A 57671-nucleotide genomic window follows, 5' to 3' on the forward strand; every position below is an offset into this window, starting at 1 on the left:
ATGGCTTAGCTGCAGGTGAAGGATGAGGTTGCGCAGCAACTCATGATCCGCGGCCACGGTTTCCTTGGTGGCGAAGTAGCCGGCGGCCCCCACCACGATGGTTTCGTCGATGTCGCGGGTGATCTCGCCGGTCACGGTGGTCAATGGCGTCACGTTCCAGGTGATCTTGGCGCCGCCCGTCGGGGCGGAGAAGGTGCCCAGGCGCGGGTCGTCATAATCCTGTGAGCGATAGCCGGCGAACAGATCGACCGAGGTGATGCCCGTCAGGTTGTACTTGCCGCCGACCAGGACGGTGTAGCCATTGGAGTTGCGGTTGAAGCCGCTCATGTCCGACGTGCTGTCGTAATTGCGCGTGTTGTAGGCGCCCTTCACATACAGCTCGTACAGGCCCTGGATGGTATAGCCGGTGCGGACGCTGACCTCGTTCTCATCATGGTTCTGGCGTTCCCATAGGATGGTCCGGCCGTCGAAGGTCTTGGCGTTGGCGAAGTCATAGCGGTTGTAGCTGTCGCCCAGCTCGACGAACAGGTTGCCGAATTCCTTGTGCCCCACCACGTTGGCCGAGGCCTGGTTGTATTCGGTGGGGTCGGCCTGGCCGACGATGTTGTTGGGCGAGGTGCGGGGCAGGTGCCACAGGCTATAGTCGGCGCCGCCGGCGATCCAGGCGTCGTGGTAGACTTCCAGCCGGCCGTCCGCGCCGATGTCGTAGTTGGCGTAGTTCTCGCGGCTGTGCTGGGCGTACCAGTCGATGTCGCCGCTGGCGTGTAGGTTGAGCTGGTGGACATTCCAGTTGGACTTCAGTTCCAGCTTGGGCTGCAGCACCGTGATCAGGTCGCTGGTGTCGTGGCCTTGCGTCGCATAGATGTTGCTGTCGAACACCTCATTCAGCGTGACGCTGGGGTACAGGATGAAACCGCCCATCCGGATGCCCGTGGGGTCGTATTCCGGGTGTTGGCGGGTCGCCACCGTCTCATCCGGCGAGGTGTCGGTCTGGGCGCCGGCCGGCAGGGCCAGGCCGCCCGCCAGGGCCAGACCGGTCCCGGCCGCCAGCAGGCGGCGCTTCAGGCCGGTCCTGCCCCGGGACCCCCGCGACGGGACCCACGACGGGAAGCCGGTCGCGGGGGTGAGAGGGCGTCGGTGGTGTATAGGCATTGGATTTGACCTCGGGCTTGGCGCGTTGCCCTTGCGGGACCGCGTCTTGGTTTAAAAACGGGTTGCCCCCCGTTCCCCGCCCGCTTGCGCGTTCGAAGTGGCCCCCTGCTTCCGGCTGCCCGGAAGGGGGCCGCGCTCACGCGCGGCCGTAGGTGTCGGACAGACGCACGATGTCGTCCTCGCCCAGATAGGCGCCGGACTGCACCTCGATCAGGTGCAGGGGCAGTTTGCCGGGGTTCTCCAGGCGGTGTTCCATGCCGATGGGGATGTGAACGGACTCGTTCTCCCGCACCAGGCGGTTCTCGCCATCACGCTGCACCAGCGCCGTGCCCTGGACGACAATCCAGTGCTCCGCCCGGTGGTGATGCTTTTGCAGGCTGAGGCGGGCGCCCGGCTTCACCATGATGCGCTTCACCTGGAAGCGATAGCCGATGTCGACGGCGCGGTAATAGCCCCAGGGGCGGTACACCGTGGTGTGGTGGGTTTCTTCCGACCGGTTGCGGCGGCGCAGTTGTTCCACCACCTTGCCCACGTTCTTGGCGTGGGCGGCGTCGGCGACCAGCACCGCGTCATCGGTGGCGACGATCACCAGATCCTTCACCCCGATGGCGGCGACCAGGCGCCCGTCGGAATGAACGTAGCTGTTCGTCACGTCCTGCAGGATGACGTCCCCCTGCTCGACATTGCCATCATCGTCCTTGTGGCTGACATCCCAGAGGGACCGCCAGGAGCCGACGTCGCACCAGGCCATCTCCACCGGGATGACGGCCGCCTTGTCGGTATGTTCCATGACCGCGTGGTCGATGGACAGCGAGGCGGCGGCGGTGAAGCAGCCCTCGTCCAGGCGGAAAAAGCCGTTGTCCTCCTTGCCTGCGGAGATGGCCTCGCGCACGGCGGTGACCATGTCCGGCTGCAGCCGTTCCAGTTCCGCGATGTACTGGCGGGCGGACATGAGGAAGATGCCGCTGTTCCACAGGTAGTTGCCGCTGGCCAGGTATTTCTCCGCCGTTTCGGCGTTGGGCTTCTCGGCGAAATGCTCGACCGCGCGGACGCCGTCGACACCGGGCAGCGGGGCGCCGGTCCGGATGTAGCCGTACCCCGTCTCCGGCTTGTCCGGAACGACGCCGAAGGTCACCAGATGGCCCGCCTGGGCGGCGGGAACGCCCTTGGCCACCGCCAGGTAGAAATCAGGCAGCGAGCCGATCAGGTGGTCGCAGGGCTGGGCCAGCATCAGCGCGTCGGGATCGCGCTCCATCAGCCACAGGGCGACGGCGGCGATGGCCGGGGCGGTGTTGCGGGCGGCGCTTTCCAGGATGATGGTCTGGGGCTGAATCCCCAGGCCGTGCAACTGTTCATGGATCATGAACCGATGCTCTTCATTGCAGATGACCACCGGGTCGGCGAAGCCGGCGTCGCCCAGGCTGCGGGCCGCCGTCTCCTGCAACAGGGTGCGGTCCGAGGTCAGCGCCAGGAACTGCTTGGGGTGGATCGCCCGGGAGAGGGGCCACAGCCGGGTGCCGGCGCCGCCGGACAGGAGAACCGGATGGATTTGCGTGGTCCGCAGGGCTCGGGTGGGCACGCGCTCCGTCACGTCATGCATTTTATGACCGCTCCGCTTCAGGGTGGGAACATTTGCCCGTGACGCTACGGGGCGGACCCGGCAGGGGCCAGTGACCAAGCCGTGGCCGCCAGGTCAGGGCCCGGGATCAGGGTGGGGCGAGCCACCCGCCCCGGTTTGCGCCCAGGAAGGGTGGGCCGGCGGCGTACCCTCTTCCCCGCGCGTGCCAAGGCGGCCTGCGCAAACGAAAGCGCCGCCCGGTGAGGGGCGGCGCTGCACGGTATCGGCGATTTGCCGGAGGATCAGGTCGCGTTCGCGGCCAAGGGGGTGAGATCCCGCGCCTCCAGCCGGGCAAGCAGGTCTGCCAGGCGATCCGCCTCCGCCTGCACGGCGCCGTGGTGGGCCCAGCCTGGCAGATCAGGACGGGCCGTTGGCGGTGAGACATGCACTTGGACCAGGTTGGTGGTCTCGTTGGGGTCCTGCCGCAGGTCGTACATTTCCCATTCCTGCGGCACGCGTCCCTGGGGATCGCAATACCGCGCCAGCTTGAAGTCGGCGGTGCGCACACAGCGGACATGGTTGGGTTGCCGCACGGGGCCCGGCGCCAGGTCAGGCACGGGGCCTTTTCCGTGCCAGCCATGGCGCACGGCGGCGACCGTGGCGTCGTAGATGGCGAATTGGCCGTAGGACGCCGTCTCGTGGGGATCGCCGATGGGGGGCAGCGGCTCCGTGATCTCGTCATCCGTGATGAACAGCACGCCTTGGCGTGGCGTGCCGTCCGGCTCCACCACCACGTCCGTCGTGCCATTGATCAGGGGGGCCAGGTTGGCGCCCGGCAGCGGCGGGAACGGCCCGCGCGTGGCGGCCAAGCGGCGCGCGGCTTCCGCCTGGTCCACCTGCGCCAGGCCCAGGATGGTGGGCAGGATGTCGATGTGGCTGGTCACCTGGTCCAGCTGGCGCAGGCCGCCGGGAACGGGCGTGGACGGCGGGAACTGCACCACCACGGGCACGTGCAGCGCCTCCTGGTACGCGGTGTGCCATTTCTCGATCATCATGCCGTGGGCGCCGGCATATTCGCCGTGGTCGGCGAGGAAGACGACGATGGTGTTATCCGCCAGGCCGGACTCTTCCAGCGTCCGCAGCACCCGGTCGATCTGCGTGTCGACCAGGGAATGCAGGTAGGCATAGAGCTGGATGAAATCCTGGGCCGAGGTGGCGGGGTCGGAGGTCAGCTGAAAGGGGATGCAGCTTTTCAGCGTTGTTGCCACCGCCGCCTCCAGCTTGTCCGCCGGCGCGACGCCAGCGAAATTGTAGCCAATCTTGGCCGACAGGGCCAAACCCATCTTGTACGCATAGTCGTGTTGGCAGGACGGCTTCGTCGACAGATCCTCCGCCAGGGTGGGCGGGTTGAGGGCGCAGTCCTGTGGGAAGCCCAGGGGGTTCAGGGCGACCTGGAAGGTGCCGCCTGTCGGTGGGGGCGTGCGGTCGCCCTGCAGGGGCACCGTCAGGGGGCCGAACAGCGACTGGGTGGCGCCCAACGTCTGGCCATTGGGCAGGGTGACCGGCGTGCCGTTGTCCGAGGGCAGGGCCTGGGAGATTACCGCCGGGTATGTCGCGATGTCGTGCGGGTTGGCGAAGGAGGCGACGGCGAACCAGGGGCGGGCGTTGGACGCGTCCGGGGCCGGCTGGTTGGGGGCCTTCTCGCTCTTGATGGCGGCGGCGCGGTCATAGTCCAGACCCAGCGCCTTGCGGCGCAGGAAATTGCACACGGAATCGGCGAAGCCGATGTCGCGGTAGGTGCCCAGATTGTTGGGCAAGGCGCCATGGGGCTCGGGATAGGACTCCTCCCAATCGTCGAAGCCATAGGCGTCCAGGCTGTGGTTCGGCGGATTGCTCACATGCCATTTGCCGAAGTAATGGGTGCTGTAGCCGGCGGCGCGCATCCAACTGCCCAGGGTGGGGATGCCATCGGCCGCCAGCCAGGGGAAGTTGGCGGCGTCACCACTCTTGAACAGGCCATCGGTCTGGGTCACGCCGGTGCGGGTTCCGTACTGGCCGGTGTAGATCGTGGCGCGGCTGGGCGTGCAGGCGCTGGCGGCGATGGTGTGGTTGCGCAGCACCACCGCGTTGTGGCGCAGACGCAGCAGCCCGGGGAAGAACTCGGCGTAGGGATCGTCCGGCCCCACCGTCCCCTGGAAACCCAGGATGCGCTTCAGCGCCTCGGCGAAGCCGCCCTCAGGGCCGTAGGAGAAGCGGGGAAAGCGATACTGGTCGGTGGTGATCAGCAGGATGTTGGGGCCCGTGCTCATGGCGATGCGTCCCTCCCGTCGTGGCGGTCGTTGACCCGGGCGGCTGAGGCGATGCAACCTGCGCGGGCTTATGTTGCGACCGGCACTATAGGAGCGGGAAATAATTCCGCCAAGAGCCATTCCGCCGAGAAGTCTGTATCTATAGGTTAGGTCGCTGCGGGCAGGATGATGTGGACCTTCAGACCGCCGCCGATGCGATTGGTGGCGGTGACCGTCCCACCCAGCGCCTCCACATTGCGCTTCACGATCCACAGGCCCAGGCCGGCGTGGCCCGGCGATCCGCCCTTCGCGTCGCGGCGGGCGTGGTCGGGTGGCCGCAGGGAGAAATAGCGGTCGAAGATGTTGTGGATCTTGTCGGGGTCGATACCGGGCCCGCTGTCCTCGATGGTCAGGTTGATCACGCCCTCCTCCTCCTGCAGGCGCACGGCGATGGCGCCGGCGTCGGGGGTGAAGCTGACGGCGTTGTCGAGGATGTTCTCCACCACCACGGCCAGGGCGACCTTGCCCGCCCGGACCAGGGCGTCCGGTTGCAACTGACGGCTGAGGCGGATCTGGCGGGCCACCAGCACCTCACGGTAGCTTTTTAGGATATCGGCCACGATCTGCGTCAGGTCCACGCTTTCGCGGGGGGATTCGATCATGTCCGCCATGGTGTTATCCAGGCATTGCGAGGCGGAGATCAGGGCCTTCAGCCGGTCCAGCGACAGCTCGATCAGTTCCGCCGCGCGCTTGCCGCGCGCATGCTCCGGCGGCACCAGGCGCTTCAGCGGCTCCAGGCAGGCCTGGATGGTGGCGACGGGCCCCTTGAAGGAATGGGCGTTGTCCTCCGCCGTCTGGCGGATGACACCGGCGACGTGGTGCAGGTCATGCACTAGGCCATCGAAATCCTGGGCCACGCTGTCCAGTTCCGGAATTGCGTTGCGGCTGGCGAAGGTGTTGCCGGCCACGCGGCCCTGGCGGATTTCACGCGCGACGTGGCGGAAATGACGGATATGGCGGCGCACCGACAGGGCGGTCAGCAGGGCGATGACAGCCACGGCCAAATACAGCATCAGCGACAGCCGCACCTGGGGCGTCTGCCAATAGGGCCGTCCGATGGCGGTGGCCAGCAATTCCGATGTGACGTGGGAGGAGACCAGGACCCAGCAGCCCCAGCGGCTTTGGATCGGGATGACGGAGGTCAGGATCTCCTCATGTCCCGTGGGCTGGGTGTAGCGGATGTCCACCGGCTTGTCCCAGGTGCAGCTTTCTGCCACCTGCGAGACGATGCCGTGGCGTTGCAGGTTGTCCAGGGTGGCGCCCAGGTCGGCCGCGTCGACCTTGGGCGCCGAGGCCAGGAAGTAGAAGCCGCCGTCCTGGCCGGCGGCTCTCCCCTTGGGCTGGAACATCAGTTTCAGGTTGGTGCCGTCACCATCGTACTTGGCCAGTTCGTCGTTCAACGAGGCGGTGGGCGGACCGCTCTCGCGGTTCAGCAGCGGCTTCAAGGCCTGGGCGATGAGCCAGCTGCTGTACCGCAGGTTCTTGGTGACAATCTCCCGTTCCTTGCGGTCCGCCGTCTCGAACTGGCCGTATAGGATGAAGGGCAGGGCGGCGAAAATCAGCAGCAGGAAGCCCAGCCTAACCGTGAGTGATCCGGATATCCTCCGGGCCATCCACGTCAGGCGATGCGATGCCGATGCTGGCCGGGTCACGCCATCGGTAGCCGAAGGCCGCGAAATTCTCAATTTCCGCAAAGCCACGATCGATAGCATTGAACTTGCTCCGGATCCGCTTGATCGACGAGCGCACGTTGGTCCGGTAGCCATCCTCGCCGCTGCCGGCGATGAAACCGCTCCAGTGCACCCGGTCGTAGATGGCCCGGTAGGTGACGTGCTCACCCAGGTTGGCCACCATGAACTCGACGATACTGAACTCGGTCACCGTAAGCATAACGTCGCGGCCTCGCCAGAAGGCCCGGTTGACCTTAGGCTTAAGGGTAAGATTCCCGCAGACGATTTCATCCCCCCCCTTTGTCGTTGGGGTAGGGGCGGTGGCGGTGGGCGGCTGCAGGATCAGGCGGATGCGCCGGGCCAGGACCGACATGCCGCGCGTCTTGTCGATGAAATCGACGGCACCCCGGTCCAGGGCCAGCGTCTCGTTCGCGGGCATGGACATGCCGGTCAGGAAGATGACCGGAATGCGGCAGCCGCGACGGCGCAGGTCGGGCAGCAGGTCGATGCCCAGGGTGCGTTCCAGGCACCAATCGACGACCAGGATATCCGCGACGCTGTCGTCCAGTCCGGCGCCGTCGGCGCTGGTCAAGTACTGGATCAGTGACTTCGCGTCGGGGAAGCCGGTGACGGTGAAGCCCAGATCCTCCAGCTCCCCGGTCGCCGCCTCGCGAAAGGCCTCGTCATCGTCGACAAGGACCACGCGGGCCGGCACGGCCGGCAGGACGTCATTTGGCTTGAGCCACGGCCCGGAGGTCTGCCAGGCAGTAGCGTTTGCGGTCGCCGGTGTCATTGTCACTTGTCACCTCATAGCTTAGGACGCGGTAAGCCTGCGTCTTGATGTCTGGGTACAGTGTCAGGTCGACGGTGCAGGCCCCGTGCCGGTAGAGCCATTCCTTCCCCGGAGACAGGTCATGCTGCGCGGAAGGCGGCCCCATCAGGGCCTGCAATTGGGATTCGTCCATTCCCACCAAGTCGATGTCAGCCGTCGGCTGCGCCGTCCCGGCCGCCGGTGCCGATGGGGAGGTGGGGGGTGATGGGGTGCGGCGGGCGGACGCCACGCGGGCGTCGCCGGAGCCGGTGGACGGCGCCCCGTTAGCGGGGGGCGTCGCCGGGGCCTTGGCGCGCGTGGGTTGGGGCCGTGTTACCGCTATCTTTTGCGGTGCGGGCTTGGCCTGCTCCCACGGCGGCAACCAGGCGGTGCAGCCTGACAGCAGCATCAGCCCTGACAGGCCTGCCCGATGCCAAAGTTTTGCGCACACCACTCAGAACCTCCATAAGGGACGACCTCCGTTTGCCGGCCACCGGGTGTCAGCCGAGGGCCGGTCACGCACATCATTGGGGTGGTCCCTCCCGGGGAGCCTGCCTTCGAAGGCGAGTGATCCCCGGTGGGCTGGGGCCGCCGCCGTTATTTATGGTTCAGAAGCCGTCCGCCCCTACGTCGCACGGGATCGTGGCATCACCGTGGCGTTTGGGCAGCCGCGTATTCCTACCGAAAGGCTTAACGATGGGTCTGATTTATTGATTGATCTGCAGCCAGTTGAGCAACCTCTAATTACATACAATTTAACATAAAGACAATCTATCAAACGTATTGGTGCCGTTTGCAAGCATGGCAACAATGCCCTGCCCTGGCGTGTGGCCGCCATTGGGCATTCGGCGAACACAGCTTCGTCACATGGCGCGGGTGATATATGTCTATTGCAGTGCGGCATATGACTAACACCGGATACAACCGGCCGTAGTGGGTGCGCGACACGGGAAGGGGGCCATTTTCTTCTGTCGGGGGTATGTCTTTTGCCGCTTATGCGCCGGCTGTTTTGGCCTTGCGGGGCTCTTCGACTAAGTGAATGCTTATCGCGGCGCCGCCGAAAGAAGGGGGGCCGCCTTCCTCCATAGGTCTAGCGCGTCTTGGATCGGAACTTCGTCATCCTGCGGGGCATTCAAGCGCCAATAAGGGCGGTTGCGGGGCTGCACGGATCTTCAGATCTTCAGCGAGGTAAATCATGGATCGCCGACATTTGATCGCGGCCGGTGCCGCGCTGCCCTTCGGCTTGTCCGCCGCCACGCGCGCGGGCGGGGAGCCCTCGACGGAATCAGCCACCCAGGTGGCCCAGACCGCTACAGCCAAGGCCACCCCCACCATTTATGACTATGGGGCCGTGGGCGATGGCGTCACCGACGACAGCGCCGCCTTCGCCAAGGCCTTGGCGGCGGCGGCCACCAAGGGCCTGATGGTCATCGTGCCGGCCGGCACGTATGCCATCGCGAAGACCATTTCCTTCGTGTCCACCCAGGACGCGGGCAGGCCCTGGGGCTTGCAGGCGCAGGGCGCCACGCTGGTGTCGAGCATCACCAACGGCACCGACATCATGAGCCTGCAGGCGGTCAATACCGTGCGTTACTTCCGTATCCTGGGGGCCATGAAAATCCTGGGCAGCGGCAAGGATGGCAACGGTCTGCGCATCATCGCCTATGGCAGCTCCTACTTCTTCTACAATGTCACGCTCGACGGGCTGTGCATCGAGGGGGCGGGTCTGAACGGCCTGCTGTTCGAAGGCAACGTCTTCGAGTCCCTGCTGGTGGGCTGCTTCTTCCAGGATTGCAAGCAGAACGGCGCCGTCTTCGCCCAGTCCAAGGGCGGCGTCTGCTCCGCCATCACCGTGGTGGGATGCTTCTTCGCCCAGAACACCAAGTGCGGGATGATGGCAACCAACTTTGATTCGACGTACGGCGGCACCACCGACGTCCGCATCTTCGGCGGTTATTGCCGCGACAACGGCAGCTACGGCTTCTACTACAACAACGGCACCTCCAGCGGTGCGGCCATCGAGCAGGTGGGTTTCGAGAACAACTGCCGGTCGCTGTCGCCCGGCGACCCCAACGGCGCCCACGTCTACGGCCTGGTGCAGATGCGGCTGCGCAACTGCACCGGTTATAACGAGGGCGGCGGGGCCACCTACATGGTGCGCGGCTGGTTCAGCAACCTGACGGTGCTGGACAATTGCGACCAGTCGTCCGGCGGCGCCATGGCCACCACGGGCAAGTCGCGCCTGGCGCAAGTGAACGGCAATGCCGCCGGCCATGTGCTGATGCGCCAGTCGGGCGGCGGCTTCGACATGGTCAGCGGAGCCGGCTGCACGTGGTCGGCGGAGAATTGCTACGGCACGTCGCCCGTGGGCGCCTTGAACCTGAAGACGACAGTCAGCTCAAACTAGGTTCGAAATTTTAACCGAATTCCGGTTAAAAGGCGGGCCGGCCAGGGGTGCCTGGCCGGCCCGTTTCTCAATACGCCATACTCAGCCCTTGGCGAAGGCCAGCAGGTCGGCGTTGATGGTGTCGGCGTGGGTGGTGGCCATGCCGTGGGGGAAGCCCTTGTAAATCTTCAGCGTCCCGTTCTTCACCAGCTTGGCGGACAGCAGGGCGGAGTCCGCGATGGGAACGATCTGGTCGTCATCGCCGTGCATGATCAGGACAGGCACGTCCATCTTCTGCAGGTCTTCGGTGAAGTCGGTTTCGGAGAACGCCTTGATGCAATCGTAATGGGCCTTGATGCCGCCCATCATGCCCTGGCGCCACCAGTTGCTGATCACCCCCTCCGACACCTTGGCGCCGGGGCGGTTGAAGCCATAGAAGGGGCCCGCCGGGACATCGCGGTAGAACTGGGCGCGGTTGGCCACCAGCTGCGTGCGGAAGCCGTCGAACACCTCCATGGGCAGGCCGCCCGGGTTCTTGTCGGTCTTCAGCATGATGGGGGGCACGGCACCGATCAGCACGGCCTTGGCCACGCGCCCTTTCTCGGCGCGGGCGACGTAATGCGCGACCTCGCCGCCGCCGGTGGAATGGCCGACATGGATGGCGTTCTTCAGATCGAGGGCCGCGGCCAGCGCGATGACGTCGGCGGCATAGGTGTCCATCTCGTTGCCGGTATCGGTCTGGGTGGACCGGCCGTGGCCGCGACGGTCATGGGCGATGACGCGATAGCCGTGGGCCAGGAAGAACATCATCTGGTTGTCCCAGTCGTCGGACGACAGCGGCCAGCCGTGATGGAAGACGATGGGCTGCGCCGTCTTGGGGCCCCAGTCCTTGTAGAAAATCTGGACGCCGTCCTTGGTGGTGATGAAGCTCATGGCATGGGTTCCTTGATGGTCCGCGTGGGGACTGTGGGAAGAGGTGGCATCGGCGGCGGCCAGGGCGGCGCCGGCGGGCAGGGCGGCCAGCGCCGCGAGGGCCGTGCCGCCCATCAGAACGGCGCGGCGGGAGGTTTCCGCGCCGGCCTGGGCCGGTTCACGGTCACTGGCATCGGGGTGGGAAAGGTCGCTGTTCGGTGTCATGACCCTGCTGTTCCTTAAGATGTGCGGAACCGGGGTGCGGCCCCCGCGACGCCCAAGGTAGGACGGCGGGGGACCGGTGACTTGCAGGGGACACGCGCGATTTGATGGTTTGTGCGCAGAAATGGTCGCCCGGCGACGGGCGTGCCCGGTCAGTCGGCGCTGATGGTCTGGGCCAGGAACCAGGCGCGTTCCTCGGCCTCGTCGATCCAGTTTTCCAGCAGGCTGGCGGAAGCGACGTCGCCCGCCTCGTCACAGACCTCATGCGCCTCGCGCAGGATGCCAGCCAGGGTGACGTTATCGTCATGCAGCTCGCGCAGCATGTCCAGGGCGCCGACGCCGTCGGCGTCGTTGTCCTTGACGCGCTGCAGCTTGGCGATCTGCCCGATGGACTTCAGGGTGGTGCCGCCCACCTTGCGCACCCGCTCGGCGATGGCGTCGGTGGTGGCGAATATCTGCGCCGCCTGGGCGTCCAGCAGCAGGTGGTATTCGCGGAAGTGCGGGCCGGAGATGTGCCAGTGGAAGTTCTTCGTCTTCAGGTACAGGGCGAACATGTCGGCCAGCAGGGGCGTCAGCGCGCCGGGAACACCCTGGAAGTTCGGCTTGTTGCTCATCGTCGGTTCTCCGGTGGAGGTTTAATGGGTTGCGCAGCGGGGCTTAGCAGCCCCCGTCGGGTCCGTCTTGAAGGCTTGTCGCCCTCTTGAACACCGCGCGCCATTTTCGCGGACCGCCCCGTGGACGGCCGGCACCAGGCACTAGGGATTTAGGGTGTGCCGCCACCGTTCCAAGCCCACGGGTCCATCAAGCCAGGGGGCGGTGGGCGCGACGCCGTTCCCGACGCCGCGCCCCTCGTCATCCGCCCACGGCCGTCAGATGGCGTCGACCAGCACCACCTCGGCATCCTCGATGCCCACCACCTCGATCGTGGCCTGGTCGGTGATGGCGGCGCCATCACGGGCCTCGATGCGGACGCCGTCGACCTCCACCACGCCCTTGGCCGGCACCAGGTAGACATGGCGGGCGGGGTCCACGGTCAGGCTGATACGCTCGCCCGCCTTGACCGTGGCGCCCATGACGCGGGCCTTGGCGCGGATGGGCAGGGCGCCCTCGTCCTCGGCATAGCCGCTGGCCAGGGTCACGAACCGGCCGGACCGGTCGGTCTTGGGGAAGGGCTTGGCCCCCCAGGAGGGCGTGCCGCCCCGCGTTTCCGGCTGGATCCAGATCTGGAAGATGCGGGTGGTCTCATTCTCCAGGTTGTACTCGGCATGGCGGATGCCGGAACCGGCCGACATCACCTGCACGTCGCCGGCCTCGGTGCGGCCCTCGTTGCCCACGCTGTCCTGGTGGGTGATGGCGCCGTCGCGGACATAGGTGATGATCTCCATGTCGGCATGCGGGTGCGGGGGAAGCCGGACTTGGGCGCGATCTCGTCGTCATTCCAGACCCGCAGGGCACCCCAGCCCATATTGGACGGGTCGTAGTAGCTGGCGAACGAGAAATGGTGCTTGGCCTTCAGCCAACCGTGGTTGGCGCCACCCAGCTTGGCGAACGGACGACGTTCGATCATGACAAAGCTCCTTGCTTTCATCTCTGGCGCGGCGTCGGTGGGCGCCGCTGACAGGGCTTAAGATGGCCCTGGTTGACGCCGACGAAAATAGAAACTATGGAACTTCATCGTTTCCAATTTTGATGCCTTGTGCCCGGAGGCCGCGCCATGCCCATCCCCGACCTTGAGGCCTGGGCCATTTTCGCCAAGGTGGCGGAAACCGGCTCCTTCGCCGCCGCCGCCAGCGATTTCGGCGTGTCCAACGCCACCATCTCCAAGGCGGTGAAGCGGTTGGAGGAACGCCTGGGCGAGCGCCTCATCCACCGCACCTCCCGCCGCTTTTCCCTGACGGAGACGGGGCGCGTGCTAGCCGTGCGGGCCGCCCAGATCCTGGCGGAGGGGGAGGCGGTGGAGGCCGAGGCCCAAGCCAAGTCCAGCCAGCCACATGGCAGGGTGCGCCTGGCCGCCCCCATGTCCTTCGGCGTGCGGCACGTCGCCCCGGCGCTGCCGGACTTCCTGGCCACATATCCGGACGTGACGGTGGACCTGCAGCTGGATGACCGGCTGGTGGACCTGGTCGCCGGCGGTGTCGACGTGGCGCTGCGCATCGCCGCGCTGGCGGATTCCAGCCTGATCACCCGCCGCCTTTGCCCGGTGCGCCGGTGGGTCGTGGGCGCGCCCAGCTATTTCGCCCGGCGCGGCATGCCCGCCCGCCCGCGCGACCTGAAGGACCATGCCTGCCTGGTCTACAGTTACCTTGCGACGGGGGAGATTTGGCATTTCACCCACCTGGACGGCACCGAGGAGTCGGTGCGGGTCAAGGGGCCCTTGAGCGCCACCAACGCCGACGCCTTGCAGGACGCGCTGCTGGCCGGCATGGGCGTGGCCATGCAGCCCGACTTCCTGGCCTGGGAAGCGGTGCGCGACGGGCGGCTGGTCATCGCCTGCCGGGATTGGGCGCCGCCGCCGCTGGCCATCAACCTGGTGACGCCCGCCGGCGGCCCGCGCGCCGCCCGTGTCGCCGTGCTGCTGGATTTCCTGGCGCACCGTTTCACCGCCGGTTCCGCCCCCTGGACCCGGGAGCCGGTTTAGCCGTAGTGCGCAGGCGTACAGGGTCGTCAGGCGGGATTGCGTTTGTTAACCAATTTTGCTCGGATGGCCGCAGCAACCCAGGCCGCCTCACCATGCCCGCCGTCGCCACCCTCGCCGAAACCGTCTTCCGCTTCGGTCCCTTCAGCCTGTACCCCGCCCGCCGCCTGCTGACGGCGGGCCAGCCCATCGCCTTGCGCGGGCGCGCGCTGGACCTGCTGCTGGCGTTGGTGGAGCGGGCGGGCGAGGTGCTGAGTCGCGCGGAGCTGGAGGCGCGGGTCTGGCCCGGCCTCCATGTGGGGGAGAACAACCTGCGGGTCCAGATGGCGCAACTGCGCCGGGCCCTGGGTCAGCAGGGCGACGATGGGCCCTACGTCAGCACCATTCCCGGCCAGGGATATCGCTTCATCGCCCAGGTGCTGCGTGACGGGGACGGTGCCGCGCCGCCGGCGTCGCCCGCCGTTGCCGCCTTCGCCCTGGCCCGCCAATTAGCCCCGCCGCTGGGACGGGGCGAGGTCATCGCCGCGCTGGCAGCGCGCCTGGGGCGTCAGCGTCTGGTCACCATCGTCGGCCCTGGGGGCATGGGCAAGACGACGGTGGCCCTGGCCATCGGCGCGGCCGTGGCCGAGCGGTATCCCGATGGCGTCGCCCTGGTCGACCTGTCGGTCCTCAACGACGGTGCCTTGGTGCCCGGTGTCGTGGCTGGGCGCCTGGCGCCCCAGGTTCAGGCCGCCAATCCGGTGCCGGCGCTTCTGGCTTTCCTCAAGCCCCGGCGGATGCTGCTGATCCTGGACAGCTGCGAGACGGTGACCGCGGACGCGGCGGCCTTGGTCGAGGCCCTGCTGCCCGCCGCGTCCGGCGTGGATATCCTGGCCACCAGCCGGGAGCCCCTGGGCCTGGCGGCGGAGCATGTGCACCCCCTGGCGCCGTTGGCTGTGCCGCCCCGGACGCGGGATGGCGACGCCGCCCAGATTTGGGGGCATGCCGCCGTGCGTCTGTTCACGGAGCGGGCGGCGGCGGTCACCGGGGGAGACCCGCTGGACGGGGCGGACGCGCGGACCGTGGCGGAAATTTGCCGGCGCCTGGATGGCATTCCCTTGGGCCTGGAACTGGCGGCCGGCCAGGTCGCCGCCTATGGCGTCGCCGGCGTCGCCTTGCGCCTGGATGATCTGGGCCTGCTGGTGCGCGGGCGGCGCACGGCGGCCGCACGGCATCAGACCCTGCGCGCCGCCTTCGATTGGAGCTACACCCTGCTGTCGGGCGCGCAGCGCGCCGTGCTGAACCGCCTGTCCGTTTTCATTGGCGGGTTCGATCAGGCGGCGGTGGCGGCGGTGGTCTCCCCGCGCGATCTGGATGGCGAGGGCGGCAGCGCCCAGGTCCTGGATGAGTTGGTGGCCAAGTCCCTGGTGGTGGCGGACCGCCGGGCGGGGGAGGCGCGCTACCGTCTGCTGGACACGGTTCGGACCTATGCCCGGGAATGGCTGGACGCCAGCGGCCTGGCGGCGGAAACCCGGGCCGCCCACGCCACCCATTATCTGCGCCTGTTCCAGGCCGCCCTGCCGGACTGGGCCACCACGCCCCCCGGCGACATGATGCGCCGCCACGGGGTGGAGATCGACAACGTGCGCCAGGCCCTGGACTGGTGCTTCCGCCCTGCCGGGAGCGCCAATAGGGACGCCGGTGTGGGGGATGGCGTGCGCATGGGGCGGGCGCTGATCCTGGCCGTGACACCTCTCTGGAAATGCCTGTCCCTGTGGCTTGAATGCCAGCGGTGGGTGGTGCGGGCGCTGGCCAGCCCGGTGCCGTTCGCCGATGACCGGCAGGATTTGGACCTTCACGTGTTGCGGGCCATGGCCGCCACGGTGACGGGCGACCTGGCGCCGCCGGAACTGGAGCGGCTGTGGGAGGATGTCCTTGCCGCCGCAGCCCGGATGGGGGATGCGGACAGCCGGCTGCAGGCGCAGTTGGGCCTCTATTCCGTGCACTTCAACCAGGGCCATGTCCGCCGGGCGTTGGAATTGGCCCTGCGCATGCGGGACGACGCGGCGGATTCCCCCGACCGGTCCGTCCCCGCCATGGCCGAGCGTCTGGTGGGAGCCGCGCTTTACTTCCTGGGCGACCCGGCGGGGGCCCGCCGTCATACCGAGGCGGCGCTGGCGCTGGCGGACAGCGGGCACAGTGTCCGCTTCCAACTGGACCAGCAGATCATGGCGCGCAGCACGCTTGCCGGCGTGCTCTGGGTCCAGGGCAATGTTGACCAGGGCTTGGATCTGTTGCGTCAATCCTTGCAAGAGGCGGCGGCCATGGACCACGCCTACACCACCTGCTCCGTCCTGGGTCTGGCGGCCTGTCCCCTGGCCATGCTCACAAGCGACCTCGCGACGGCCCGGCGGCACACCGATTTGCTGCTGATGCTGGCGGACCGGCATGGCCTGACGGCGTGGCAGCCCTGGGCGCGGTGCCTGGATCTGATCCTCCGCCTCAAGGCCGGCGGCGGCCCGGAACTGCTGGATGAGCTGTGCCGCACCATGGCGGCCTTGGGCGACCTGTCGCACGCGCGCTACGCCGTCCTGGTGCGGGAAACGGCCCTGGCGATGGTCAAGGCCGGTGATCTGCCCGGCGGCCTCGCCATGATCGACGCGGCCCTGGCCCGCGCCCACGCCAATGAGGAGGGCTGGGCGCTGCCGGAACTGGCGCGGTTGCGCGGCCTGATGCTGGTGCGGGGGGGCGACCCAGGGGGGGCCGAGGTTCTGTATCGCCAGGCTTTGCTCCAGGCGGAACAGCAGGGGGCGTGGACGTGGCGGCTGCGGCTGGCCATCGACCTGGCCGGTCTGCACCTGGACACGGGCCTGGCGCCGGACGCGCCCGCCATCCTGGCCGCCACCTACGGCCATTTCACCCAGGGTTTCGGCACCGCCGACCTGCGGCAGGCCCGCGCCCTGCTGGGGCGCCTCAATCCGTGATCAGGGTGCCGCCGTCCACCACCAGGTTGTGGCCGGTCACGAAGGCGCCGGCGGCCGACGCCAGATAGACCGCCGTGCCCGCCACTTCCCGCGGGGTGCCCATGCGGCGCAAGGGGGTTTGCGCCAGGCGCTTTTCCAGCCGCGCCGGGTCGGCCTTGAAAACCGCCGCCAGGTCGGTGTCGATCAGCCCAGGGGAGAGGGCGTTGACCCGCACGTTGCCGGGGCCATATTCCACCGCCATGTTGCGCGCCATCTGCGCCAGGGCCGCCTTGGTCAGGGAATAGACGCCCAGGCTGCGGTTGCCGCGCAGGCCGGACAGGCTGGACATCAGGATCACGGCGCCCCCGCCGCAGGCGGCCATGGGTGGCACCAGCCGATTGCACAGGCGGAAAACGCTGCGCAGGTTGATGGCCATGATGCGGTCATAGGCGTCGTCCGGCGTGGTGGCGCTGGGCCCGTTGTGCAGGTTCAGGCCGGCATTGCACACCAGGATATCGACACCGCCCATCTCGGCCTCGACACCGTCCACCAGGCGGTCCAGGGCGTCGTCGTCGCCGACGTCACAGGGCAGGGACAGGGCCGCCAGACCGTCATCCCGGAACGCCGCCGCCACCCGCGCGCAATCGTCGGCCACCTCGCTGGAGATCGCCACCTGCGCGCCGGCACGGGCCATTTCCAGGGCGATGGCGTGTCCCAGGCCCCGGGTCGAACCGGTGATGAGAGCGCGCTTGCCCGCCAGGCTGAACAGCTCCATGACCCCTCCCGTTTTCTTGGCCGGGTCATTTCCCGCCCGGAAGGTTGCGACGTCAACCAAAAACCGGACGTCTCAGTTCACCCGTTGCTTGGCCAGCTTGCGGGCCAGGGTGCGGCGGTGCATGCCCAGGCGCCGGGCCGCCTCGGAGACGTTGAAGCCGGTATCGGCCAGCGTCTCGTGGATGCGTTCCCATTCCAGCGTCTTGATGGAGGTGGTGCGGCTGCTGAGGCTGACGCCGGTGTCACCCTCGGTGCGGCCGAAGGCGGCCTCGATGTCGTCGGTGTTGGACGGCTTGGCCAGGTAGTGGCAGGCGCCCAGCTTGATGGCCTCGACCGCCGTGGCGATGCTGGCGAAGCCGGTCAGGACCACGATCTTCATCTCCGGATCGTGGCCGTGCAGTATCTTCACGCACTCCAGCCCCGACGCGCCGGCCAGCTTCAGGTCCACTACGGCGAAATCCGGGGCCTCGTTGGTCAGCAGGTCGGGCAGGGCCTCCGCCCGGTCGCAACTCACCACATGATAGCCCCGCCGCTCGAACGACCGTTTCAACGCGCGGCCGAAGGAGGGGTCGTCCTCCACGATCAGCAGGACGGGGGCGTCGTCGTCGGCAAGGGGGTTATCGTCCATCATCGGCATCCTCGATCACCAGCGATTCGATGGGCAGACGCAGTTCCACCGTGGCGCCACCGGCTGGGTTGTTGTCGGCGGTTACCCGCCCACCCAGTTTGCGCGCCACATTGACCGTAAGGAAGAGGCCAAGGCCGCGACCAGGTTTGTTCTTGGTGGACTGGTAGGGCTTGCCGAAGCGCGCCAGGATGTCTGGCGCGAAGCCGGGGCCCCGGTCCTGCACCGTCACGGTCAGCACGCCGTCATGGCAGGCGACGTCGATGCCGACCCAGGCGGGGCTGGCCTCCAGGGCGTTGTCGAAGATGTTGAACAGGCTTTGCTTGATGGCGGTGTCGGACACGATGGCCACATCGTCGGTGATGTGGTTGGTGTAGTCGATGGCCCGGTCGGCGTGGGCCTGGCGCCAATCGGCCACCACGGTGTCCAGGAAGCGCACCAGCGTGGTGCGCGCCGCCCCTTCGCCCCGCGCCTCGCCGGCGGTCAGCAGGATGCGCGACACGATTTCCTTGCAGCGGGCCAGCGCCGCCTGCATCTCGGCCACGTCGTCCAGCAGCTCGGCGTTCCGCGTGGCGGTGGGCATGTGCTGCCAGTCGTTCAGGATGACCGACAGCGTGGCCAGCGGGGTGCCCAGTTCATGCGCCGCGCCCGAGGCCAGCAGACCCATGCGCACGATGTGGTCCTCCTCCACCGACTTCTGCCGCAGGTCGGACAGGCGGGCGTCACGTTGGCGCAGGTTGCCGTTGATGCGGGTGACGAAGCTGACCGCCAGCACCGAGGCCAGCAGGAAACAAATGAAGGTGCCCGCCAGGTACAGGTCGAACACCCGGGGCCAGGCGCCCCCGGCCGAGGCCAGCCCCTGGGAGAACAGGGCGATGTCGCGGTGATAGGCCGTCAGGCCGACGAAGCAGGCGCTGGTCAGGGCCACCAGGGTCCAGGTCAGGGCCGGTTGCAGCAGCACGGCCCCCAGGATGACCTGCAGCAGGAACAGCGAGATGAAGGGGTTGGTGGCGCCCCCGCTCAGGTACAGCTGCGCCGTCAGGGCGGCCACGTCCAGCAGCATGGCCAGGAACAGCTCGGCATGGGTGACGGTGGTGCAGGTGCGGCTGCGGTACAGGCTGATCAGGTTCAGCAGCACCAGGAACAGGATGACCCCTACCATGGGGATCAGCGGCAGTTCGATGTCGAACCAGGCCTGGGCCATGGTGATGGTCGCCACCTGGCCGCCGACCGCCAGCCATCGCAGGGTGACAAGAAGCAGCAGGTTCTTCTTGTTGGTCGTGTCCTGGATCGAAATCTCTTCCATCCTGTCCCTAGTCCTCCCCGGGTGACGGATGTCTTTTCCGGTAGGACTAACGGTTCAACGGGGGGCCGGCAATGACGAAGGCGACCACGGGGCCATCCCGCCGCAGGGGCCGGGGTGGTCTCGTGGTCGCCCTGACGGTGGTCAACGGCACGGTCTGTCAGGAAGCGTCCCCGGGGGAGGGAAGACCCATCCCCCGGGGCGAACGCCTTACTCCATGGGCATGGCGCCCGGCATCATGTTGGCGTTCAGGTGCAGCATGACCCACCAGGAACCGACCACCAGGATGGCGACGATCAGCAGCGTGAACAGGAAGGCGGCCATGTTCCAGGACCGGGCCGACGAGCTGTTCATGTGCAGGAAGTAAACCAGGTGCACGAGGATCTGGACGATGCCCAGGCCGAAGCACACCGGGATGGCGGTCCCGGCCGGCAGGGCGCCGGACATGACCAGGCCGAAGGGGATGGCGGTCAGGATGACCGACAGGACGAAGCCGATGACGTAGGACTTCACGCTGCCGTGGGCGCCCTCGCCGTGATGGGCGTCATGGTGGCCATGAGCAGTGGTGTGTGCGGTAGCCATCACGCGGCCACTCCCGACAGGTAGACGATGGTGAACACGCCGATCCAGACGATGTCCAGGAAGTGCCAGAACAGGCTGAGGCAGGTCAGGCGGACGATGTTGGCGTGGGTCAGGCCACGGCGCAGTACGTGGGCGATCAGCGTCACCATCCAGACCATGCCGGACAGGACGTGCAGCCCGTGGGTGCCGACCAGGGTGAAGAACGACGACAGGAAGGCCGACCGGTCCGGGCCCGCACCCTCGCCGATCAGCTCGGCGAACTCGTGCAGTTCCATGAACATGAAACCCAGGCCCAGCAGCAGGGTGACACCCAGCCACCGCAGGGTGGCCGACTGCTTCTGCTTCTCGGCGGCGATCATGGCCATGCCGTAGGTGAAGCTGGACACCAGCAGGAAGGCGGTTTCACCGGCCACGTAGGGCAGGCTGAACAGCTCCTTGGCGTCCGGCCCGCCGGCCGTCTGTCCGCGCAGCACCGCGAACGCCGCGAACACGGCGGCGAACAGGATGCAGTCGCTCATCAGGTAGATCCAGAACCCCAGCGTGGTCTTGGATCCATCGTCGTGGTGGTGCTCGTCATGAGCCTCCACCCCGTGCAAGAGGGCGGCGTCGGCGGCCGCGACGGAATGTGCGTTGCTCATCGTCTTAGACCTGCGACGTCAGTTGCTTGAAGTACTTGCGCTCCGTCTCGGCCACCGTCTCGGAGGGGACGTAGTAGTCCCGGTTCTCGTTGAAGGTGTGGCCGATGCCGACCGCGACGGCGGCGGCGAACGCGGCGACCACCAGCCACCAGATGTGCCAGATCAGCGCAAAGCCCAGGACGGCGATGAAGCCGCCGAGGATGACGCCCGTGCCCGTGTTGTGGGGCATGTGGATCTTGCCGTAGGCGGGCAGCGGCTGCAGGCCGGCGCCGGTGCTCTGCTTCTGCTCCCAGAAGGCGTCGCGGGCGGTGACCACGGGCGTCTGCGGGAAGTTGTAGAAGGCCGGCGGGGAGGAGGTCGCCCATTCCAGCGTGCGGCCGTTCCACGGGTCGCCGGTCAGGTCGCGCAGCGCCTTGCGGTTCAGCACGCTGACCAGGATCTGCAGGACGAAGGCGCCGATGCCGCAGGCGATGATCGCCGCACCCAGGGCCGCCACCAGCAGGTAGTTGTGCCACACGATGTTGTCGACGTGGTTCATGCGGCGGGTCATGCCCATCAGGCCCAGGGCGTACAGGGGCATGAAGGCCAGGTAGAAGCCGACCAGCCAGCACCAGAACGACACCTTGCCCAGGGTCTCATTCAGCTTGAAGCCGAAGGCCTTGGGGAACCAGTAGGTGAAGCCGGCCAGGTAGCCGAACAGCACGCCGCCGATGATGACGTTGTGGAAGTGGGCGATCAGGAACAGGCTGTTGTGCAGGACGAAGTCGGCCGCGGGCACCGCCATCAGAACGCCGGTCATGCCGCCGATGACGAAGGTGACCATGAAGCCCAGGGTCCACAGCACCGGAACGGTGAACTGCACCCGGCCGCGGTACATGGTGAACAGCCAGTTGAAGATCTTGGCGCCGGTGGGGATGGAGATGATCATCGTGGAAATGCCGAAGAAGGCATTCACGTTGGCGCCGGCGCCCATGGTGAAGAAGTGGTGCAGCCACACGATGAACGACAGCACGGTGATGCAGACCGTGGCGTAGACCATCGAGGTGTAGCCGAACAGCTTCTTGGACGAGAAGGTGGAGATGACTTCGGAGAAGATGCCGAAGGCCGGCAGGACCAGGATGTACACCTCAGGATGGCCCCAGGCCCAGATGAGGTTCACGTACATCATGGCGTTGCCGCCACCGTCGTTGGTGAAGAAGTGCATGCCCAGGTAACGGTCCAGCGACAGCATCGCCAGCGTGGCCGTCAGGATGGGGAAGGCCGCCACGATCAGCATGTTGGAGCAGAGCGTGGTCCAGGTGAAGATCGGCATGCGCATCATCGTCATGCCGGGCGCCCGCATCTTCAGGATGGTCGTGATCATGTTCACGCCGGCCAGCAGGGTGCCGATGCCCGAGATCTGCAGCGCCCACAGGTAGTAGTCGACGCCGACGCCAGGGCTGTACTGCAGCTCCGACAGCGGCGGGTAGGCCAGCCAGCCGGTGCGGGCGAACTCACCCACCGCCAGCGAGATGTTGATCAGCAGGGCGCCCGCCGCCGTCAGCCAGAAGCTGAGGTTGTTCAGGTAGGGGAACGCCACGTCGCGCGCGCCGATCTGCAGCGGCACGACGATGTTCATCAGGCCGACCATGAAGGGCATCGCCATGAAGAAGATCATGATGACGCCGTGGGCGGTGAAGACCTGGTCGAAGTGCTCGGGCGGCAGGGGGCCGGCGCCGCCGGTGGAGGCCAGCGCCTGCTGGGTGCGCATCATCACGGCGTCGGCGAAGCCACGCAGCAGCATGACCAGCGCCAGGATGATGTACATGATGCCGATGTTCTTGTGGTCGACCGAGGTCAGCCACTTGGACCACAGCGGGCCCCACAGGCGGAAGAAGGTGATGCCCGCCACCAGGGCGGCACCGCCCAGGACCATCATCGCCACGGCCGCCATGATGATGGGCTCGTGGTAAGGAATGGCCTCGAGAGTCAGTTTACCGAACATGGATTAACCCCTCGGCTTGGCGGGATTGCACAGCTGCACGTCGCCGCCGGCCACTTCCTTGGCCATCGCCAGGCTGACCGCGGCGTCCATGCAGGTGGAACCGTCCGAGCACTTGTTGAGAATGTCGTGGTAGAGCGTGGGCTCGACCTCGCTGTAGTAGGTCACCGGGTCCTTCTCGCTGGGCTTGGCGAGTTCCCGGTACTTGGCCATCGTCAGCTTGCCGTCGCCGGCGCGCGCCTTTTCCACCCACTGGGCGAAGGCCTCGTCGGTCATGGCGTGGGCCACGAAATGCATGTCGGAGAAGCCGCCGCCGCTGTAGTTGGCGGACAGGCCGTCGAAGTCGCCGGCGGCGTCGGCCACCAGGCTCAGCTTCGTCTCCATGCCGGGCATGGTGTAAATCTGGCTGCCCAGGCGGGGGATGAAGAAGGAGTTCATCACCGTGGCGGAGGTCAGCTTGAAGTGCACCGGCGTGCCGGCGGGGAAGGCCAGCTCATTCACCGAGGCGACGTTCAGGTCGGGGTAGATGAACAGCCACTTCCAGTCCATCGAGACGACCTCGACCTCGACGGCCTTCTTGTCAGACACCAGTTCCCGGCTGGGCTCCAGCGTGTGCGAGGACACCCAGGTGACATAGGCCAGGATGGCGATGATGACGCAGGGGATGCCCCACACCGCCACCTCGATCTTGGACGAGTGATCCCACTCGGGCTTGAAGGTCGCGTTCTTGTTCGAGGCGCGGTAGCGCCAGGCGAACAGGAAGACCATGGCGATGACGGGGATCACGACGACGAGCATCAGGCACGTGGCCAGGATGATGATCGACTTTTCCTCGGCACCAATGGGGCCCGCCGGGTCCAGCAGGGCCATGTCGCAGCCGCTGAGCAGGGGGGCTGCGGCCATGAGTGCCGCCAGGGATTTTGTGCGGCCGCGAAGGTTCCGCAAAATTCTAAGGGTCGCAGTCATTCTGTCCACGTAAAGCCGTGATGGGATCGTCAACTCATAATTCTAATTTTTGGGCGTCTCGCCGGCGGCGCGCCTGGGTTGTGGCGTCGCTTGCGTTCGAAGGCCCGAGATGGCCCCTACGCAAGGCGTACCACTTGGCACCGCCGTGTGAGGTTCCGCACTGCAAAAGAACTAGACCTTCGCCGCGTCATTTATCGAGTTCATTGTGTAGGGGGGATTGGACAATTGGTCCAAGGGCGCGCGGCCACCCTGTCCGCCTACACGCGGGCGCGAGCGGCACATCACGGGCTAATGTATTGTATTGAAACGCCTATTTATGCTTCATTGGGCGAATGGTCGTGCCAGGAACAGGTTTGCCGTCCTGTGACATGCGTACGGCGTAAGCCTGCCGTGTCCCCGCCTCGGGCATCGCGCCGGGTCAAGGGGCGCGAGGGCGGCGTTGATCAGGCGCGTTACCGCTACCGATTCGGAATCTGCGTGCACCACCAACGGTTTATGGTTAGCGGCCTCTTAACGGCCCGAATCATGGTTGAGTTCGCAATTGCTGCGTGTGCGAGGCGGCGCAAGGTCTCGCGGCAGGGTGGTGGATCAGCGGCGGGAGGGGCCAGGCGCCGGCGGGGCGGCTTCCGCCTCCAGGGCGTCGTCCAGATCCAGGCCGGCGGTGTCGTAGCCACGGCGGAAATCCACCATGTGCTTGCGCATCCATTCCCGCGCCACGCCGGCGTCGCCGTCGGCCAGGGCCTCAACGATGCGGCGGTGCGCCTCCACCAAGCGACGGGGGCCAACCTCCGCCGTCTTGGGGTGGCGGAACAATCGTTCCAGGGCGGGATAGAACAGTTGTGTCACCGGTTCCCGCGCCAGCAGCAGGGCGCGGTTGCCCGCCGCCTCCGCCACCAGGATGTGGAAGGCGATGTCCAGCGGGATGACGGAGGCGCCGGCGGCGACCGCCTGCTCCGTCGCCGCCACGTTGGCGCGCAGCTGGGCCAGCCGGCCAGTGTCGATGCGGGTGGCGGCGTGGGCGGCGGCGCTGGGCTCCAGGTCCATGGACACCTCCCACAACTCGCGGAAGGTGACGCGTTGCATCACCATGGCGCGGGACAAGCGCGGCGCCAGGTCGCCGTAATGGGGCTCGGCCACATAAAGGCGGCGCCCCGCCTCCCGCCGCACCAGCCCGCTCTGTTCCAGGATGCGGATGCCCTCGCGCACCGTGTGGCGGGTCACGCCGAACTGGTCGGCCAATTCCGTCTCGGTCGGCAGGATGTCCCCGGCGGCCAGCCGGCCGGCCAGGATCTCCCGCTCTATCGTGTCGCTGACCACCTTATAGGTGGGCAGGATGGCCAGCCGTGCGAACGCCATGCGCCGAATGCCCCTTTGCCCGCAACCCCGTCCAGGACCGAAACTGTCCTGAGCGCCGATGAAAACCCAGGCGGCAGTGCACTGCCGCCCCGTCGCCAGCCGGCCCTTTAGCACAGGCCGGCGCCCGTCGGAATTAGTCTCGCGTTTTCAGCGCGATATTTCAATTGTCCAACAAACGAACAATGACATACAGTTTCGCCGCGCGCCGGTTGCCGAAGGTGCTGGCGCGGGGGAGAACCCGGCGCCGGCAACGCATCCGGAACGCGCCGACGACAGGAGGAAACGCCCATCATGTCCGCTGCCACCAAGACGGATGCCCTGCATCGCCTTTTCGACCTCACGGGCCAGGTCGCCCTGATCACCGGCGGTTCGCGCGGCCTGGGCCTGCAGATCGCCGAGGCCCTGGGCGAGTTCGGTGCCCATCCCGTGCTGGTGGCGCGCAAGACCGATGAACTGGCGTCCGCCGTCGCCCACCTGGCGGGGCAAGGCATCGCCGCCAGCGCCATCCCCGCCGATCTCAGCCGGCAAGAGGCTATGGCCCCGCTGGTGGACAAGGTCATGGCCGATCACGGCCGCATCGACGTGCTGGTCAACAACGCCGGCACCACCTGGGGCGCCCCGGCGCAGGACCACACGCCGGAACAGTGGGCCAAGGTGGTGGACCTGAACCTCAACGCCGTCTTTTTCCTGACCCAGGCGGTGGCGCGGGCCGCCATGCTGCCGCTGAAGCGCGGGCGCATCGTCAACGTCGCCTCCATCGCTGGCCTGCAGGGGCACCACCCGCGCATGATGGGCACGGTCGCGTATGGCACCACCAAGGGCGCCCTGGTCAACATGACCCGCGTGCTGGCGGCGGAGTGGGGGCCCCTCGGCATCACCGTCAATGCCCTGGCGCCCGGCTTCTTCCCGTCCAAGATGACGCGCGGCACCCTGGCCAAGCATGAGGCCGATCTGGTGGACGGCACGCCGCTGGGCAAGCTGGGCAACGACCAGGACCTGAAGGGGGCGGCCCTGCTGTTGGCCTCGCCCGCCGGGGGGCACATCACCGGCCAGATCCTGGCCGTGGACGGCGGCGTCAGCGTCATCTGACCAAGGGAAGGGACGACGACGATGACCACGCCCCCGGTGCGCGCCCGCGATCTTGGCTTCCTGCTGCATGACTGGCTGTCCCTGGAGGGGCTGCTGGCCTACCCGCATTTCCAGGATCATAGTCGCGAAACCGTGGACGCCATGCTGGACATCGCCGGCCGCGTGGCGGCCGACACCTTCCTGCCCCACTACAAGGCGGCGGACCAGCATGAGCCTCATCTGGTGGACGGGCAGGTGCGCATCCTGCCCGCCATCCACCAGGCGCTGGCGGCCTTCGCCGAGATCGGCATGTTCGCCGCCCCCTTCGATGCCGAGGTGGGCGGTTTGCAACTCCCCCACCTGGCCTACAGCGCCGCCATGGCCCAGTTCATGGCCGCCAACGTGGCGACCGCCGCCTATCCCATGCTAACCATGGGCAACGCCGAGCTGCTGGTGCGCTACGCCGGCGCTGCGCTGGTGCAGGCCTGCGCCCTGCCGGAGATCCAGGGCCGCTACTTCGGCACCATGTGCCTGTCCGAACCGCAGGCGGGGTCGTCGCTGGCCGACATCGCCACCCGGGCCGTGCCCGACGGCAGTGATGAGCTGGGGCCGCGCTATCGCCTGTTCGGCAACAAGATGTGGATTTCCGGTGGCGACCAGGACGCCAGCGCCAACATCATCCACCTGGTGCTGGCCAAGGTGCCCGGTCCCGATGGCAAGCTGGTGGCCGGCACCCAGGGTATCAGCCTGTTCGTCGTGCCCAAGGTGCTGGTGGACGGGTCGGCCTTCGCTGGTCAGCGCAACGACGTGGTGGTGGCCGGCCTGAACCATAAGATGGGCTATCGCGGCACCGCCAACTGCCTGCTGAACTTCGGCGAAGGCGCGCACCACCGGCCGGGGGGCGAGGCGGGTGCCGTGGGCTATCGCGTCGGCGGGGTGGGCCAGGGCCTGCCCATCATGTTCCAGATGATGAACAGCGCCCGCATCTCCGTCGGCCTGGGCGCCGCTATGCTGGGCTATCGCGGCTATCGCCTGGCGGTGGAGTATGCGCGCGACCGGCGCCAGGGCCGGCTGCTGGCGGCTCAAAAAGGGGTCGCCCCCATCGCCATCATCGACCATCCCGACGTGCGCCGCCTGTTGTTGGCGCAGAAGGCCTATGCCGAGGGGGCGCTGGCCCTGGTGCTGTACTGCGCCCGCCTGGTGGATGAGGAACGGCATGGCCCGGCCGAGGGGCGGGACGAGGCCGGCAGCCTCCTGGGCCTGTTGACCCCTGTCGCCAAGACCTGGCCGGCGGAATGGGGCCTGGCGGCCAACGACCTGGCCATCCAGGTGCATGGCGGCTACGGCTACACCCGCGACTTCGATGTGGAACAGCTGTACCGCGACAACCGCCTGAACCCCATCCATGAGGGCACGACCGGCATCCAGGGCCTGGATCTCATGGGGCGCAAGACCCTGCGGGACGACGGCGCCTCGCTGGCCATCCTGCGCCGTCGGGTGCAGGCCACGGTGGAGCGGGCCCGGCCGCTGCCCGCCCTGACCGATTTCGCCCATGCGCTGGAGGTGACCTGGGCCCGCATCGGCGCCCTGGTGGGCCACTTGAAGGCCACCGGCGACGATGCCGCCAGCCTGGCGCAGGCCACGCCCTTCCTGTCCGCCTTCGGCCATGCCGTGGTGGCCTGGCAGTGGCTGGACCAGGCGGTGGTGGCCGGCACCCTGGACGTGGCACCCGACGCGGAGGAGGCCGCCTTCCGTGCCGGCAAGCTGGCCGCCTGCCGCTTCTTCTTTGAGACCGAGGTGCCGCGCATCGATGTCTGGCTGGGCATCGTCGGCCGGCGCAGCGACCTGACCCAAACCCTAGATCCCGCGCTCTTCTGAGCCGCCTCCCCGCAGACAGGACCAGCACCATGACCGAGGTCTACATCGTTTCCGGCGTGCGCACCGCCATCGGCGATTTCGGCGGCGCGTTGAAGGACCTGACGCCGGGTGACTTGGCGGCCAAGGTCGCCCGCGCGGCGCTGGACCGCGCCGGCGTCGCCCATGACGCCGTGGGCCATGTCGTCTTCGGCCAAGTCATCCCGACGGAGCCGCGCGACGCCTACCTCGCTCGCGTGGCCGGCATCGGCGCCGGAGTGCCGGTCGAGGTGCCGGCCCTGACCGTCAACCGGCTCTGTGGTTCCGGCCTGCAGGCGGTAGTGTCGGCGGCGCAGGGCATCCTGCTGGGCGATTGCGACGTGGCGGTGGCCGGCGGCGCGGAAAGCATGAGCCGCGCGCCCTATCTGCTGCCCGACGCCCGCTGGGGCAGCAAGATGGGCGACGCCCGGGTGGTGGACGCGCTGAACGGCACCCTGTCCGACCCCTTCGACCGCAGCCTGATGGGCGTCACGGCGGAAAACGTGGCGGAGCGGTACGGCATCGGCCGGGATGAGCAGGATGCCCTGGCGCTGGAAAGTCATCGGCGGGCCGCCCGGGCCCAGGCGGAGGGGCGCTTCACCGAGCAGATCCTGCCCGTCGAGGTGACGGTGAAGCGCCAGACGGTGTCCTTCGCCACCGATGAACATGTGCGCCCGGACATAACGCCCGGGGACCTGGCCAAGCTGCGCACCGTGTTCCGCAAGGATGGCACGGTCACCGCCGGCAACGCGTCCGGCATCAATGACGGTGCCGCCGCCGTGGTGCTGGCGTCGGGGGAGGCGGTGCGGCGCTTGGGCCTGACGCCGCTGGCCCGGCTGGTGGGCTACGCCCACGCCGGTGTCGAGCCGGCTTTCATGGGACTGGGGCCCATCCCGGCGACGCGCCGCCTGCTGGCCCGCACCGGCCTGTCGGTGGCCGATCTGGCGGTCATCGAGTCCAACGAGGCGTTCGCCGCGCAGGCCTGCGCCGTGGCGCGGGAGCTGGGCTTCGACCCTGACAAAGTGAACCCGAACGGCAGCGGCATTTCCCTGGGCCATCCGGTGGGCGCCACCGGCGCCATCAACCTGGTGAAGGCGGTCTATGAACTGCGCCGTATCAGCGGGGGCCGTGCCCTGGTTACCATGTGCATCGGCGGCGGACAGGGGATCGCCGCCCTGATCGAGTCCGTCTGAGTCATTCCCCCGGGATCCAAGGAGCGTCATGCCATGCCGGTGCAGATCGACATCAGGGACGGCGTCGCCGTCCTCACCCTGAACCGACCGCCCGTCAACAGCTTCGACCTGGCGCTGCGCCGTGACCTGCGCGCGGCGCTGGCCATGGTCATGACCCGGCCGGACGTGGACGCCGTGGTGCTGACCGGCGGCACCCGCCACTTCTCGGCGGGCGCGGACATCGAGGAATTCGCCGCCGGCACGCGGGGCGGAGCCACGGCCGTGCCCACCCTGCCCGACGTGATCATCGACCTGGACCAGGCGGCCAAGCCGGTGGTGGCCGCCATCGCCGGCACCTGCCTGGGCGGCGGGCTGGAGGTGGCCTTGGGCTGCCATCACCGCGTGGTCGCGGCCAACGCCAGCCTGGGCCTGCCCGAGGTGAAGCTGGGCATCCTGCCGGGCGCCGGCGGCACCCAGCGCCTGCCGCGCGCCATCGGGGTGAAGGCGGCTCTGGACATGATCCTGTCCGGCACGCCGGTGAATGCGCCCACGGCGGCTCGGCTGGGCCTGGCCACGCTGTCCGAGGGCGACCTGATCGAGGACGCCGTCGCCGTGGCTCGGCAAGCGGCGCGCGACGGCGCCAAGCCGCGCCTGTCCTTGCGCCGGGCCGAGTTGCCGGCGGAGGCCGGCGCCGACTGGTTCCAGCGCCAGGCCGATGGTCTGAAGCGTCCGTTGCCCGCCCCGCTGGCCTGCATCGAGGCGGTGCGGGCGGCGGTGGAGCTGCCTTTCAACCAGGGCCTGCAGCGGGAATTCGCCCTGTTCCGTGACCTGGTGGTGACGCCGGAATCCAAGGCGCTGCAGTACGCCTTTTTCGCGGAACGCCGCGCCGCCCGCATCGATGGCCTGGCCCCGGATGTCCAGCCCCGCGGCGTGCAGCGCGTGGCCGTGATCGGTGCTGGCACCATGGGGGCGGGCATCGCCACCGTGGCGGCCAACGCCGGGCTGGAGGTCATCCTGCTGGACCGGGACGAGGCCTCGGTGCGCAAGGGCTTGGCCGGCATCACCAAGGGCTATGACGCCGCCCTGGCCAAGGGCCGGCTGGACGAGGCGGAGCGGGAGCGCCGCCTGGGCCGCCTGCATACCGCCACCGATCTGGCCGCCGCCGCGGCCGTCGACCTGGTGATCGAGGCGGCGTTCGAGGACATGGGCGTCAAGCAGGACATTTTCCGCACCCTGGACAAGGTCTGTGGGCCGGACGCCATTCTGGCCAGCAACACCTCCACCCTGGACCTGGATGCCATCGCCGCCGTCACCAGCCGGCCGGGGCAGGTGGTGGGCCTGCACTTTTTCAGCCCGGCGCCGGTGATGCGCCTGCTGGAGGTGGTGCGGGGGGCCGAGACGGCGCCCGAGGTGCTGGCCACGGCCATGGCGCTGGCGCGCAAGCTGGGCAAGGTCGGCGTGGTCGCCGGCGTCTGCAACGGCTTCATCGGCAACCGCATGGTGGAGGAATACCTGCGCCAGGCCTATTTCCTGGTGGATGAGGGGGTGTTGCCCTGGCATGTCGATGGCGCGCTGGAGCGCTGGGGCATGGCCATGGGGCCCTTCGCCATGATGGATCTGGCGGGCAACGACATCGGCCGGGCCATCCGTGCCGGGCGCCAGGCGGCGGGGGATGAACGGCCCTATTCCACCTTCCCCGACAAGATCTGCGCCCTGGGCCGCTATGGCCAGAAGACGGGCAAGGGCTATTACCAATACGATCCCGCCACCCGGGCACGGGAAACCGATCCGGAGGTTGACGCCCTGGCCCAGGCCCATGCCAAGGAGGTGGCCCAGGAACATGGCCTCACCCCCCGCGTCATCGGGGATGAGGAGATCGTGGCCCGCTGCCTGCTGGCGCTGGCCAATGAGGGGGCGGCGCTGTTGGGCGAGGGGATCGCCCAGCGGGCGTCCGACATCGACGTCGTCTACCTCAACGGCTATGGCTTCCCGGCCCACAAGGGCGGGCCCATGTACCATGCCGACAGCCTGGGGCTGGAGAACGTGCTGCGCCTGATGGAAGGTTTCCTGGATGGTTACCAGGGGCAGTTCTGGCGGCCGGCCCCGCTGCTGTGGGAAAAGGCCAGCGCCGGCCGGCGGCTGACGGCCTGACGGGTCAGGACAGGGGGGCGGGGCAGTCGCCGTCGGCGACGTCCGTCCCCTCGGCCCTCAGGGCGTCCGGTGCCAAGCGCTGGTCCAGCGTCTGCTTCAAGGCCAGCAGCATGGACCAGCCCAACTGTCCCTGGGACAGGTTGTAGGCGCTCATCAGCCCCGACAGGCTGCCCAATAATACGGTGCTTTCCATAGTGCCGGGCACCTCATGTTGATCGTTCGCGGAACGGTTCTCGTCCGGTGATACGGCGGGAATGAGGCGTCCCGTCGGTGGCCCATGGCTTGGATGGCCCGCGTGGAAACGATCCGCTCGGGTCGAAACGCAAATAACATCAGATGATTAGATGGATTCCCGGCGGGGCCGTCCCGCCTGGGGCGTGTCCCGGGGTGCGCGGTTTTGGCGCGGACGCCGCCGTGGACACGCCGCCATCGCGCCCCATTTAGGCTCCAATCCGCCCCGACCGTGGGTGGGCGAATGACAGGCGGACCCCACCAGGGGTTAACCGCCGTTTGGAAGGAAGGAGCACTATATCATGAAGCACGTGAAAGCCCTGGGCGCCGCCCTGGTCCTGATGGCCGCCTCGGCCTGCGCCACCGTTCCCGGTCCAGCGCATGCGCAGCCGGCCCACCCCGCCTATCTGCACGCCCTGTCGGACCTGCGCCTGGCCCGCGCCCTGCTGGACCGCCCGGCGGAATACAACGTGGTGCGCGACCAGTTCTTCGCCATCGATCACGTGAACGGCGCCATTGGCGAAATCCGCCATGCCAGCTACGACGATGGCAAGGACCCCAACTGGAACCCGCCCATCGACGCCAACATCAATCACCGCGGACGCCTGAGCAAGGCGCGGGACCTGATCGCCTCCGCCGAGCGCGACCTGCGGTCGGAGGAAGACAATCCGAACGCCGCGGGCTGGCGCAATGCCGCCTTCCATCATCTGGAAGAGGCGCGCCACGCCGTGGAACACGCCATCATGGACAAGCGGATCGATGAGGACCGCTACTGAGGTGCCGGTCAGCGGGCGGCGGCCTCCGCCGCCCGCGTCAAAAGCGTCAGAAGTTGAATCGCACCCCCGTCGTGGGGGAGACGTTGTCGGTGTGCAGGTAGCCGGCCGCCAAGCCGCCCGCGACCTCGGAGTACATGACGCCCAGATAGGCGTCGAAGCGGCGGGCGAAGCGGTAATCCGCCACCAGGGAATAGGCGTTGAGCGTGCCCGAGCAGGTGGCGGCGCTGGCGTCGGCGCAGCTCTTGGCCCCGTAGCTGTTCTGGCCGTAGTGGTAGTAGGCCGCCGACACATCCACCTTGGGGGTGACGGCGTAGCGGGCGCCGGTCCAGGCGACCTGGACGATCTTGTCGTGGACGAAGGCGCTGTTGTTCACGAAGGCCAGGGTATAGCCGCCAATGTCGGTCGCCCCGGCGCGCAGGGGCACCGACGGGTTGGCGAAGTCGATGTATTCATATCCCGCAAACAGCTTCCACTGTGGGGCCAGCGTGTAGGATCCCATCAGCGCGTACGAGGTGTTGTCGGAAATGGTCGCCGCCAGCGAGTTGCCGGGGTTGTAGCCCAGCGCCGTCGCCTGCGTCATCTGGGCCGCGGTCAGGTTGCCGGCCGACACCATGTCCTGCTTGTGCGCGTAGGTGGCGTCGACGGACAGGCCGCCGATATCGGTGCCCGCGTCCAGTTGCAGGGCGTTGCCGTGCATACCGCCATTATCCTCGCCGAACTGGTACAGCGCGCCGACCCGCAGGGGGCCGAACTGGTTCGTGTACTTGACGGTATTGTCGAGACGGAAATCCTCCGTGCTGCCCCCGCCGCCCGTCAGGCCGGAAAAGCCGATGACGGAGAAGGCGTACGAGGCCTGCTGCGGGTCATAGGTGAAGATGTTGTCGGCCAGGAGGGTGTTCTGGCGGCCAACGGTCACGGTGCCCCACTCCCGGGAACTGACCCCCACATAGGCGGCGCGGTTGAAGGCCTGGCCGGCGTGGCTGGAATCGCCGTTCGCGGTTTGCTTGGTCAGCGCCAGGCCGTTGTTGGCGGCCATGGAACGCGGCCCGTCGGCCAACTGGCCGGACTGGGGGTTGAAGCCTGTCTCGACCTTGAACAGGGCTGACCAGCCATCGGCGAATTCCTCCTCCCCACGCAAGCCCACCTTGGATTGGCTGAGGCCGTTGGGGGCCAGCGAGGCGATGCCCTTGTTGCCGTTCTTGCTGACCAGATAGTCCAGCCCTGGCGGATAATAGGGGCTGAGCGGCGCGCCATGGGACTGGTATGAGAAGCCCATGTCCACGGCGCCGTACAGCGTGATGCCGTAGAAGGTCAGACTGCCGTCCTTGGGCAGCTTGGGGTGGGCGGCGTCATCCGCCACCTTCTGGGCGGCCTGCGCCGCCGACTGCGCGGCCTGCGCCTGCTGGGCGGCCTGTGCCGCCGTCTGGGTGCTGGCGGCCGTTTGCCCCGCTGTCTGGGTCTGCTGGGCCTCCAGCGTGTTCAGGCGATCCTGCATCGCTTGCATGGCCTTGGCCTGCGCGGCCATCTGGGCCTGCGCTTCCTGCATCTGCTGGCGCAGCTTGTGCAGTTCGTCGGCGTCGCTGGCGCGCGCGCCGGTGGGGGCCAGCGCCACCAAGGCGCAAATGGCCGTCATGCCCAGCAGTTGTGCGCGCACGCGCGCAGGCTGGCGCGCCGCCGGCGCACCCGTCTTCGTCAAGGTCACGAAAGACCCCTCCCTCATGTTGATTTTATTGAGCGCGAAATGGGCTTTTCGCGGCCATCAGTTTGTAAAGGCCAAATAAAGGCGGGCAGTTGAAAATGAACGCCCTATTTTTGGGCGGTTTCTATTTGATCAGGTGTCTGATCTTGCCGTTTTTCCGGTGCCATCATCATTTCTGATGGATTGATTAGATGGCATGATCGGCCGCCTGAGAAATTAAATAGCGCTTCATGAATCTAAAAATAGTTTTAGTCGCAGCGTTTCTGTCGACGATCCGCAGCGCCGCATTTTTATGGTGGCCACGGGGTACCGCTTGAGCGAAGGGACGTGCGCAAGTCGTGTGTAGCGGTCATGCGAAAGCCCGGGGCGTTGGGGAACGCCCCGGGCTTTTCAATAAAGGCGCGATGGACGCGCGCCTCTTGGCGGGTCACGCCCGCCGACCATGGCCGGGATCAGGACCCGGCCTGTATCGTCGTGCCGTAGAAATTGATGGTGGTTCCACTGCCTGCGGCGACCGTCCCAGTATAGAGGGAGGGGAGGCTGTTGTAAGAAGCGTAGGGTTTGGCGGAAGCGCCACTTATCGGCGGGGGGAACTCGGGTAGGCGGGATTCTTGAAGTTCAAGGTGCCGCCACCGCTAACAGTGATGTCTCCCGGCCCGAAGAGGTTAAGGGACAAGGTTGATGTGCTATCATCGGTCTGGATGGTTGTGGTCCCTTGCGTGACCAAGCCGATACAGGACGTGGCGGTGATGTCGGACACGGTCAGGGTCGTATTCGGCTTCACGATCATGACACTGTCAAAAAGTGTCCAAGTCGTAGAGACGGTCGTGCCCAAGCAATTGGCCGGGTCCTGCGCCCCGTAGAACTGGATGGACAGGGTGGACGCGGTCGCCGTCGCAAGTTGATAGCCGTAGTAACCGGATACCTGAACGGGACTGACCGGCGGCGGCTGCATGTTAGGATTCGTTTGCGACAAGAACTGCGCGAATGATTCCGGCGAGCCACCCGCTCCGTTGACGATGTAGGTTGTCACACCGCCGGATGCATCGACGCCTTGCAGTCGCTCGTACGAATGCACATGACCTGCCAAGACCAGATCCACGGTTTTACCCACGGAGTTCGCCACCAAGTCGACGAGTTGGAAATATCGAGTGGGATAATGGCCGCCTTTGCTGGGGTCCGAGGTGGTGTACGGGGGCTGGTGCATGGCCACGATTTTCCAGGTCGCGGTGGAGTTTGTGAGAGCGTTCTTGAACCAGGTGATCTGAGGCGATGAAAGGTTCGGCTCCGGAGCGCAGGATTGGAGAGCCGCCATGTTCAAGGTGCCGAGTGCCACCTCGTTCGGGTCATTGCTGAGTACGAAAAGCTCGATAAGACCACCAGCAAACGTCTGGGAATAATAACGGATGCATGCGCTTTCGCCGTCGCTGCCATCACCGGGCGCGCCGACCGGCAAGCCTAAGCCGGCGAAGTAGCTCTGATAATTGTCTGTTGGCTCTCCGGATGACCCTGGCGCGGACATTTCATAGATGCTCACGGTGGTATTGGTTACTGTATTGTTATACTCGCCGCGCTGTTGCTGTTTCCACCAGTCGTGATCCCCGATAACGGGGAATAGTTGCATGCTGGTTCCTACATTCGATCCAACATACGCGCTGGGAACGTTGGTGTAGTCAATATAGGCTCCGTAGGGTATGCCAACCGCCGCATTATATTCGGCGGGGGTCGCGGGTTTAGTTTCATCGCCGGATGACCATGGTTGGTAAATCTGGTCGCCTAAGGAAATAATGAAGCCCCCGTCACCGGCCGGCATTGCTGATGCCACAGCCTGCGCCACACCCAACGCCGCGGTTGCGCTGACCGTGTCCGTGGCGTTATGGCAATCGACCCCGCCAGATCCAAAATCACCAACGATAACGAAGGTCTGAGAGCTGGACATGATGCGCCACCTTCTGTTCGAGTTCTATCTAGCGATAGATGTTCTCTTAGAGGGTGTATCGGCGTGTCGTTTGCGGTCAATGGCATCAAAAATGATCTATTGTGACGCTTACAATTCAATTCTGAGATGTAGTCGCTGAACGACTTCCAACACAGACGGCCCCTCCCCATGGGGGGCCGTCTCGGGATCTCGTGGCGTCGAAGGTAAGGCCTGTCCTACGTCAAGGGCCCGCCGTCAGGGGCCGGGGGGCATATCCTTGCTGGCGGGGTCCCAATGCTCGTCCGCCTTTCCGTCCTTGAAGCGCCACATGTCGAACCAGGTGGTGGTGTAGGTCTTGGACGGGTCCTTGGGGTCCTTCAGGACGCGCGGGAAGACCACCGTCACCAGGTCGCCTTCCGCCAGGACGGCCACCACCGGTGTCGCCATCTTCTCCGGCACCGGCTTGGGGGTGCGCTTCAGCACCTTGGTGAAGAAGGTGACGACATTGTCGCGCCCCGACGCGACCAGGGGATTATGCTGGTGATACTCCGCCGTCAGCCAGCGGTCCGCCTCGTTCCAGCGGTCGGCCTCCAGCAGGTCCTTCACGATGTGATAGGCGGCCTGCTTGTTGCGGTTCAGCACCGGATCGGGGCTGGTGAACAGCGCGTCCGGGTCCTGGGCGGGCAGCACGGCCTCCTGCGCGCCGGCCCCCCTTGGGCCCCACGCCAGGGCGGTGGCGATCATCATGCACAGTAAAGGCGCCTTCATGCGCATCGCGCGTCGTGTCCTTTCATCAGGAAAACGCCCCCGCCCGGATGGGCGAGGGCGTCCGGTATCAGGTTTATCAGGGGCAAATTTTATAACTGGCACTCGAAGCTGTCGGCGCTGTTCAGGTCGCCCTTACCATTGTACCGCGCCACCTTGGGATAGGGGCATAGGGGGCGGGTGCGACCGGGCCAGGGGGTGTCCGGCCCGGCACTGGCCAGGATGCGATCCGGCGCCTGGCCCTGTTCCACCCAGCGGACCAGCGCGCTGAAGGCGTCATAATGGCTGGTGGACGGGCCACCGGTGCAGTGGTTCATGCCGGGCACCGGGAAGACGCGGACGAAGGCGGCGGCCTTGCCCCCCTCGCGCGCGTCAACCTCCCGCCACCAGGCCAGCGTGTCGTTGATGGAAAAGACGGGATCGGAGGCGCCGTGTGGCACCATCAGCTTGGCCCCCCGCGCCTTGAGCCCCGACAGATCCGCTGAGCGCGCCGACACGTCCTGCCAGGCGGAGCGGGGGAAGGTGGCATTGGTGGCCGTCAACTGCGCCGCCACCTGGTCGATGTCCAGGGACAACTGCCACCGCAGCAAGGCCTGCGGATCCGGGGGCAGGGGCGTGGGCGGGGTGGTGAAGACGGACGCCAGCGAGGCGCCGCCCAGGGCCACGTTCAGGCTGGGCACCTTGTCGGCCAGGCCCAGCTTCCAAATGCGCCAGCCCGGCGCGGCCACGCCGGCATCCCAGGGCCAGTCGCTGTAGATGGCCTGGCCGGCCTTGGTGCGGGGCCCGCCATAGGACCGCGTGATCGCCGCGACCTGCTCCCCGCTCAGGCAGCCATCGGCCTTGGCGCCGGCGCAGGTGCGGGCCTTCAGGGCCGGCGCCACCTTGGCGGCGGTGCACTGGGCGAAGGTGCCGACGATGCCGTCCTTGGCGCCGTCATCCGCGTCGCACGCCTCCAGGATGGCGTCCCGCACCAGGCCCAGGTCGGCGTCGCTGAAGGCGGCGGACAGGTGGGCGAAGCTGGGTTGCCCGTCCGGCCCCTTGGCCAGCGGCGCGAAGGACTGCACGTCCCAGGCCTGGGACAGCGCGGCGCGCGGCAGGGCGAAGCCGGGCGCGCTGGCCAGGATGCCGTCGAACTCCTCCGGATGTTGCTGGGCGAAGACCATGCCTTCCTCGCCCCCCTTGGAACAGCCGACGAAATAGGACCGCCGGGGCGCGTTGCCGTAGAAGGCGGCCACCAAGGCCTTGGCGGCGTCGGCCACGGGTTTCAGCGAAGCGTTGCCATAGTCGGCCCGCGCCTGGGGGTCGAAACCGAAGGCGGCGGTGCCGCCATGGGTCGGGTCCATGTTGCGCTGGTTGTCATGCCCCGAATCCTGGCTGACGACGGCATAGCCCTGCACCAGGGCCGGCGGGGTGTCCTGCCCGGTGGGGCCGATGGCATTGCCCACCTCGCCATTGGTGCCGCCGCCACCCTGGAAGAAGAAGCCCTGGTTCCAGGCGGCGGGCAAGCGGACATGGAAGCGGATGGCATAGGCCTGGCCGTCCACGCCCGTGCGCTCATGCAGGATGCCATAGACCTCGCAATGTTCCGGCAGTTGCAGGGGGATGCCGGGGGCGCCCGGCATCATAGGGGGCAGGGTGATGGGCCCCGCCGGCTGCGGCGTGACCGAGACGATATGAGTGCTGGCATCCGGCCAATGGCCCGCCATGGTCTTTTCAAGCGCCAGGCAGCGGCCTTGGAGATCGGCGTCGGCGGCCTGCGCGCCTGTGGTGGGCACCAGGGCCAGCAGGCTGGCGCTGGCGGCCAGGCCCAGGATGACGCGGGAACGGGATGGCATGGGGATTTCCCTCTCTTGGCGGGGGTCAGAACTCGACATGCACGCGCAGGCCGTATTCCCGGGGCGCGCCATAGAACTCGTTATTGCCGAACTGGCCGGTGACGTACTTCCGGTCCGTCAGATTGGTGGCGTAGGCCTCCACCGTCCAGTCGCCCGTCCGCAGCGTCACCAGCGCCGACAGCAGGGTGCGGCCAGCCAGATAGTCGGTCACGCGGGAATAGAGGATGTCGGTGTAGCTGGGGCCCACATAGGCGAGGTTCAGGCGCGGCGTCAGCGTCATGCCGCGCGGCAGGTCGAAAGTGTAATCCACGCCGGCGTTGCCGGTCCATTTGGGCGAGAACAGGTTGGGCCCGCCACCGCCGGTGCGCAGGTAGGAGGTATAATCGAAGCAGGTGGGGGGATTGCTGGCGGTCCCGGCCGGGCATTGCGGCCCCAGGGTGCCGGACGGCAGCAGGCGCAGGTCCACCACGGTGACGGACCCCAACTGGCTGTCGACATAGGCGAAGCCGGCATCGGCGCCGAAGCCGCCGTACTTGGCCTGCACCTGACCCTCGATGCCCTTGATCGTGGCGTTGGACAGGTTGGTCACGCCGTTCTGGCCGTTGGTGAGGTCGATGCGGCCGAACTGGAAGCCCTTGTAGTCGTTATAGAAGGCGCCCAACTGGGTGCGCAGGTGGCCATCCAGCAGGGTGGACTTCCAGCCGATTTCATAATCCCACACCGTCTCCGGGCTGAATTGGGAGGTGGAGGAGTTGTAGCCGCCCGGTTTGTAGCCACGCGCGGCGAAGGCGTAGATCAGGGTGTCGGCATCCGGCTTCCAGTTCAGCGCCACCTTGCCCGTGGGCATGCTGTCATCATGCCGGCCGGCGGTATCGGCCACCTTCAGGCCGTTGGCCGGGAATCCCGGAATGCCCCGGCCTATGTAAACGCCGCCGTCGCCGGTGACATGGAACCAGCTTTCCCGCGCGCCCACCTGCAGTTCCAGGTCCGGCGTGATCTTGTAGCCGCCCTGGGCGAACACGCCGGTGGTCAGCTTGTTGTTCTTGGTTCCGATATTCGTGGGGAAGCCGGCATCCTGGTTCAGGATGTCCACGTCGATCTTGTTGCGCTGGTAATAGCCGCCGACGATCCAGTTGAAGGGCCCATCGGTGGGGGAGAGGATGTTGACCTCCTCCGTCCATTCCCGTTCGCGCACATACTGCTGCTCGGTCTGGGTCGCGGCCTCGGTGGCGTCGCTGTCGTACAGGTTGTTGATGCGCTTGTTCTGGAAGCCGCTCAACGACCGCACGGTGATGCCGTCCTCGAACTCATAGCGCAGTTCCAGGCTGTTGATGATGGCCCGTTCCGAATTCATTGTCGGGGCGTTGTAATCCAGGTTGCGGATGCCGGGAACGGCGTCATCGGCGTATTGGGTGCCCGGGACGGGGCGGTAGGCGTAGCCGCCGGTGTTCTTGTTGGCCGCCTCCACCTTCAGCAGCGCCTGGAAGGCGCCGGGACGCCACAGCACGCCCAATCGCCCATCGGTCTCGTTCAGGCCGCCGGGCTGGTTGTGATAGGGGCCGACGTCATCGTAGTAGCTGTCGTGCTCGCGATGGTTGGCGGCTACGCGGATCGCCAGAGTGTCCGTCACGGGAATGTTGATGGCGCCTTGCGTCGCCACGGTGCCGTAGTTGCCATAGGCCAGCTCGCCATATCCCTCGACCCGGTCCAACTCGGGGCTCTTGCTGGTGATGAACATGGCGCCGCCGGTGGAGTTGGACCCGACCAGCGTACCCTGGGGGCCGCGCAACACCTCGACATTGGCGATGTCGTAAAAGCTGTTGGTGGTGACGATGGGGGGCTGGAACAGGCCGTCGACATAGGTGGCGACGCCGTTGGCCACCTGGGGGGAGCCGCTGGCCAGGCCGATGCCGCGGATGTTGACCGACTGGGTCAGGCCCGCGTCGGACACCGTCAGGGCGGGGGAGGCGAACTGCAGGTCAGACAGGCGGGTGACCGCCTTTTCCGCCAGCTGGTCGCCATTGATGGCGGTGGCGGAAATGGCGACGTTCTGCAGGTTCTCCGTCCGGCGCTCGGCCGTCACCACGACTTCCTGCAGCGTGTCGGTCGCCGACTGGGCCAGCGCCTGCGACGTCAGGCAAAGAACGGCCGCCGACCCCAACAGCGCCGCCGATTTCCGGTGCGCCAATTTCCGGTGCAAAGTGAAATTCACCATCCTAGAGCCTCCCTTGAATTTTATTGGGCTTCCCCTTCCGGGGCGCCTTGGGACCAGTGTAGGAGGGGGGGCGACGGCTAAATAGAGCCCACAATGCGCCGGTTGCCCGCCCCCATGACTTCCGCTTGGATCCGCCGGCAGGTCGCGGCGGTGATGTCCTGTCCTTGCCGGGCAGTGGCCGGGTCGCCGACCAACACGCCACGGATGATCATCTGCCCAGCCCGCATCAGCTCGGCAGTCGGGTCCTGCCGCAGCGACACGCGCGTGTCCCGGGCGTAGACGCGGGTCTTATGGCCGGCGATGCAGCGGATCAGGGTATGCAGCACCCCGTTGCCGACGATGTCGTAGATGCCCCGCATCATCTCCAGGTACAGCAGCAGGTTCGACGGCCTGCTGGGTGTCTGTTCCATGCCATCGGCGATGGATTGAAGGGTGCGCAGGTGGCCGCCGGGCCCCCGGGTCGCCGCCTGTTCGATGACGGCGGCGTTGAGCGTGTCCGTGAAGTCGTCGCACTGCAGCCGGTCCAGCCCCGCCGCCGCCAGGAAGCCGTGGACCATGCGCATGATGCAGGCGGGGGAGGGGACGGACAGCACGACGCCGCCGCCCCGGCCGCGCCGGCTTTCCACCACGCCCAGATCCTCCAGGATGCGCACGGCCTCCACCATCACCGCCAGGCTGGCGTCATACCGCTGCGCCAGGTCGGGCAGCGACCCCAGGCGATCATGGTCGCGGCACCGCTCATGCCGGACATCGGCGCCGATGCGCCGCGCCACGGCGGTGGCCAGGTTGCGGTGCGGATCGTTGCCGTTGACCGCCTGCCGCGGCTCCTGACGTGGCCAGTCCAGGCCATGGATGCGGAAATAATCGGCCTCGCGCGCGTCCAGGTCCGCCAGCGCCAGGCGGGCGGCTTCCTCCTCCTCGCCCCGCTCCACCGCGGCGCGCAGGTCGGGGCGCAGGGGTGTGACCGTCTCGCACAGGCCCCCGGGAAATTGCTCCAGGCTGTCCAGGGCCAGGGCGAAGCAGGGATTGCCCACTAGGCTGCCCAGCGGCAGGCGGCCGGTGTCCAGCGGCAGGTCCATGTGCCGACGATTGATCGCCGCGCGGCGCAGGGCCATCGGTTCGATCAGGCGGCGCGCCACCCAGACCTCCGTCGGGGTGGCGCCGGTCCAGCGCATGTGGCTGGCCAGCGCCCGCGCGGCTTCCGCGCGCTGGGGCTTTTGCACCACCAGCCCGCCTGAGGGCCCCCGGCGCATGCGGCAGGCGCCCCGGATCTCCAATATGCGGAAGGCCTGGCGGACCAGGCGCACGCTGACGCCGAAGTTGCTGGCCAGCATGCTTTCCGGACCGCAGACGGCGTTGACCGGCCAGTCCTCTTCCACCAGGGCATCCTCGATGGCGGCGGCGGTGATGGCGCCAAGCCCGCCCTCGTCCTCCATCTCAGTGGCGATCAGGGCGTAGTTGGCCGTCTTCATCCAGGCGGCCGTCCGATCCTTGGCGGGATTGAGCGCCAGGATGGGGCTGGTGGCCGGCTGCGCCGTGCGGGGGTACAGCTGTCCCAATGTCGTTTCTCCCCGTGCCGATCTCTCGCGGACCGTACTGGATAAACACTGTTATAAAGAATAACTGTTGTCAATCTGCATTCAGTAGGCTTTCCGGCCGCCGCCCGCTTGACCCCTATGGCGCGCGCGGGCGATACCGGGTCGCGGATGCCGGAGAAAAAAGGGGAAGGTCATGTCGACAGAAGGACGCGGGGGCGTGTCGCCAACCCGGGTGCTGCTGGCCAGTCTGGTTGGCACGGCGGTGGAATTTTACGACTTCTACATTTACGCCACCGCCGCCTCACTGGTGTTCGGGCCGCTGTTCTTCCCCGCCGCCTCCCCCTCCGCGCAGCTGCTGGCGGCGTATGGCAGCTTCGGCATCGCCTTCCTGGCCCGCCCCCTGGGCTCCATCGTTTTCGGCCATTACGGCGACCGCGTGGGCCGCAAGTCCACGCTGGTGGCCTCGCTGCTGCTGATGGGCGGGTCGACGGTGCTGATCGGCGTCCTTCCCACCTATGACAGCATCGGCTGGCTGGCGCCCTTGGCGCTATGCCTGCTGCGGTTCGGCCAGGGCTTCGGTTTGGGCGGCGAATGGGGCGGGGCGGTCCTGCTGGCGGTGGAGAACGCGCCGCCCAGCCATCGGGCCCGCTATGGCATGTTCCCGCAAATCGGGGCGCCCGTTGGCTTCATCGCCGCCAACGGGCTGTTCCTGCTGTTGGGCGCCTTCCTGACCCCGGCGCAGTTCCAGGCCTGGGGCTGGCGGTTGCCCTTCCTGGGCAGCGCCGTGCTGGTGCTGCTGGGGCTCTGGGTGCGTTTGAAGCTGACCGAGACGCCGGCCTTCGCCAAGGCGCTGGAGGAGGCGCCGCCGCCGGCCGTGCCCTTGGCCGAGGTGGTGCGCGGCTATCCGCGCCAGACCGTGGGGGGCACCTTCGCCGCCATCGTTTGCTTCGCCCTGTTCTATCTCGCCACCGCCTTCGCGCTGGGCTATGGCACCACCACGCTGGGCTATGGCCGCACCGCCTTCCTGGGCGTGCAGTTGGGCGCCATCCTGTTCCTGGCCTTTGGCATCGTCATCGCCGGATGGTGGGCGGATGTCGCCTCCCCCCGCCGCGTGCTGATGGCCGGATGCGTCATGACGGTGGCGGTGGGGTTGCTGCTGGCCCCGATGCTGGGCAGCGGGTCGTTGTCGCTGGTCGGCCTGTTCCTCTGCCTCGCCCTCTTGGTCATGGGCTTCGTCTATGGTCCCCTGGGCGCCTGGCTGCCCAGCCTTTTCCCGGCGCGGGTGCGCTATACCGGCACGTCCATGACCTTCAACCTGGGGGGCATCCTGGGGGGCGGCGTGGCGCCGGCCCTGGCGCAGTCCCTGGCCCAGTCCGGCGGCCTGCCCTATGTCGGGCTGTACCTGGCGGGTGCCGCCCTGGTCAGCTTGGCCGCCCTCTATCCCCTGCGCGGGCAGCCGGTCGTCGTGTTGGCCGGCGGGGCGCCGGGTCCCTGACCGGGACCCGGTTAGAGACCACCCAGCAGGCCGGGGTTCAAGGAATAGCCGCCGACCATGCTGGCCCGCGCCAGCACATGCCCCGCCATGGCCAGCAGGGTGGACGTGCCGTTGATCGGGCCCACGACGGGCAGGCGGGGCACGTCCAGCGCGTGGATGGTGAAGATGTAACGGTGGAAAATGCTGTCGTTCCAGGGGGGGCACGGGCCATCGTAGCCGTAGTAGTCCCCCGTCCGTGCCCGGTCTTCCAGGAACAGGATGGTGAAGTCGTTCATGCCGTGGCGCGCCCCATCCGGCGCCAGGGGGCCCGCCTTTCCCCGGTTGGTGATGCCGACGCTATGGCGCCCTTCCTTGATTTCCCGGAAGCGGGCCGGCAGGTCGATCAGGATCCAATGGTAAAAGGGCACGCGCGGCAGCTCGGGGGACAGCGTCTTGCCCTCCCGGTTGGCGTCTGCCCAGTGGTGGGGGGCATCGGGGCTGTGCATGGTGAGCACGAACGACCGGGTGCCCGCGGGCGGGTCGCTCCATGCCACATGGGGATTCCGGTTTGGGCCGGGCCGGACCCGACCGACGGCGGAGGGGACGGCGAAGGCGCAGGTGTCGGGCAGGCGTCCGCCGTCACGAAAGCTGTTGCTGGTGATCTGCATGGGGTTCCTTCTCACCCCGGCACTATGCCGTGACAGCCCGCGCAGAACTCAAGTCATTTTCAATTTCTGCGTCAATTGGGCCAGCCATGCGCAATGGTCACGCCCGGCCCCGCCTGCAATCGCCCAGTCACCGGTGTCAACTGGCACCCTTCCCGGTGGTGATCGTGACATCGCCGGGCGCGATCATCCGGCCAAATCCTGTAAACGGCGTGCGACTCAGGCTGGCGTCGGGTCCCGCTGCGCACCGTGGGGCACTCCCAAGCGGTCCCTGTCCTGAAGCGCGGGCCGGTTCTGCCATCGGCCAATTGGGTGTCACTGTTTCTGACTTTAGGCCGCTGATACGGTTGCCAGGCAGTAACGGATGCGATGTGCCCGCCGTGGCCATAGGCGAAAACGACACCATTTTTTAAATTTGGCGGTCTCGTTGGGGTATTGCCTCTTGAACGATTGCCCGTTACGGCGTGGTGCGCCAGCATCACTTTGTCGCACCCGCCGTGGCCTGCGGGTGCGACCCTGGTTCGATGTCCGTCGCGTTGCCGCCACGGGCATCATGGTTTCATGGGAATGGCAGGCGTTTCCGGTCGAATGGACGTGTATGGAAGGGGAGTTCGATCTTGAGGGGCGCGGCATGACCGATACGGTGGCTTCAGGCTCCGAACGGCTGCTCACGTTCGGCCCGTTCCGTCTGATGCCGGACCGCAAGGTTCTGCTGGCCGGCGACGCCCCCTTGCGTCTGGGCAGTAAGGCCCTGGACATCCTGATCGTGCTGACGGACCGCGCGGGCGAGGTCGTGGCGAAGGACGACCTGGTCGCCAGTGTCTGGCCCGACACCCAGGTCGACGACGCCAATCTGCGGGTCAACATCGCGGCCCTGCGCAAGGCCTTGGGGGAGGGGCGCGATGGCGCCCGCTATATCGCCAATGTGCCGGGGCGGGGATATTGCTTCGTTGCGCCCGTGGTCCGGGCCGAGGCGGCGGTGGCCGTGCCATCGCCGGCGCCCCTCGTCCCCGGTGCGGCCCCCCACGCCCTGCCGGTTCGGCTGACCCGGGTCCTGGGCCGGGCGGCCCTCATCCAGACCCTGTCCGAACAATTGCCGGCCCGGCGCTTCGTCACGCTGGTCGGCCCGGGTGGCATCGGCAAGACGACGGTGGCGCTGGCCCTGGCGGAGGCTGTCGGGGCCCGCTATGCCGATGGGGTGCGGTTTGTGGATTTCGCCCCCGTGACCGACGCCGCGCTGGGGGACGCCTCCCTGGCGGCCAGTGTCCTGGCGGGGGCCTTGGGGGTCGCGGTCGAGTCCATCGCCGACCTGGGCGGCATCCTCCAGGACCGGAAGATGCTGCTGATCCTGGACAATTGCGAGCATGTGGTGGGGACGGCGGCGGTGTTGGCCGAGGCGGTGCTGCGCGGCGCCCCGGGCGTCCATATCCTGGCCACCAGCCGTGAGCCGCTGCTGGCGGAAGGCGAATGGGTCCAGCGCCTGGCCTCGCTGGAAACACCGCCGGTGACGGCCATGGTGGACGCCGCCCAGGCCCTGACCTATTCCGCCATCGCCCTGTTCGTGGAACGCGCCTCGGCCAGTGTTGGCACCTTCACCTTCGGCGATGCGGAGGTGCCGCTGGTGATCGAGATTTGCCGGGGGCTGGATGGCATCCCCCTGGCCATCGAGTTGGCGGCTGCCCGCCTGGACCTGTTCGGGCTGCGGGGGTTGGCCGAACGCCTGCATGATCGTTTCGCGCTGTTGGTACGGGGCCGGCGTACCGCGCTGCCTCGGCATCAAACCCTGCGTGCCACCTTGGACTGGAGCTATGAGCTGCTGCCGCCGGTGGAACGGTCCGTCCTGCACCGCTTGGCGGTGTTCGCCGGTGGGTTCAGCATGGAGTCCGCCGTCATCGTGGCGGGCGACGCCCTGTTGACCCGCACCGACATCCTGGTGGCGCTGTCGAACCTGGTCGCCAAGTCGCTGCTGGTCGCCGACGTGGGCGGGGACGGCCCCCAGTACCGGCTGCTGGAGATGACCCGGGCCTATGCCCTGGAGAAGCTGTCCGCCAGCGGCGAGTTGCCCCGCGTGCTGCGGCGCCATGCTGAATGCCACCGCGATCTGCTGGTGCGGGCCGAGCAGGAATGGGACCAGCGTCCGACGGCGGAATGGTTGGAGGTGTATGGCCGGCAGATCGATAATCTGCGCGCCGCCCTGATCTGGGCCTTCGGGCCGGAGGGCGACACGTGCCTGGGCGTCGCCCTGACGGCCGCCGCCGTGCCGTTGTGGATGCAACTGTCGCTGATGAACGAATGCCGCGAGGCGGTGCGCCGGGCGCTGGAAACGGTGCCGCCGCTGCCGGCCGACGCGCCGCCGGGCCCGGAGGCTGACGCGGCCATGCGGCTGCTGTCGGCGTTGGGGCTGTCGCTGATCTACACGAAAGGGCCGGCGCCGGAAATACGGGCGGCCCTGGGCCAGGCGCTGACGCTGGCGCGGCGGCTGGACGCCGTGGACTACCAGTTGCGGGCCTTGTGGGGGCTGTATGTCGAAACCTTCAATGAGGGGCGTTATGCCCAGGCGTTGGAGATTTCGGACCGCTTCCGGGCGGTGGCGGTCCGCTCCGCCGATCCCGTCGACCTCATGGCGGCTGATCGCATGCGCGGCTTCGCGCTGCACCTGATCGGTGATCATGCCGCCGGCCGGCGTTATATCGAGGATGGGCTGCGCCGGTATGTCCGGCCCGCCCATCGCGGCCATCTGGTCCGCTATCAATACGATCAGCGGGTGGCGGCCTGCGTGCCCCTATCGGTCATCCTGTGGATCCAGGGCTATCCGGACAAGGCCACGGCCATGGTGGCCATGGCGGTGGACGAGGCGCGGCGCATGGACCATGCGTTGACGCTGGGCTACGTCCTGTCCACCGCCGCCTGCCAGGTGTCCTTCCTGGTGGGCGATATGGTGGCGGCGCACCGCCATGTCGGCCTGTTGCAGGATCAAAGCACCCGCTACGGCCTGGGCCCCTGGGCCGTGCTGGGACGCTACTTCAGGCATCGCTTGCACTGGGCCCAGGGTGACGCGGCGTCGGGCCTCGCCGGCATGGGGGCCGCGCTGACGGAGTTGGAGGCCCTCAATTTCCGGCTGCGCCATATCGGCTATCTGGGCGAATGGGCCGAGGCTTTGGGCCAGGCCGGACAGGGGCGGCAGGGGCTGGCGGCCATCGATCGCGCCCTGGACCGCTCCGAAGCGCAGGGCATCCGCTGGGCCATGCCGGAATTGCTGCGCATCAAGGGCGAATTGCTGCTGTCCGAGGATGATCCCGATGTTCCGCCGGTGGCCGCCGCCCATGCGGCCGAGGCCCATTTCCAGGACGCGCTGTCCTGGGCCCAGCGCCAGGGCGCCCTGTCCTGGGAACTGCGCGCCGCCCTCAGCCTGGGTCGATTGTGGCGCCGCCAGGGCCGGCCGGCCGACGCCCATGCGCTGCTGACGGAGGTGCAAGGGCGCTTCACCGAAGGCTTCCAGACCGCCGACCTGATCGCCGCCCGTGACCTGGTGGCGTCCCTAAGCCAGGACATGGCCCACCCGGCGGCCCATGGCGCATCGGATTCGGCTGCCCCGGCGTTGCCCATACCCTCCGTCCTGTCGGCGGATGTCAACCCGTCCGGCCTCCGTGAACCATGGGATGGGGAGGTCGTGACCTTTCCCGGCATCGCCTGCTGAGGATCCCATCGGGGCGACCATCGGGACGAAAGGAAAACAGACCGGTTGGATTGCTTTTCCTCGCCGGCCAGGGTATTGGGACTCCCGCCGCCCTGGGCGTCCGGGGTTGGAACATCCGTTCAACCCTGGGAGTGATCATGGATAACGCCACCCGTTCAGAACGCACCCGTGCCGCAGTGATCCAGGCGGCCCTGGCCATCATCGCGCGGGATGGGGCGGGGAAGCTGACGCTGGATGCCATCGCTCGGGAAAGCGGTATCAGCAAGGGGGGGGTGATGCACCAGTTCCGCACCAAGCAGGCGGTGCTGGAGGCCCTGCTGGACCATCAGGTCGCCCATTCCGACCAGAGGACGGAGGCCCACCTGGCCAAGATCGACCCGGCCAGCGGCGAGGCCAACCTGCAGGCGCAGATCGCGGTGCTGCGCGAGGTGTCGACGGACCCCACCTCCGTCACTTACGCGCTGCTCGGCGCCATGGCCGAAGACCCCCATCTGCTGTCCATCGTCAGGGTGGCAGGTGAGCCCAAGTTGCGCGCGCTGAAGGCGGAGGCCAAGGACCAGGACATGGCCCTGCTGCGCTGGGTGGCGGCGCGCGGTTTGGCCATTCCCGCCCTGATGGGGATGTGTCCGCTGACGCAAGAGGAACGCGCCCACCTGTTCGACCTGCTGCAGGACGGTGCGCGTTGGCAGGGCTGCAAGGCCGCCGGCTGACAGCTCCATTAAAAACCGACTAGACGGATTGTTTATGGATCGCTAAGGTGCCGCCAACGGGATGGATGCCGGCTGCCGGCACCCATCCTGGGCCGGGCCGCAGGCCCCGCCCGTGGCCCTGACCTGTGGAGACATGAATGTCCGACCTGTTGTTGATACGGCGGCTATTGCCGCCGCTGATGGTGTGCGCCCTTTTGGCCGGTTGCGGCGGCATAGAGCCGACCCCCTACCGGGATATCGCCTCGGCCCCCTATCTGCGGCCCGACCCGGCCGACGATACCGGCCGCTTCCCCTATCGCTATGCCACACCCGTCGATTGGCAGGCCTACAGCAGGGTCATCATCGATCCCGTGGCGATCTATTATGGTGCCGACAGCCAGTTCGGTGACATGGATGAGAAGGACAAGGTGGAACTGGCCGACTACATGCAGGCTCAATTCCGGGAGCGGCTGGCGACGCGGTTCCAAATCACCGGGACGCCCACGCCCGGCACCTTGCGCATCCACCTCATCCTGACCGGCGCCACCACCACGCCTGCCGTCATCGGCCCCTTCAGCCATTTCGATCTGGCCGGCGGGCTGTACAACGGGGTCCAGGCCATCCGCGGACGCGAGGGCATGATCAGCGGCGCCGTCGTCTATGCCGTCGAGATCCATGATGCCGCCAGCGGCAAGCTGCTGTCCGCCTACATCACCAAGCAATATCCCGGGGCCATGAATATCGGCGCCAGCTTTGGGTCGTTGGGCGCGGCTAAGACCGGCATCGACAAGGGGGCGGACGCCCTGGTGGAGCAATTGAGGCCGGGCGCCTGACTGGCCGGTGGCGTCCACTGCGACGTCTCGGGGCTGTCCCCGCTTGGGGTCAGGCCCCGTAACCGCCGTCGATGGTCAGGACCGTGCCCGTGATGAACGAGGCGTCGGGACTGGCCAGGAAGACGATGCCGGCCGCGACCTCCTCCGGCCGGCCATAGCGGCCGAAAGCGTTCTCCACCGTCTGCACGGCGGCGAAGGGGCCCTTGGCCGGGTTTAGGTCGGTGTCGATGGATCCCGGTTGCACGACGTTTACGGTGATGCCGCGCGCGGCCAAATCGCGGGCGGCCCCCTTGCAATAGCCGGCCACCGCCGCCTTGGCGGCGGTGTAGTCGGCCAGGCTCGGGAAGCCCACCCGGGATGCCACGCTGGCGCCCACCGTGATGATGCGGCCATCGTCCGCCAGCACCCGTGAGGCGGCGCGGATGGCGGCGACCACCCCGGTCAGGTTCACAGCGTATTGCCGGGTCAGCGCCTCGATATCGCAATCGGGGTCATCCACGTCCCCGGTAACGAACATGCCGGCGTTATTCACCAGGATGTCCAGGCGGCCGAACTGCGCGGCCACACGGCGCACCAGCCCGTCGACCTGATGGGGATCGGCCTGATCGGTCTTGAAGGCCGCCGCGCGACCGCCCTTGGACTGCACGTCCCGGACCACGGCGTCGGCCAGCCCTGATGACGTCAGGTAACTGATCGCGACGTCCGCCCCCTGGCCGGCGAGGGCCCGCGCGGTGGCGGCCCCGATGCCGCGTGACCCGCCCGTGACCAGGGCCACCTTGCCCGCCAATTTCTGCGTCATGACTATCGTTTCCGGGGAGAACCGAGGCGCAGGGTGCCGCTGTTCCCAAACCCCCGCTTGTACATTTCGCCCCCGATTTTAAATTGCGTGCGGTATCGCACCCGCCAGCGACTGGTTTTTGCGCCGTGCCGGGCGCTAAGGTGGGGCGGATGTGGGAATGCGACGGGGGCGGCAATGCGTGTGGCGATGATTGGCCTGGGGGATATCGCCCGTAAGGCCTACTTGCCGGTGTTGGGCGCGCGGGGGGACCTGACACTGTCCCTGATGTCGCGGGACTCGGACAAGGTCCGGGCCATCGCCGCCGACTGGCGCGTCGCCCATGCCCACACCAACCTGGACGACCTGCTGCGCGATGGCCTGGACGCCGCCTTCGTCCATGCCGCCACCGCCGCGCATGAGGAATTGGTCACTCGCCTGCTGACGGCCGGCATCCCCACCTACGTCGACAAGCCCTTGGCCGACACGGCCGACGCGGCGGAGCGGCTGGTGAACCTGGCGGAGGCGCGGGGCGTCAGCCTGATGGTGGGATTCAATCGCCGCCATGCCCCGGCCTATGCCGCCCTGGCGGCGGCGCCGCGCGACCTGGTGCTGATGCAAAAGCACCGGGTGGACCTGGCCGACAGCCCGCGCACGGTGGTGTTCGACGACTTCATCCATGTGGTGGATACGCTGCGCTTCCTCCTGCCGGCGCCGGTGCGCGACCTGCGGGTGGACGCCCGGGTGGTCGATGGGCTGCTGCACCATGTGGTGCTGACACTAGCGGGGGGCGCCGGCGCCAGCGCCTGCACCGCCATCGGCACCATGAACCGCGTCGCCGGCGTGAATGAAGAGGTGCTGGAGGTCTCGGGCATGGACCATCAGGGCCAAGCCCTGCGGCACCGCATCGTCGACATGGCGGACATCCACATCGCCGAGGCCGGCACCCATATCGGCTCCCGCAGGGGCGATTGGACGCCCGTGTCCGCCCAGCGCGGCATCCACCAGGCGGTGGAGCATTTCCTGTCCGCATTGCGCGCCGGCCGAACCCTGAGCGCCCGCGACGCGCTGGAAACCCATCGCCTTTGCGAGACGGTGGTGCGCCAGATTCAGGCGGCGGGCTGATACCAGCGGCACGAGACAGTGACTCGTGCCGCTGTAGGCCCCGACCGGGGCCGCCGGAGCGAGCACCGCAGGGCGCAGCGAGGACAAGCCTAGGCGGACGGATGTCCGCCGCCCGGCGACTGAGGGTGCATTTGAACGGTCACGTTCAAATCCCGCGCGTATGAGGCTTCACCGTCAGGCGCAGGAAGCTGGCGACGCTGGCCGCGCCCGCGGCGAAGGCGCCCAGCCACAGCGCCAGGATGGCGCCATAGGTCAGGTCATGGTTGGCCAGCAGGCCGAAGCAGGCGGCGGTCAAGGCGGCGCCTGTCGACTGGCCTATCAGCCGCGCGGTGGCGACGATGCCGCTGGCCCCGCCGCTGCGGTGCAGGGGGGCGCTGCTCATCAGGGCCTTCAGGTTGGGCGACTGGAAAAAGCCGAAGCCGGCGCCGCAGACGCCCAACCGCCAGGCGATGTCCAGGCTGGACGGGTTGGCCGGCATCGTCGCGGTGAGCATCAAGCCCAGGCACAGCATGGCCAGCCCCAGGCCGCCCAGGATGCCGGCCGAGTAGCGGTCGGACAGCTTGCCGGCGATGGGCGCCATCACCGCCACCACCACCGACCAGGGCGTGATCAGCAGGCCGGTTTCCACTGCCGACCGGCCCATGACCGATTGGAACAGGAAGGGCAGGGCGACGAAGGCCAGCCCCTGGGCGACGAAGGTGCAGACCGACGTCAGCGCCGACAGGGCAAAGACCCGGTTGCGGAACAGGTCCACGGCCAGCATGGGCGCCGGATGGCCCCGCTGGCGCCGCAACAGCAGGGCGCCGCAGAGCAAAGCCCCCGCCGCCTCCGCCGCCACCCGGGGCCAGGCGGCCGCGTGCGCCACCTCTCCCATCCCCAGCACCAGCAGGGAGAACAGGCCGGCCGTCAGCACGGCGGCGATGCCGTCGAAGCGGTGGCCCAGTGGCGGAATGGCGGGCAGGGTCACGATGCCCAGCCCCAGGGCCAGCAGGCAGAAGGGCACGTTGACCAGGAACAGCCAATGCCATGTCGTCACCGACAGGATGGTCGAGGTGACGGTGGGCCCGATGGCGAAGGAGATGGCGACCGCCAGGGCGTTGCGGCCAAAGCCCCGGCCCATGATGCGGCTGGGATAGATATGCCGGATCAAAGCGATGTTGACGCTCATCAGCGCCGCGGCGCCCAGGCCCTGCACCACGCGCGCCAATTCCAGCAGCGTCAGGGACGGGGCCAGGCCGCAGGCCAGCGACGACACGGCGAACAGCATCAGGCCGGCCAGATAGACCCGCTTCTGCCCCAGCAGGTCGCCGAGCGAGGCCAGCGGCAGCACGGCGGCGGCCACCGCCAATTGATAGGTGTTCACCACCCACACCGAATCGGCGGCGGTGGTCTTGAGGTCCGCGGCGATGGTGGGCAGGGCGGTGTTGGCGATGGCGGTGTCCAGCGTCGCCATCCCCACGGCCGTGAGGATGGCGGCCATGGCCCAGAACCGGGGCCTGTCGGGCAGCCCGTCGGCGCTGGGGGCTTGTGGGGTGTCCATCACGTCTACGGTCATCGGGCTATCCCTGCCGGGGTGCCCTGCCTGGCACCTTTCTTGATCATTTTGGGATAGTCGAAGTTGGTCCCGCGCAGGCACGACGAAAGCGCTGGCGTGCCATGCCGGCGCTTTCGGCACAAGCGTATGGGATCAGATCGGGTAGGGGGATTCGGCGCCGGCCAGCATGACCTCTACCGCCGCCACGGCGGCCACGGCATGGCCCACCAGGCGGGGCTGGATCTGGGTGGGGAAGACCTCGGGCCCGATGATGCCCACCCCGATGGGCTTCATGAACTCCAACTGCATGCTGACCAGGGCGTCGCTGACCGACTGGCCCATGACGCGGCCGTGCGCGGTCTCGCCATGCTCGATGATGCCCAGCACCACCACCGCGTCCACGTCGTCGCGCAGCAGCAGGCGCTTGGTGGCCAACGGCTTTTCGTATGATCCCGGCACGCGCACCACCGCGCGCAGGTCCATGCCGCGTTCCTTGATGGCCCCGGCGGCGGCGGCCAGCATCGTCTCGCATTCGTTCTTGTGGAAGGAGCCGACGACGATGGCGACTCCGCTTTTCTTGGACACGGGAAGGGTACTCCTGAGAGGGGGCCCGGGTAGGGTGCCGCCGCAGTATGGCGAAAAGCGGCGGCGGCGGGAAGATGGGCGGGCTTACGCGCCGGCCGGCCGGCGGAACACCACCACCTTCGTGGTCATCAGTTGCACCACCTCGTCCCGCTGGTTGCGGGTTTCGGTGCGGATGGTGACCATCCCCCGATCCGGGCGGGAGCGGGAAGGCCGCACCTCCAGGACTTCGCAATGGGCTTGCAGCGTGTCGCCGGGGCGCGTGGGGGTGGGCCAGGTCATCTCCAGGCCCGCGCCGATGACGCCGCCCGCGATGGGCAGGCCATCGACCATCAGCCGCATGGTGGTGGCCGCCGTATGCCATCCGCTGGCCGCCAGCCCACCAAAGAAACTGTCGGCCGCGGCCTCTTCATCCAGATGGAAGGGTTGTGGGTCGAACTGCGCCGCGAACGCCTTGATCTCATCGGCGGCCAAGGTGCGGGTGCCGGTGACATAGCGTTGCCCGGCGTGAAGGTCATCCAGGTACAGTTTACCTGGCTGGGACAGGGTGGCCGCCGTTTCGGACATGGATGGTGCGCTCCCCTCGCGGAATATGGTGTGGTTTGTTACTTGCAAAACGAAAGCGACTAGGTCTACAAGGCCTCGCGGCTTTCATTATGAAAGCAACATAGGGGGTGTGCGTCATGCAGCACAACAGCTTTGGCAATCCGCAGTGTCCCATCGCGCGCAGCCTGGAACGGGTGGGTGAGTCCTGGAACATCCTCATCCTGCGTGAGGCCTTCCTGGGTGCCAGGCGGTTTGATGAATTCCAAAGGAGCCTGGGCATCGCGCCCAACATGCTCAGCCGCCGACTGCGCGCCATGGTGGCGGATGGCTTGCTGGAAAAGCGGCCCTACAGCACGCGGCCCGTGCGCCATGAGTATCTGCTGACCCAGGCGGGGCGGGATTTCCGTCCCGTGCTCTGGGCGCTCATGGATTGGGGCAACCGGCATTTCGCGCCCGAGGGCCCTGCCGTCCACATTGTGAACAGCGCCACCGGCGTGCCCGCCGATCCCCTGCTCATTGACCGGGGCAGCGGTCAGCCCTTGGTGGCCCCCGCTTTCCGCGTCGTTGCCGGCCCTGCCGCCGACAGCCACACCCTGTCCATTCATCCCGTCTGGCCGGCGACCACGCCCGCGGAGGCGCCCGCCCCGGTTTCTGAAAAGTCCCCTCAGCCGGCCTGATTGCCCGTGTCCAACAGGGTGGGCCGGGCCGGCATGGCCGGATGCGCCAAGCCCAGGCGGGCGGCGACGCCGGCGCCATAGGCGGGATCGGTGCGGCCGAAATGGGCCAGCTGGCGCTGTTGCAGGGCCACCGGCATCCCCCGCATGCTGGCGGCGAGGTCGTCCATGAGAATGGCGCGCTGCGCCGGGCTCAACAGGCGGAACAAGGCGTTCATGCTGGCCATGGTGCGTGCTCCTTCGCTCATCGTGTCGTGCGTGGCCGGCGGGGTGGCCATCGGGTCGTTGGCGGCCGTGGCGGGGGACGTCGCCGCCTGGCCGGGCACGGATTCGACGCGCCCGCAGGTGATGCAGAACAGGGCGGGATAGCGGGCCATTCTCGTCATCTCCTTCGGGGCGGGGCGGCACGATGGGCAGCATGACCGACGCCGGCTCACTTGGCTTGTACGGCACGGCGACCTTTTGTCCGTCTGTGTGGCGACATTGGGCCGCGCCGGTGGGCGCTGGAAAGATCCGCTTAGAGCGACAGGGTCAGGGCCGGCTGCGCCTGTTGGGCGAAGGCGATCAGGTCGGGCGCCGGCATGGGCCGGGCGTAGACATAGCCCTGGATGTGCCGCACGCCCATTTCGCCCAGGCGGTCGCGCGTCTCCCAGTCCTCCACCCCCTCCGCCACCAGCGATAACCCCAGGTCCTGGGCGATGGCCACGCTGGCGCGCACGATGGCGTCGGCGCGCGGATCGTCGCGCAAGGTGCGGATGAAACTCTGGTCCAGCTTGATGCCGGTGAAGGGAATACGGTGCAGCACGCTGAGCGAGGCGTAGCCGGTGCCGAAATCGTCCAGGTACACGGCCATGCCCGCCTGGCGCAGCGTGGCCACCGCCTTGTCCACCACATCGAAATGAACAATCGACTGGGTTTCCGTCAGTTCCACCCGAATGGCGCCGTGGGGCACGCCGTGCTGGTCGCACAGCGCGATCAGATGGTCCACCAGGTCGTTGGCCTCCAGATCCTCCACCGACAGGTTGATGGAAATGGGAATGTCCAGGTCATGCTGCGCGCGCCAAACGGCCGCGGTGCGCACCGCGTGTTCGATGATGCCCTTGGTCAGCAGGCGGATCAGGCCGCCCCGTTCCGCCAGCCCGATGAACTGGCCGGGGGACAGCAGCGTGCCGTCGGCCTTGATCCAGCGGGCCAACGCCTCCACCGCCACCACCTGGCCGGTGTCGGCATCCACCACCGGCTGGAAATAGGGCTGGATCTCGCCCCGCGCCACGGCATGGGGCAGGCTGCGCAGGAGGCGCCGCTCCTCCGCCGAGAAACGCGCGTGGGGTACCAGGTTCCAGATGCGGCGCGCCAGGTGGAAGACCAGGCCGGCGATGGCCAGCAGCGCCAACAGGCTCAGCATCTCCCCCCGCGCCATGCTGAGGCCCGTCGCCTCCGCCACCACATCGCGCAACCCATCCCAGGTGAGAACCGCCAGCAGGACGACCAGGACCGCCGCGCTGGCCAGCAGGTTGAACAAACCGCCGTCGCGCCGGGTGGGGAAGAGCGGGGACAAGACCATGGGCGCGCTCGTTCACGGGGAATCTATTGCCAAACCCTATCCTGACCGGCGCGCTCGGTCTGTGACAGGCATCGCTGGTTGCGTCCAGCGCACTTCCCGCCTTGTCACCCCCGTTTCGGTGTCGGGCTGGCGGTCTTCCGCCCCCTCGACTGTCATCATCCTGAGATGCGCGTCGATTATCGTCCGGCCGTTTTCTTCGCCGACCAACCGTCGGTCAGGGTGCCCAGAAAGGCGATGATGTCTTGAATCTCACGTGCGTTCAGCGCCGGCGCATCGCCCGGTCGCCGGCCGAACGGCGGTTCCTGGTTGACCGCCTCGGCCACCCCGCCCCCAGCCACCGTGCCTTGGGCGGCGGCGGCGATGTCGTCAAACTTCATGACGCTGCCGTCGGGGCCGCGCGGATACCATTTGCCTGGATCGGTATCCCGCTCCGCATAGAACTCCATCACCTGGCGCAGGGTGTGGAAAACGCCGTTGTGCATGAACACCTGGCGCAGGGCCACGTTGCGCAGGGTGGGGGTGCGGAAGCGGCCGCAATAGTCGGCGACGCCGGTGAAGTCGGTGCGCAAGGGGCCGCACAGGCCCTGGTCGAAATAGCTGGGGTCGGCGTTGGCCGGGATATCCCGGTTGCGTGGCACGCCCAGGGCGATCAGGCCATAGTCGGTGAAGTGCGGCGGCGTGCCGTCCAGCCCCGGCCGGCTGACATGGCAACTGGCGCAATTGCCCCGGGCCGGGTCCTCGAACGCCTCCAGCCCGCGCCTCTCCTCATCCGTCAGCGTCGCCTTGCCCGCGAGATAGGCGTCGTACTTGCTGGTATAGGGGTGGAACAAGGCGCCATCCTGCTGGAACACGTCCAGCGCGTGCAGGGCCAGGTCCACCAGCTCGGCCCCGCCAGCCCCGCCCCGCATGACCCCATTCCCAAGGCCCACGGCGGCGCGCAGCTGGGCGCCATAACCCGCCTTTTCCAGGCGGGCGCCCAAGTCGGCGGGGTCGGTGTTCCCCATCTCGAACGGGCTGAACAGGGGAACACGGGCCTGTTCCCGCTGGCTATCCACCCGGCCATCCCAGGTCAGGCCGCCGGTGGGGCCGTTGTCGACGCTTTCATCCCCTTCATCTTCCGAGGTGCGGTAATGCTGGGCGAAGGGGGGCACGTCCTGCAGGTACATCAGCGACGGCACGGCGCGCAGGCCCGGCGTCTGGCCATCGGCGCCCCCCAGGCGCACCGCCGCCCCGTCCGGCGGGCCGAAGGCATGCGCCGGGTCGTGGCAACTGGCGCAGGCGAGGGTGCCGCTGGCCGACAGGCGCGGGTCGAAGAACAGTTGCCGTCCCACCTCCGCCAGGGCCGCCGCCTGCCGCCGCGCCTCCTCCCGGCTCATGCCTTGCGCCGGGGT

General features: G+C 67.6%; 44 protein-coding genes and 1 pseudogene (2 of these 45 cut by a window edge). 14 read left to right on the forward strand and 31 right to left on the reverse strand.

Annotation, left to right across the window (positions count from 1 at the left end; genetic code table 11):
* The 5 genes from ULB03_RS21065 to ULB03_RS21085 all read right to left on the reverse strand — a co-directional run.
* A protein-coding gene (locus tag ULB03_RS21065; RefSeq protein WP_322485035.1) for an outer membrane beta-barrel protein crosses the window boundary here: on the reverse strand, positions 1-1152 show its 5' portion. 189 nt of this gene lie to the left of the window's left edge; the window shows 1152 of its 1341 coding nt (coding positions 1-1152); it begins with the start codon at positions 1150-1152; its stop codon lies beyond the left edge, outside the window.
* Positions 1153-1288: 136 nt separating this feature from the next.
* Positions 1289-2752 carry a mannose-1-phosphate guanylyltransferase/mannose-6-phosphate isomerase gene (locus tag ULB03_RS21070; protein ID WP_322485036.1) on the reverse strand — a complete coding sequence of 488 codons (1464 nt, stop codon included), beginning with the start codon at positions 2750-2752 and terminating at the stop codon, positions 1289-1291.
* Positions 2753-3012: 260 nt separating this feature from the next.
* Positions 3013-5019 carry a sulfatase-like hydrolase/transferase gene (locus ULB03_RS21075; protein ID WP_322485037.1) on the reverse strand — a complete coding sequence of 669 codons (2007 nt, stop codon included), beginning with the start codon at positions 5017-5019 and terminating at the stop codon, positions 3013-3015.
* Positions 5020-5165: 146 nt separating this feature from the next.
* Positions 5166-6671, reverse strand: a complete 1506-nt coding sequence (locus ULB03_RS21080; protein ID WP_322485038.1) for a sensor histidine kinase — start codon at positions 6669-6671, stop codon at positions 5166-5168.
* A complete protein-coding gene (locus tag ULB03_RS21085) occupies positions 6637-7521 on the reverse strand; it encodes a response regulator transcription factor (RefSeq protein ID WP_322485039.1) in 885 nt (294 codons plus the stop codon). The genes ULB03_RS21080 and ULB03_RS21085 overlap by 35 nt, the downstream gene beginning before the upstream one ends.
* Before the next feature lie 1213 nt (positions 7522-8734).
* Between ULB03_RS21085 and ULB03_RS21090 the strand changes: the two genes are divergently transcribed.
* Positions 8735-9946, forward strand: a complete 1212-nt coding sequence (locus ULB03_RS21090) for a glycosyl hydrolase family 28-related protein (protein WP_322485040.1) — start codon at positions 8735-8737, stop codon at positions 9944-9946.
* An 81-nt stretch (positions 9947-10027) separates the two neighbouring features.
* Here the strand turns inward: ULB03_RS21090 and ULB03_RS21095 are convergent, their stop codons facing one another.
* From ULB03_RS21095 to ULB03_RS21105, 3 genes are all read right to left on the reverse strand, one after another.
* Positions 10028-10858 carry an alpha/beta fold hydrolase gene (locus ULB03_RS21095; protein WP_322485243.1) on the reverse strand — a complete coding sequence of 277 codons (831 nt, stop codon included), beginning with the start codon at positions 10856-10858 and terminating at the stop codon, positions 10028-10030.
* Between the two features lie 353 nt (positions 10859-11211).
* A complete protein-coding gene (locus ULB03_RS21100; protein WP_322485041.1) occupies positions 11212-11673 on the reverse strand; it encodes a Dps family protein in 462 nt (153 codons plus the stop codon).
* Between the two features lie 255 nt (positions 11674-11928).
* Positions 11929-12444, reverse strand: a complete 516-nt coding sequence (locus ULB03_RS21105) for a pirin family protein (RefSeq protein WP_416211166.1) — start codon at positions 12442-12444, stop codon at positions 11929-11931.
* Between the two features lie 329 nt (positions 12445-12773).
* Here ULB03_RS21105 and ULB03_RS21110 point away from each other — a divergent pair, with 329 nt between their 5' ends.
* Positions 12774-13697, forward strand: coding sequence for a LysR family transcriptional regulator (locus tag ULB03_RS21110; RefSeq protein WP_322485042.1), 924 nt, complete (start codon positions 12774-12776; stop codon positions 13695-13697).
* Positions 13698-13789: 92 nt separating this feature from the next.
* Positions 13790-16657: an ATP-binding protein gene (locus ULB03_RS21115; RefSeq protein WP_322485043.1), complete on the forward strand. Its 2868-nt coding sequence runs from the start codon at positions 13790-13792 to the stop codon at positions 16655-16657.
* On the opposite strand, the gene ULB03_RS21120 is transcribed toward ULB03_RS21115, so the two are convergent.
* From ULB03_RS21120 to ULB03_RS21155, 8 genes are all read right to left on the reverse strand, one after another.
* On the reverse strand, positions 16647-17411 hold the full coding sequence (locus ULB03_RS21120; protein ID WP_322485044.1) for an SDR family NAD(P)-dependent oxidoreductase: 765 nt from the start codon (positions 17409-17411) through the stop codon (positions 16647-16649). The genes ULB03_RS21115 and ULB03_RS21120 overlap by 11 nt on opposite strands.
* Before the next feature lie 72 nt (positions 17412-17483).
* Positions 17484-18038 (reverse strand): response regulator transcription factor, encoded by a 555-nt coding sequence (locus ULB03_RS21125; protein WP_322485045.1) that lies wholly within the window; start codon positions 18036-18038, stop codon positions 17484-17486.
* Positions 18028-19341, reverse strand: coding sequence for an ATP-binding protein (locus ULB03_RS21130; protein ID WP_322485046.1), 1314 nt, complete (start codon positions 19339-19341; stop codon positions 18028-18030). The genes ULB03_RS21125 and ULB03_RS21130 overlap by 11 nt, the downstream gene beginning before the upstream one ends.
* A gap of 207 nt (positions 19342-19548) precedes the next feature.
* Positions 19549-19920, reverse strand: a complete 372-nt coding sequence (cyoD, locus tag ULB03_RS21135; protein ID WP_322485047.1) for a cytochrome o ubiquinol oxidase subunit IV — start codon at positions 19918-19920, stop codon at positions 19549-19551.
* Complete coding sequence (cyoC, locus tag ULB03_RS21140) at positions 19920-20558, reverse strand: cytochrome o ubiquinol oxidase subunit III (protein ID WP_145748783.1); 639 nt, start codon at positions 20556-20558, stop codon at positions 19920-19922. The genes cyoD and cyoC overlap by 1 nt, the downstream gene beginning before the upstream one ends.
* 4 nt (positions 20559-20562) lie before the next feature.
* Positions 20563-22542 carry a cytochrome o ubiquinol oxidase subunit I gene (cyoB, locus tag ULB03_RS21145; RefSeq protein WP_322485048.1) on the reverse strand — a complete coding sequence of 660 codons (1980 nt, stop codon included), beginning with the start codon at positions 22540-22542 and terminating at the stop codon, positions 20563-20565.
* Between the two features lie 3 nt (positions 22543-22545).
* Positions 22546-23442 carry a ubiquinol oxidase subunit II gene (gene cyoA, locus ULB03_RS21150; RefSeq protein WP_322485049.1) on the reverse strand — a complete coding sequence of 299 codons (897 nt, stop codon included), beginning with the start codon at positions 23440-23442 and terminating at the stop codon, positions 22546-22548.
* A 651-nt stretch (positions 23443-24093) separates the two neighbouring features.
* Positions 24094-24861, reverse strand: coding sequence for a FadR/GntR family transcriptional regulator (locus tag ULB03_RS21155; RefSeq protein WP_322485050.1), 768 nt, complete (start codon positions 24859-24861; stop codon positions 24094-24096).
* Positions 24862-25152: 291 nt separating this feature from the next.
* On the opposite strand from ULB03_RS21155, the gene ULB03_RS21160 reads away from it, so the two are divergent.
* From ULB03_RS21160 to ULB03_RS21175, 4 genes are read left to right on the forward strand one after another with little or no spacing between them, the layout of a single operon-like run.
* Entirely contained in the window at positions 25153-25950 is a 798-nt protein-coding gene (locus ULB03_RS21160; protein WP_322485051.1) for an SDR family oxidoreductase, read from the forward strand.
* A 21-nt stretch (positions 25951-25971) separates the two neighbouring features.
* Complete coding sequence (locus ULB03_RS21165) at positions 25972-27807, forward strand: acyl-CoA dehydrogenase (protein ID WP_322485052.1); 1836 nt, start codon at positions 25972-25974, stop codon at positions 27805-27807.
* 29 nt (positions 27808-27836) lie between these two features.
* Entirely contained in the window at positions 27837-29015 is a 1179-nt protein-coding gene (bktB, locus tag ULB03_RS21170; protein ID WP_322485053.1) for a beta-ketothiolase BktB, read from the forward strand.
* A gap of 33 nt (positions 29016-29048) precedes the next feature.
* On the forward strand, positions 29049-31145 hold the full coding sequence (locus tag ULB03_RS21175; RefSeq protein ID WP_322485054.1) for a 3-hydroxyacyl-CoA dehydrogenase NAD-binding domain-containing protein: 2097 nt from the start codon (positions 29049-29051) through the stop codon (positions 31143-31145).
* Between the two features lie 4 nt (positions 31146-31149).
* Here the strand turns inward: ULB03_RS21175 and ULB03_RS21180 are convergent, their stop codons facing one another.
* Positions 31150-31338: a hypothetical protein gene (locus ULB03_RS21180; protein WP_322485055.1), complete on the reverse strand. Its 189-nt coding sequence runs from the start codon at positions 31336-31338 to the stop codon at positions 31150-31152.
* A 340-nt stretch (positions 31339-31678) separates the two neighbouring features.
* Between ULB03_RS21180 and ULB03_RS21185 the strand changes: the two genes are divergently transcribed.
* Positions 31679-32152, forward strand: a complete 474-nt coding sequence (locus ULB03_RS21185; RefSeq protein ID WP_322485056.1) for a hypothetical protein — start codon at positions 31679-31681, stop codon at positions 32150-32152.
* A gap of 46 nt (positions 32153-32198) precedes the next feature.
* Here the strand turns inward: ULB03_RS21185 and ULB03_RS21190 are convergent, their stop codons facing one another.
* The 6 genes from ULB03_RS21190 to ULB03_RS21215 form a co-directional block, all read right to left on the reverse strand.
* Positions 32199-33854: a porin gene (locus ULB03_RS21190; protein WP_322485057.1), complete on the reverse strand. Its 1656-nt coding sequence runs from the start codon at positions 33852-33854 to the stop codon at positions 32199-32201.
* Positions 33855-34428: 574 nt separating this feature from the next.
* Positions 34429-35790 (reverse strand): metallophosphoesterase family protein, encoded by a 1362-nt coding sequence (locus ULB03_RS21195; protein WP_322485058.1) that lies wholly within the window; start codon positions 35788-35790, stop codon positions 34429-34431.
* Between the two features lie 234 nt (positions 35791-36024).
* A complete protein-coding gene (locus tag ULB03_RS21200; protein ID WP_322485059.1) occupies positions 36025-36516 on the reverse strand; it encodes a nuclear transport factor 2 family protein in 492 nt (163 codons plus the stop codon).
* A gap of 110 nt (positions 36517-36626) precedes the next feature.
* Positions 36627-38369 (reverse strand): tannase/feruloyl esterase family alpha/beta hydrolase, encoded by a 1743-nt coding sequence (locus ULB03_RS21205; protein WP_322485060.1) that lies wholly within the window; start codon positions 38367-38369, stop codon positions 36627-36629.
* A gap of 25 nt (positions 38370-38394) precedes the next feature.
* Positions 38395-40584: a TonB-dependent receptor gene (locus ULB03_RS21210; RefSeq protein WP_322485061.1), complete on the reverse strand. Its 2190-nt coding sequence runs from the start codon at positions 40582-40584 to the stop codon at positions 38395-38397.
* Positions 40585-40661: 77 nt separating this feature from the next.
* The gene (locus ULB03_RS21215; protein ID WP_322485062.1) at positions 40662-42143 is read right to left on the reverse strand and encodes a FadR/GntR family transcriptional regulator; all 1482 of its coding nucleotides are present in this window, start codon (positions 42141-42143) and stop codon (positions 40662-40664) included.
* A gap of 172 nt (positions 42144-42315) precedes the next feature.
* Here ULB03_RS21215 and ULB03_RS21220 point away from each other — a divergent pair, with 172 nt between their 5' ends.
* Complete coding sequence (locus ULB03_RS21220) at positions 42316-43617, forward strand: MFS transporter (protein ID WP_322485063.1); 1302 nt, start codon at positions 42316-42318, stop codon at positions 43615-43617.
* An 11-nt stretch (positions 43618-43628) separates the two neighbouring features.
* On the opposite strand, the gene ULB03_RS21225 is transcribed toward ULB03_RS21220, so the two are convergent.
* Entirely contained in the window at positions 43629-44264 is a 636-nt protein-coding gene (locus tag ULB03_RS21225; protein WP_322485064.1) for a YbhB/YbcL family Raf kinase inhibitor-like protein, read from the reverse strand.
* A 628-nt stretch (positions 44265-44892) separates the two neighbouring features.
* On the opposite strand from ULB03_RS21225, the gene ULB03_RS21230 reads away from it, so the two are divergent.
* From ULB03_RS21230 to ULB03_RS21240, 3 genes are all read left to right on the forward strand, one after another.
* Positions 44893-47958: an ATP-binding protein gene (locus ULB03_RS21230; RefSeq protein ID WP_322485065.1), complete on the forward strand. Its 3066-nt coding sequence runs from the start codon at positions 44893-44895 to the stop codon at positions 47956-47958.
* A gap of 137 nt (positions 47959-48095) precedes the next feature.
* Entirely contained in the window at positions 48096-48668 is a 573-nt protein-coding gene (locus tag ULB03_RS21235; RefSeq protein WP_322485066.1) for a TetR/AcrR family transcriptional regulator, read from the forward strand.
* Between the two features lie 137 nt (positions 48669-48805).
* Entirely contained in the window at positions 48806-49480 is a 675-nt protein-coding gene (locus ULB03_RS21240) for a DUF3313 domain-containing protein (RefSeq protein WP_322485067.1), read from the forward strand.
* 49 nt (positions 49481-49529) lie between these two features.
* Here the strand turns inward: ULB03_RS21240 and ULB03_RS21245 are convergent, their stop codons facing one another.
* A complete protein-coding gene (locus tag ULB03_RS21245; RefSeq protein WP_322485068.1) occupies positions 49530-50279 on the reverse strand; it encodes an SDR family NAD(P)-dependent oxidoreductase in 750 nt (249 codons plus the stop codon).
* A gap of 186 nt (positions 50280-50465) precedes the next feature.
* Here ULB03_RS21245 and ULB03_RS27520 point away from each other — a divergent pair.
* Positions 50466-50798: pseudogene (locus ULB03_RS27520) on the forward strand (Gfo/Idh/MocA family oxidoreductase); the annotation flags it as partial.
* 727 nt (positions 50799-51525) lie between these two features.
* On the opposite strand, the gene ULB03_RS21255 reads toward ULB03_RS27520, so the two are convergent.
* From ULB03_RS21255 to ULB03_RS21265, 3 genes are all read right to left on the reverse strand, one after another.
* Positions 51526-52935 carry an MFS transporter gene (locus ULB03_RS21255; RefSeq protein ID WP_322485070.1) on the reverse strand — a complete coding sequence of 470 codons (1410 nt, stop codon included), beginning with the start codon at positions 52933-52935 and terminating at the stop codon, positions 51526-51528.
* A gap of 132 nt (positions 52936-53067) precedes the next feature.
* Positions 53068-53499, reverse strand: coding sequence for a 6,7-dimethyl-8-ribityllumazine synthase (locus tag ULB03_RS21260; RefSeq protein WP_322485071.1), 432 nt, complete (start codon positions 53497-53499; stop codon positions 53068-53070).
* Between the two features lie 84 nt (positions 53500-53583).
* Entirely contained in the window at positions 53584-54063 is a 480-nt protein-coding gene (locus ULB03_RS21265) for a MaoC family dehydratase (RefSeq protein WP_322485072.1), read from the reverse strand.
* A gap of 116 nt (positions 54064-54179) precedes the next feature.
* Between ULB03_RS21265 and ULB03_RS21270 the strand changes: the two genes are divergently transcribed.
* Positions 54180-54719 carry a winged helix-turn-helix transcriptional regulator gene (locus ULB03_RS21270; RefSeq protein ID WP_322485073.1) on the forward strand — a complete coding sequence of 180 codons (540 nt, stop codon included), beginning with the start codon at positions 54180-54182 and terminating at the stop codon, positions 54717-54719.
* Here ULB03_RS21270 and ULB03_RS21275 read toward each other — a convergent pair.
* The 3 genes from ULB03_RS21275 to ULB03_RS21285 all read right to left on the reverse strand — a co-directional run.
* Complete coding sequence (locus ULB03_RS21275; RefSeq protein WP_322485074.1) at positions 54707-55093, reverse strand: catalase-related domain-containing protein; 387 nt, start codon at positions 55091-55093, stop codon at positions 54707-54709. The genes ULB03_RS21270 and ULB03_RS21275 overlap by 13 nt on opposite strands.
* 140 nt (positions 55094-55233) lie before the next feature.
* Entirely contained in the window at positions 55234-56280 is a 1047-nt protein-coding gene (locus ULB03_RS21280) for an EAL domain-containing protein (RefSeq protein WP_322485075.1), read from the reverse strand.
* 176 nt (positions 56281-56456) lie between these two features.
* Positions 56457-57671, reverse strand: the 3' portion of a protein-coding gene (locus ULB03_RS21285; protein ID WP_322485076.1) for a cytochrome-c peroxidase. It continues 12 nt past the right edge of the window; 1215 of the gene's 1227 nt are visible here — the last part of the coding sequence; the start codon falls outside the window, past its right edge — the gene reads right to left on this strand; the stop codon is at positions 56457-56459.

The organism is Nitrospirillum goiasense (assembly GCF_034427435.1).
Taxonomy (GTDB): domain Bacteria; phylum Pseudomonadota; class Alphaproteobacteria; order Azospirillales; family Azospirillaceae; genus Nitrospirillum.

Excerpts from the sequence above, each read along its gene's own strand:
- ULB03_RS21070 (WP_322485036.1), bottom strand. The coding sequence starts at position 2,752 with ATGCATGACGTGACGGAGCGCGTGCCCACCCGAGCCCTGCGGACCACG.
- ULB03_RS21075 (WP_322485037.1), bottom strand. The coding sequence starts at position 5,019 with ATGAGCACGGGCCCCAACATCCTGCTGATCACCACCGACCAGTATCGC.
- ULB03_RS21080 (WP_322485038.1), bottom strand. The coding sequence starts at position 6,671 with ATGGCCCGGAGGATATCCGGATCACTCACGGTTAGGCTGGGCTTCCTG.
- ULB03_RS21085 (WP_322485039.1), bottom strand. The coding sequence starts at position 7,521 with ATGACACCGGCGACCGCAAACGCTACTGCCTGGCAGACCTCCGGGCCG.
- ULB03_RS21090 (WP_322485040.1), top strand. The coding sequence starts at position 8,735 with ATGGATCGCCGACATTTGATCGCGGCCGGTGCCGCGCTGCCCTTCGGC.
- ULB03_RS21095 (WP_322485243.1), bottom strand. The coding sequence starts at position 10,858 with ATGAGCTTCATCACCACCAAGGACGGCGTCCAGATTTTCTACAAGGAC.
- ULB03_RS21100 (WP_322485041.1), bottom strand. The coding sequence starts at position 11,673 with ATGAGCAACAAGCCGAACTTCCAGGGTGTTCCCGGCGCGCTGACGCCC.
- ULB03_RS21105 (WP_416211166.1), bottom strand. The coding sequence starts at position 12,444 with ATGGAGATCATCACCTATGTCCGCGACGGCGCCATCACCCACCAGGAC.
- ULB03_RS21110 (WP_322485042.1), top strand. The coding sequence starts at position 12,774 with ATGCCCATCCCCGACCTTGAGGCCTGGGCCATTTTCGCCAAGGTGGCG.
- ULB03_RS21115 (WP_322485043.1), top strand. The coding sequence starts at position 13,790 with ATGCCCGCCGTCGCCACCCTCGCCGAAACCGTCTTCCGCTTCGGTCCC.
- ULB03_RS21120 (WP_322485044.1), bottom strand. The coding sequence starts at position 17,411 with ATGGAGCTGTTCAGCCTGGCGGGCAAGCGCGCTCTCATCACCGGTTCG.
- ULB03_RS21125 (WP_322485045.1), bottom strand. The coding sequence starts at position 18,038 with ATGGACGATAACCCCCTTGCCGACGACGACGCCCCCGTCCTGCTGATC.
- ULB03_RS21130 (WP_322485046.1), bottom strand. The coding sequence starts at position 19,341 with ATGGAAGAGATTTCGATCCAGGACACGACCAACAAGAAGAACCTGCTG.
- cyoD (WP_322485047.1), bottom strand. The coding sequence starts at position 19,920 with ATGGCTACCGCACACACCACTGCTCATGGCCACCATGACGCCCATCAC.
- cyoC (WP_145748783.1), bottom strand. The coding sequence starts at position 20,558 with ATGAGCAACGCACATTCCGTCGCGGCCGCCGACGCCGCCCTCTTGCAC.
- cyoB (WP_322485048.1), bottom strand. The coding sequence starts at position 22,542 with ATGTTCGGTAAACTGACTCTCGAGGCCATTCCTTACCACGAGCCCATC.
- cyoA (WP_322485049.1), bottom strand. The coding sequence starts at position 23,442 with ATGGCCGCAGCCCCCCTGCTCAGCGGCTGCGACATGGCCCTGCTGGAC.
- ULB03_RS21155 (WP_322485050.1), bottom strand. The coding sequence starts at position 24,861 with ATGGCGTTCGCACGGCTGGCCATCCTGCCCACCTATAAGGTGGTCAGC.
- ULB03_RS21160 (WP_322485051.1), top strand. The coding sequence starts at position 25,153 with ATGTCCGCTGCCACCAAGACGGATGCCCTGCATCGCCTTTTCGACCTC.
- ULB03_RS21165 (WP_322485052.1), top strand. The coding sequence starts at position 25,972 with ATGACCACGCCCCCGGTGCGCGCCCGCGATCTTGGCTTCCTGCTGCAT.
- bktB (WP_322485053.1), top strand. The coding sequence starts at position 27,837 with ATGACCGAGGTCTACATCGTTTCCGGCGTGCGCACCGCCATCGGCGAT.
- ULB03_RS21175 (WP_322485054.1), top strand. The coding sequence starts at position 29,049 with ATGCCGGTGCAGATCGACATCAGGGACGGCGTCGCCGTCCTCACCCTG.
- ULB03_RS21180 (WP_322485055.1), bottom strand. The coding sequence starts at position 31,338 with ATGGAAAGCACCGTATTATTGGGCAGCCTGTCGGGGCTGATGAGCGCC.
- ULB03_RS21185 (WP_322485056.1), top strand. The coding sequence starts at position 31,679 with ATGAAGCACGTGAAAGCCCTGGGCGCCGCCCTGGTCCTGATGGCCGCC.
- ULB03_RS21195 (WP_322485058.1), bottom strand. The coding sequence starts at position 35,790 with ATGTCCAGCTCTCAGACCTTCGTTATCGTTGGTGATTTTGGATCTGGC.
- ULB03_RS21200 (WP_322485059.1), bottom strand. The coding sequence starts at position 36,516 with ATGATGATCGCCACCGCCCTGGCGTGGGGCCCAAGGGGGGCCGGCGCG.
- ULB03_RS21205 (WP_322485060.1), bottom strand. The coding sequence starts at position 38,369 with ATGCCATCCCGTTCCCGCGTCATCCTGGGCCTGGCCGCCAGCGCCAGC.
- ULB03_RS21210 (WP_322485061.1), bottom strand. The coding sequence starts at position 40,584 with ATGGTGAATTTCACTTTGCACCGGAAATTGGCGCACCGGAAATCGGCG.
- ULB03_RS21220 (WP_322485063.1), top strand. The coding sequence starts at position 42,316 with ATGTCGACAGAAGGACGCGGGGGCGTGTCGCCAACCCGGGTGCTGCTG.
- ULB03_RS21225 (WP_322485064.1), bottom strand. The coding sequence starts at position 44,264 with ATGCAGATCACCAGCAACAGCTTTCGTGACGGCGGACGCCTGCCCGAC.
- ULB03_RS21230 (WP_322485065.1), top strand. The coding sequence starts at position 44,893 with ATGACCGATACGGTGGCTTCAGGCTCCGAACGGCTGCTCACGTTCGGC.
- ULB03_RS21235 (WP_322485066.1), top strand. The coding sequence starts at position 48,096 with ATGGATAACGCCACCCGTTCAGAACGCACCCGTGCCGCAGTGATCCAG.
- ULB03_RS21240 (WP_322485067.1), top strand. The coding sequence starts at position 48,806 with ATGTCCGACCTGTTGTTGATACGGCGGCTATTGCCGCCGCTGATGGTG.
- ULB03_RS21245 (WP_322485068.1), bottom strand. The coding sequence starts at position 50,279 with ATGACGCAGAAATTGGCGGGCAAGGTGGCCCTGGTCACGGGCGGGTCA.
- ULB03_RS21255 (WP_322485070.1), bottom strand. The coding sequence starts at position 52,935 with ATGACCGTAGACGTGATGGACACCCCACAAGCCCCCAGCGCCGACGGG.
- ULB03_RS21265 (WP_322485072.1), bottom strand. The coding sequence starts at position 54,063 with ATGTCCGAAACGGCGGCCACCCTGTCCCAGCCAGGTAAACTGTACCTG.
- ULB03_RS21270 (WP_322485073.1), top strand. The coding sequence starts at position 54,180 with ATGCAGCACAACAGCTTTGGCAATCCGCAGTGTCCCATCGCGCGCAGC.
- ULB03_RS21275 (WP_322485074.1), bottom strand. The coding sequence starts at position 55,093 with ATGGCCCGCTATCCCGCCCTGTTCTGCATCACCTGCGGGCGCGTCGAA.
- ULB03_RS21280 (WP_322485075.1), bottom strand. The coding sequence starts at position 56,280 with ATGGTCTTGTCCCCGCTCTTCCCCACCCGGCGCGACGGCGGTTTGTTC.